The organism is Bacillus cereus group sp. MYBK108-1 (assembly GCF_051917185.1).
Taxonomy (GTDB): Bacteria; Bacillota; Bacilli; order Bacillales; family Bacillaceae_G; genus Bacillus_A; species Bacillus_A cereus.
The window spans coordinates 57,672-114,341 of sequence record NZ_JBQAHZ010000017.1; the positions used below are offsets into that span (position 1 = coordinate 57,672).

Here is a 56,670-nt window from a genome sequence, read left to right on the forward strand (position 1 = left end):
CTAGATGTTCTTCTTTAAATTGAAATAAAGGAAAAAGAATAGCAGGTAATGTTCGAGGAGTTGGTACTACATATAATTGTTCAATTTGATCGAGTACATGTGCAGAATTAGCAGCGATATGAAATCCCCAATCAGTTCCGAAAGAAGGGACTATTGTATGATAACTCTTCACAGTTAATCCAGCGTGTTCAATTGTATTACCGATACTCCAATATACTAGAGGTGCATCAGCAGGTGAATTAGATTGACAGACAAAAGCACCATCTTTTGTTAAGAATGTAGCTATACGAGCAAATAGTTCGCTTGTATATAAAGTACTTAACAACTCTGTCGCTGGATCTGGAAAATCAATAATGATTACATCGTATAAAGATGAAGGTGAATTTAGAAATTCTTTTGCATCGCATACGTGTGTATTTACACGATTATCAAAAAATGCACTTTTGTTTAAAGAAACTAATTCTGGAACATTACGAGCCATATCAATCATCGATCCATCTAAGTCAACAAGGTCTACATGTAGTACAGTTTCATATTTTAAAACTTCTCGCAGGGCAAGACCATCGCCACCGCCTAATATGAGAACACGTTTTGGATCAATTACTTTTGACATAATTGGATGTACAAGTGCTTCATGATAAATTTGCTCATCGACGGAGCTGAATTGTAGTTGCTTGTCCAAGTATAAGCGAACATCGTTTACTTGGACTAAATTAATATTTTGGTAATTACTCTTTTCTTTAAATAAATTTGTATGTTCACCAGCTTGTATTTCTTTTAAAGAAATTTCATCCCATACATCTAAGTTGTGTGAACTTGTTTCTATTATGGGTTCCAACTGTTCTTGTTTATTTTGTTTTTCCTGTTTACCATGTTTGTCTTGCTTATTTTCTGTTTCCTGCTGTTCTAGTTTAATTTTGTCAGAGTCTAATTCAGAATGCTTACCTTTTTTATAGCTTGTTATTCTATAAATCTTTATTTTGCTTTGTTTTCTATGTTTTGGCATAGGAATCCCCTTTCGAATTGTGTTATTTTATTCTATTTTATGTAATTTAGTAGAGTTTGCTTGGACAATAGAATAGATAGAAGACTGAGCTCAAGAAAATGTTGTTTTTTACTAGATTTCTACGATAAAAAAATTTTTTAGTGTTTTTTCATATTAAACATAACTAGACAACTAAACACTAATCTATTTTCATACAGTTATGTGTTAAAAGCGTGTTGTTTTATAACACACTGTGTGTTTTTTGGACGACACACTAATTGAAAGCGTTAACACACAAAGAAAAAGCTCGAAAAAGCACTGATTTTAGTGGTTTTAAAAAGTTGGCACGCTAATTGCATTAATAAATAACGTAAAGAAAAATAAATAAAACATAAATTTTTTATACTACACAAGGGGGATTTTCAAATGAATATTTTATTATGTTGCTCAGCAGGGATGTCTACAAGTTTACTAGTTACAAAAATGGAAGCGGCTGCAAAAGCTCGCGGTCTAGAAGGAAAGATTTGGGCTGTATCTGGGGATGCAGTAAAAACAAATATCGATCAAGCAGATGTATTATTATTAGGACCACAAGTTCGTTACATGCTTTCTTCAATGAAAACGCTTGCTGATGAGAAAAACGTTGGAATCGACGTTATCAATCCAATGCACTACGGCATGATGAATGGAGAAGCAGTTTTAGATCATGCATTAACACTTAAAAAATAATTAGGGGGGAAGCGAAATGCAAAAATTTATTGCATTTATGGAGAAGTACATGGTTCCGATTGCTGGTAAAATCGGGTCGCAACGTCACTTAGCTGCGATCCGTGACGGATTTATTGCAGTTATGCCACTTATTTTAGTGGGTTCTATGGCAGTACTAGTTAATGGTTTACCAATTCCAGCATTCCAAGATTTTATGAAAGATTTATTCGGTGAAACTTGGACACAAATTGGTGGTGGCATGTGGACAGGATCCTTTGGGGTATTAGCTCTGATGGTTGCGGTTACCACAAGTTATAACTTAGCAAAATCTTACGGTGTTGATGGATTGTCAGCTGGTATTATTTCATTTGGTGCTTTAGTTATTCTTACACCAACAACACCAAAAGAGGGCGGTTTAAACTTAGCTTGGACTGGTGCACAAGGTTTATTCGTATCATTAATTGTTGCAATCTTAGTTACAGAGGTATTTAGATTCTTCGTACAAAGAAACATTACAATTAAAATGCCTGACGGTGTACCACCAGCAGTAATGAAATCTTTCGCTGCGTTAGTTCCAGCATTTGTGATTTTAACAGGTGTTGCAAGTATTCAATTAGCAGTAAAACTAGCAGGTACAAGTGTTCATGAGTATATCTTTAATACGTTACAAGTCCCATTACAAGGTTTAGCGGGTACGTTACCAAGTGCAATTGTTATTGCATTATTAGTACATGTACTTTGGTTCTTTGGTTTACATGGTCCAAATATTGTTGGGGGTATTATTGAGCCACTTTACTTACCGGCATTAGAGAAAAATATTAAGTTATTCCAAGATGGTACATCTGCATTTGATGTTCCAAATATTGTTACAAAACCATTCTTTGATACTTTCGTATATCTTGGTGGTTCTGGTGCAACATTAGCATTCTTAGTTGTTGTATTAATTGTAGCGAAAAGTGCACAATTACGTGGTGTATCTCGCCTATCGATTGGGCCAGGTGCATTCAACATTAATGAACCAGTAATCTTTGGTACACCAATTGTTTTAAATCCAATTTTATTCATCCCATTCGTATTAACACCTGTTGTGTTAGTTATTACATCTTATACAGCAATTTACTTAGGATGGGTACCAAAAACAGTAGCGATGGTTCCATGGAACGTTCCACCAATTATTAGTGGATATCTTGTAACAGGTTTACATCCTTCTGGTGCGATTTTACAATTATTCAACTTTGTTATTGCAATGGCGATTTACTTCCCATTCGTTGTCGCATGCGATCGCTCAGTTATTCGTACTGAAAAAGCAGCACAAGGAAATAACAACTCTGTACCTATGTAACATAATAATTGTTCTCACAGACAACATGATCTGTGAGAACAATTACCTTTATATCATGTTCAAAAAGATGAAACTCATCTACAAGAACACCAAACTATCATTCATAAAATAATAATGTAATAGAAATGTTCAAACTGAAGGGGTATTTAAATCGGTTGAACCTTATAGAGAGGGCGGTAATTATGATGACTACAGCAGAACAAATTCCATTCCAATTGATTTTAAATAGTGGTAACGCACGAAGCTTTGCGATGGAGGCACTTCAATTTGCCAAACAGGGGAAAATGGTAGAAGCAGATGAAGCGATGGTAAAGGCAAAAGAAGCGATTAATGAAGCGCATCATTTCCAAACAGAGCTCATACAATCAGAAGCAAGAGGAGAAAAAACAGAGGTTAGTGTTCTTTTAATTCACGCACAAGATCATTTAATGAATGCGATTACAGTGAAAGAATTAGCAGCAGAGTTTATCGATCTTTATAAAAAGCTTGAAGCGAAAGGGGAATAAAGCATGACTGGAATTAAAATTGCTACAATCGGCGGTGGATCTAGTTATACACCAGAGTTAATTGAAGGATTTATTAAGCGTTATGATGAACTGCCTGTTCGTGAAATTTGGTTAGTAGATATTGAGGCAGGAAAAGAAAAGTTAGAAATCGTTGGTAACTTAGCGAAACGTATGGTGAAAAAATCAGGTTTACCAATCGAGGTACATTTAACACTTGATCGTCGCGAGGCATTAAAAGATGCTGACTTCGTAACAACACAACTTCGCGTTGGTTTATTAGAAGCACGTGCAAAAGATGAAGCAATCCCATTAAAATATGATGTAATCGGTCAGGAAACGAATGGTCCTGGTGGTTTATTCAAAGCGTTGAGAACGATTCCTGTTATTTTAGATATTTGTAAAGATATGGAGGAGCTCTGTCCGAATGCATGGTTAATTAACTTTGCAAATCCAGCTGGTATGGTAACAGAAGCTGTTCTTCGTTATACAAATATTCAAAGAGTAGTTGGTCTATGTAACGTTCCAATCGGAATTCGTATGGGTCTTGCAAAATTACTTGAAGTAGATGCGAGTCGTGTTCACGTTGATTTCGCAGGTTTAAATCATATGGTATATGGATTAGACGTATATTTAGATGGCGTGAGTGTAATGGACCGTGTGTTAGAGCTTGTGACAGATCCAGAAAAGCAAATTACGATGGAAAATATCGCAGCGCTTAACTGGGAACCAGACTTTATTCGAGGACTTCGTGCAATTCCATGTCCATACCACCGTTACTACTACAAAACACGTGAAATGTTAGAAGAAGAGAAAGAAGCTTCTGTTGAAAAAGGTACACGTGCAGAAGTAGTAAAACAATTAGAAAATGATTTATTTGAGTTATATAAAGACCCGAACTTAGATATTAAACCACCACAATTAGAAAAACGTGGCGGAGCTTATTATAGTGATGCAGCATGTAGCTTAATTACGTCTATTTACAATAATAAAGGTGATATCCAGCCTGTTAATACACGAAACAACGGAACAATTGCAAGCTTACCACATGATTCAGCTGTTGAAGTGAACTGTATTATTACGAAAGAAGGCCCAAAACCAATTGCAGTTGGAGACCTTCCAGTACCAGTTCGCGGTTTAGTACAACAAATTAAATCATTCGAGCGCACAACAATTGAAGCTGCTGTTACAGGGGATTATCATAAGGCGCTGCTTGCTATGACAATCAATCCACTTGTACCATCAGATAAAGTTGCAAAACAAATTTTAGATGAAATGTTGGAAGCACATAAAGAGTATCTTCCGCAGTTCTTCAAAAAGGTAGAGAAGTAAAAGCGGCGCTATTTAGCCCGCTTTTTTTATTCTATTAGGAGGTATTATGATGATTAAGTTAATTGTAAATGCAGATGATTTCGGTCTTACAGAAGGTACAAATTACGGCATTATTGATGGGCATATAAATGGACTTGTAAATTCAACGACGATGATGATGAATATGCCAGGAACAGAGCATGCGGTACGCTTAGCGAAAGAGTACAACCTACTCGGAGTAGGCGTACATCTCGTATTAACAGCAGGGGAACCACTTCTTGGAGACGTACCATCACTTGTAGGTAGCGACGGATCGTTTCATAAACAAAGTGTTGTAAGGGAAGGGAATATAAATCCAGAAGAAGTTGAGAGAGAATGGATTGCTCAAATTGAGAAGTTTTTATCTTACGGATTAACACCAACTCATTTAGATAGTCATCATCATGTGCATGGTTTACCGATTTTACATGATGTTCTTGAGAGATTAGCGGCTAAATATAATGTTCCGATTCGTCGTTGTGAGGAAGATAGAGCGGTGCATCCATTTTCTGATGTGTTTTACAGTGACTTTTATGCGGATGGTGTGACGGAAGATTACTTTGTGAAGTTAAAAGAAAGAGTACAAGGTGAACAAACGGTAGAAATTATGGTTCATCCAGCTTATATTGATCCAGAGCTTGTGAAGCGTTCTTCTTACGTAATGGATCGTGTGAAGGAATTGCGTATTTTAACAGAGAGTGAGTTGCCAGAAGGAATAGAGCTTGTGAAGTTCTAATAGAAAAAACGACGGCTACATCATGCCGTCGTTTTTTTATTTATAAAATGGACAGAACATATCCACCAAAGGCTCCTAGTATAACGATAACCCAAGGTGGTGTTTTCCAAAAAGCTAGTAAGCAAAAAAGAAGCGAAGCGAAAACGAAATCTGAAGCATTTATAACTGTACTCGTCCAAATAGGATCGTAAAAAGCGGCAATTAAAATACCAACAACTGCGGCGTTAACACCAAGTAGTGCACCTTGTATGAATGATATTTTTCTCACACTGTTCCAAAATGGTAAAACACCAATAACGAGTAAGAAAGCAGGGAGGAAAATCGCAATTGTTGCGAGTGTTGCCCCAAGCGTCCCGTTTAATACTGCTCCTATATAAGAGGCGAATGTAAATAGTGGTCCTGGTACTGCTTGTGTTAATCCGTATCCAGCTAGGAACTGTTCTTTCGTCATCATTCCGTTTTGTACGAACTCACCTTCAAGAAGGGGCAGCACGACGTGTCCTCCTCCAAATACAAGTGCGCCAGAGCGATAGAAACTATCAAATAAAGCGATGTAATAAGAAAACGGTCTTAATATCGGTAGCAGCAGTAATAGTCCAAAGAATAAGACGAGACAAGAAACTGCTATCTTTTTTGAAATAGGTACTTTTATATTTTGAGATTGGCTAATGGGGTGGTTGCGATATAAAAACCAGCCGATAAAGCCACATAGTATAATAAGGATGACTTGTGTCCAACTACTTGGCCATAATAAGGCAATTGCGGCAGTTACAATCGCAATCGTCGCACGGTTGCGATCTGGAGTTAACTTTCGCGCCATTCCCCATATGGCATGAGCGACAATAGCTACTGCTACAAGTTTTAGTCCATGAATCCAGCCAGCACTTCCAAGATCGAACTGATTAAGGAATGAGGCGAAGAAAACCAAAACAAGTACAGACGGTAAAGTGAATCCAATCCATGAAATAATAGCTCCTAATAGTCCGCCTCTTAATAATCCAACCCCCATACCGACTTGACTGCTGGCAGGACCAGGAAGGAATTGACATAGCGCTACTAAATCTCCATAGCTTCGTTCATCCATCCATTTTCTTTTTTGCACGTATTCGTGGTGAAAATAGCCGAGATGAGCGACAGGACCGCCGAATGAAGTAAGTCCTAATTTAAATGAGACGAGAAAAATCTCTAATAATGTGTGAAAGATGTGTTTGTTTTTTTTCAAAATAACCTCCTATAATGTTTTTCTATGTGCATTATACAAGAGACTTTCAATCTACAGGAACGATTTTAATGTAAAGATTTTGTGAATCTTTTCTTTGTAATTAAAATTGAAAAAGTCATAAATGATTATGTCTAAACCATAAAGTAGTAGAAGTAGTGCTGGGAAATTTATATAAGGAGAATGCCTTATGACAACACATTTCTTTGCCAGGTTAACAGGTAAGAGGGAAGTGCCTCCTGTAAATACAGAAGCTTTTGGGGTAGCAGAGTTTATTTTTAGTGATGATTTAACGAAATTGCATTACAGAGTAATACTAAAAAATATAGAAAAGGTTACATCGTGTCAAATTCATTTAGGGAAGTCTACTCAAATTGGTCCTGTTGTTTTATATTTGTATGGTCCACTGGAGCAAGGGATTAGTTTGAACGAGGGAAGTATTACTGGTGTAGTGAATGTAGAGGATTTTGAGGGACCTTTACAAGGGAAATCATTTGTACATTTACTTCAAGAAATTATTCAAGCAAATGTATATGTTAATGTTCATACGAAATCACAAAAAAGAGGAGAAATAAGAGGGCGAGTTAGAAAAGTAAAGAAGTAGAGGAAAAGGCTGTCCATATGTTGGAACAGCCTTTTCTCATTATATAAGGTGCTAGTTTTAGCGATTATTGTCGGTAAATCGATATGTTTTGAAAATCGCCGATATAACTCACGTTACGGTCGATATTTTTAAAAACGGCCTCAATTAATTTTTAACAGGCTGATTTTTAATAAAGAAGTCCATAACGTAAAATACTTCGTCATCAGGTATTTGTATTTCAAATGTATTTTCAATCGGTTGCAATGCTTTTTTTACTTTCATATACATCCAGTATTCATCTTGTCTTCTTTTCTCTTTATCAGGGTGAGGAAGAAGGCTTTCTCCTTTTTGAAGACGGTCAACCATACAGCTCATATGCAGAATAACCCCCATTAAGCTATCAGGAGTTAGCTGTAAGGAAATTAATTCTTGAATTGTATTTAATGCGTAACGAATTGTTTTAATAAGTAATGCCCCATCGTTACGCTGCATTTGTTGTTCAAGAATATCCGCCATTTTTGCATATGTTTCTTCATACGTAATTAATTCTTGAATGGGCTGAATCGCTGTGTAGTTTACGATGTCTTGGAAATGATATGTTAAGCACGGCACTTGCACATCGAAATTCGTGACGATACAAATGATATTACGCTCTTTTTTTATGTTCTCGATCATTTTCGTTAAATCTTTTTCATGGACGATACTAATCGGAATAATTTCAATTAAGTCTTTATCAAATCGTAAATAGTTCTCTAACATTTTTTGAATAGCTAAAGCACTTCCTTCACCAGTTAAACAAGCTGTTAAAATAACAGATTTCATTGGAGAGAGAGGTTTTTTCTTTTCTTCTTGTACGTTTAAGTAAAATGGTGTTAAATTTTTTACTGTTTCATACAGCGCATCTAATGAATAACCGAGCTGAGCTTTTCGAGCTGCTTCTAGTGCATGTGGTGTGCTCGTCATCGAGAGAACACGTACAGGGATTTTGAACTCCGTTTCTAATATGTCACCGATATAAGCAAGTGACCCCATATCGACAAGTAAGAGAAGCCCATTTACATTTTGTAGTGTTTTCATATACACTTTCACACGTTCCAAGAAATCTTTCGGTGATTCGTGTAACGGCATATCAATACCGGTTACTTCCTCAATACCGAGAAGTTCGTTTGCAACGTTTGCCATTTCAGTTGCGATGCCATTACCGTGTGCTAATATTAATACTTTTACTTCTGTTTGTGAGGCAGGAATTGGATCAACAACGAAGAACATTGTTAAAAAGCCAGCTTCATCAATAGGCATTGTTATTTGTAATTCTTCCTCCAGTAGTTGAATGCATTGCATAGCTACGGAAAAAGCTTCTTTATATTTCGTACGAATTTGATTTAATTGTGGGTGATGTATTTGTTTTCCGCTTTGTAAACGTTGTAGAGTTGTCTGTACATGTAAACTTAAAGCAAGAAATACTTTTTCATCAAACGTCTTAGATAAATGCTTTTCAGCAAGTTCCGCTATTTTTTCACATACGGAAACGATATTACGATCCACAATTTTAAAAACATTTTCATGGCTTGTTTTTTTTGATATTTGGTTAAAATATTGTACGAAAAAGCTTTGAACATCATTTTCTATTAGTAATTCTAATTCTTCCTCTTCAATACCACGTGCTTGAAGTTCTTCGTATTTATAATCAATATAATCGTAAATAGAAGAGCGTTTTTCATCTTCTGTTTTATGATTACTCCAACCTTCCTCACCTGTAAATACAAATGTTTCATTTGGTATTTGGTATAAGTGACGGCTCTTTCTTTCAATGAACAACCCTTCTTTCATATACCAAGGTAAATCTGTACTTGAAACATAGACAGAATCACGTTTCTTTGTGACCAAATCAGAATAGGCTTTCGCACATGCAATTTGAACATCTGTTTTTAATTGACCGATGTTATTGGGACAATTGTAAAAGACGAAAGCACGCATTGCATTTGGGCTAACGTGAATGTCTTTTCGCAGACGAATTGCTTCATTTGTGAAAAATAGCTGTAGTAAAGCAAAGCGCTCTTTATGTGTACGCTCACGAAGTGGTGGCAGCGTAACAGTCATCGGTATACGTCTTGTAAATGTTTTTAATAAAAATGAATTTGGTTCTTCTGTTGTTGCAGTAATGATTAATACTTGTGCTTTACGTTCGTTCTCTGTTTCTCCAAGGCGGCGGTATACTCCGCGGTCAATAAAGGTGAAAAGCATTTCTTGTCCCTCTGGAGGCAGGCGATGTACTTCATCTAAGAAAAGAATTCCTTCATGTGCTTTTTCAATTAACCCTTTTTGATCACTTGCTCCTGTATAAGCTCCTTTTTTAATCCCAAATAATTGCCCGAGTAGTAACTGGGGATTATTTGCATAATCAGCACAGTTAAAGACGATAAATGGTGCATCTTTGGGAAGCTGTTCAACTTCAATTGCATATTCGTGCATTAAAGAAGCAAACATAGACTTTCCGACCCCTGTTTCTCCCAGTAGTAAAGTATGCATACCGTTTGGAGGATAGAGAATAGAAGCTTTCGCTTTTTCAATTGCAATTTTAAGGCTCGTATTTTCAATTGCAAATGTATCTAATGAAGTTATGCCTTTTGAATGCGTTTCCAACGAAGTGTTCGTTTCTATGTAAAAACGAACAGGTCGCGTATTTGTTTTTAATAAACGTTTATCTTTTACAAGTTTGTTTAAATCGCTACTTACATTGGCGCGATCTAGTTGCAGAAATGTAGCGAGTTCTGATGCGGTTACACCTTCTGTATAATTGCCTTTTTGTATTGCGTTAAAAATGAGATCTATTCGTTTCATTTCTATTCACCTCGAAACTTCATCACTATTTAAAATTTTACACAAAAATGGGAAGGGTGGGAAGAGAAAAATAAAACAGCTTTAGCACATAGGCACTAAAGCTGTTACAATCTTGTGTCTTTCCAAAAATTTACCTTGAGATGAGAAGAAGGATTATAGGGAAGAAGTTTGTATCCTTGTGACTGTAAGTAATCAATTACTTTTGGCAGTATTTGTACGGTTACACTCGAATCATGCATTAAAATGACTTCGACTTGTTCATCACTTTGATTACGTACTCTTTCGAGTATGGCAGAAGGATTGTCATAGCTTTTCCAGTCGTATGTATCGATCGTCCAATCCCACATTTTATACTGGGCCGATACAAGTGCGTCACGGTAATTCTTCTTTAAATAAGGCATACTACCATATGGAACGCGAACGAGATGTGTATTTAATTTCGTAACTTGCTGGACAATGCTTTGTGTTTGCTCCATTTCTGCAATTAAAGTGGAAGGGTCACCAGTGTAAAGGCGTTTTACATCATGTGACATACTGTGAAGTCCGATATAATGTCCGTCTTTAATTAATCGTTGCATTGTCTTTTTATAATGTGGTACTTTTCCACCAATAACAAAGAAAGTTGCTTTTCCGTTCTTTTCTTTTAAGATGTTTAAAATTTGTGTAGTATATTTGTTTGGTCCGTCATCAAATGTTAAGTACGCAATTTTTTGTGTAGGAGAAGTTGTTTCAGTATTTGGATGATATTCAGCAGGAATAACAGTTGTTGCTTCAGTATTAGATGATACGTACATAGTAATCGTTAAAAATAAAATAATACATTGAAATACTCGCTTGATCATAACATTCACCCTCAGTTTGACAATCAAGATGTAAAAAAGAAAACTTGATACTTTTCTTATTATGTATATCTTTCTCCAATAGAGGAACTCTCAAACAATCTATATTTTGGAAATATAAAATGAGAATAAAAAATAGCATCCTCTTATAAGAAAGAGGATACTATTTGAATATTTCATAATTGAAAAGGCTATACTACAATTAGTCTTCGCGTTTTTTCACTTTTTTATAAAAGGAAATGATTGGTTTGTAGCGTTCATGTACAAGCCCGATTATTTCAGCGATGATTTCTGTGAAGAAAATCAAAGCGAAAAGAAGAATAATGGATAACCATAACGTTGCAGTAGTAAAAATAATGGCATTTACACTAAAGAAAATACCGAATGCGTATATAATTAGTACCGTTTTGCGATGAGAGAATCCCATTGCAAGTAAGCGGTGATGTAAATGCGATTTATCTGGTGCTGAAATAGGTTTTTTATTTACGATACGACGGATGATTGCAAATATCGTATCAAATATAGGTACACCTAAAATGATAATTGGAACGATAAAACTGAATAACGTTACACTTTTGTATAATCCAAGTAACGATATAACAGAAATACAGTATCCTAAAAATAGTGCTCCTGTATCTCCCATGAAAATTTTTGCTGGATGGAAGTTGTAGAATAAAAATCCAATTGTACTTGCTAATATAATTAATGCAAGTGGCAAGATAATAGCTGTTCCAGTACCCCATGGGCTAGTGAAGGCCATATATGCTAGCGTTGCAAGTACTATAGATGAAATCCCAGCAGATAATCCATCTAAGCCGTCAATTAAGTTGATTGCATTCGTAATACCTACAAGCCAAAATACTGTAATTGGATAAGCAAGCCATCCAAGTTCAGTATCCCCAATGAATGGGATATATAATACTTGCACTAATAATCCACTTTTTACAATCATAATGGCAACTAACAGTTGTCCACCGAATTTTACTCTCGCAGATAACTCGTACATATCATCTAAAATTCCGATGATTACAATGATAATTGCACCTAGCGTTATCGATAACATTCTTTGCTCATATAAGCCACCGACAACAAATCCTACAGCTACACCAATAAATATTGCTAACCCGCCAAGACGTGGCATAATCTTTTGGTGCACTTTACGTGCGTTTGGCTTATCTGTCGCTCCTATTTTAAAAGCTAATTTAATAACTAAAGGAGTAACGACAAGTACAGTGATGAAAGATGCCAAAATGGCATAAATCACTTGTGAGTCCATTAATACCCCACCCTTTATAGTCTAACGTAATTTTTTTTTTGAAAATATATTTATCTGAAAATTATGATGTTTGTTTACAGGCTCATAACATATGGTATCACAAAAAGATTAGAATTCAATCTTTTTTTCGTTTTACGGTTAATGGAAGCGAATAAAATATATGACAATTGTATATAGAATGTTGAATCATATAAGAAGGTTAATCGTACTGGACTTCGGAATGTGACATTTTCTCTTTTTCTTCGATAGTGAATACTTTTATTTCAGTATTATAAGTGTTGCACGTAGAAATGAGTAAGTCTCGTGTTAAAATGTGGGAATTTATTACGCGTGAACTGGCAGCCTCATTTTTACTGATTAAGTTTTACTTTATAGTGCATTTAATTTTACAAAAACTTTAAAAAAAATAAGAGAAGTAATTCATATAATGAAAAAGGAAAAGGGTTTTCTCATTTTTAACGTGAGAGGGGGAAGCGCAGGGAGAGTTCTATATTTCATATCTTTTCTATTGTAAATTCCTGTGCGAAAAGGAAATGAAAATTACGATAGTAGGTACTGGATATGTTGGGTTGATTACAGGAGTAGGATTGGCAAAATTAGGGCATTCAGTTACATGTTTTGATATGGATAATGAAAAAATTGAACGGATAAAACAAGGGGATTTACCTATTTATGAGGTTAGATTACATGAATTAATAAATTATGCATATGAGAATAATGCTTTAACTTTTACATCAAATAAAGAAGAGGCATTTGATGATGTAGAGTTTATATTTATTGCAGTTGGAACACCACCTTTATTAGATGGGACGGCAGATTTAACGTATATTCAGAGTGCTTGTAACGATATTGGATTATATGCGACGAACGATATTATTGTTGTTACGAAAAGTACAGTTCCAGTAGGTACAAATGATGTAATGAAGGGATGGATTGAGGAGAAGTTAAAAGGGAGGCATACAGTACATATCGTATCGAATCCAGAGTTTTTGCGTGAAGGTTCAGGTATTTATGATTTCTTTCATGGAGATCGTATTGTAATTGGAGCGGATAGCGAGGAAGTAGCAAGAAGAGTAGAGAGTTTGTATAGTGAATTATGTTTAGAAACGTATGTTACAGATATTAAAAGTGCAGAGATGATTAAATACGCGTCGAATGCCTTTTTAGCTACAAAGATTAGTTTCATTAATGAAATTTCAAATATATGTGAGAAGGTAGGCGCGAATGTATTGGATGTTGCCAAAGGGATGGGAATGGATAAGAGAATTGGTGCATCTTTTTTAAATGCGGGCATTGGCTACGGAGGGTCGTGTTTTCCGAAAGATACGAAAGCGCTGGTGCAAATTGCGGGAAATGTTGCTCATGATTTTCGTTTGTTAAAAGCGGTTATTGAAGTAAATAATAAGCAACAGCTGCTATTGATTGAAAAAGCGAAAAAAGTTATGAACATGAGTAAAAAGCGGATTGCAGTTCTTGGCGCATCTTTTAAACCGAATACGGATGATATTAGAGAGGCATCATCTCTTATTATAATAGAAGCATTACTTAATATAGGTGCAGAAATTGTTCTTTACGACCCAAAAGCAATTCAATATGTAAAAAATATATTTGGAGATGCTATACAATATAGTAGATGTATAGATGAATCGATTAGAGATGCGAGTGCGGTTTTTATCGTAACAGAATGGGAAGATATTCAAACTTATCCGTTAGAAAAGTACGTACAACTTATGAGGGAGCCTATTTTATTTGATGGGAGAAATTGTTATACTGATGAAGATGTTAAGAAACAAAAGATAGATTATTACTCGGTGGGAAGAAAAAGTATTTGTAATAGACATGTTTCTATTATGCGTTAAAAAGGGATGTACTCATGCATATTTTTATATGTCATAATAGAAGCTGTAATTAGTGAAAGAAAAGAGGCAATCACATGACTGAACGTTTAAAAGTAATGACAATTTTCGGGACACGTCCAGAAGCAATTAAAATGGCACCTCTTGTATTAGAGTTGCAAAAACACCCAGAAAAAATTGAATCGATTGTGACTGTAACAGCACAGCATCGCCAAATGTTAGATCAAGTATTAAGTATCTTTGGAATTACGCCAGATTTCGATTTAAATATCATGAAAGACCGCCAAACTTTAATTGATGTTACAACGCGTGGTTTAGAAGGTTTGGATAAAGTAATGAAAGAAGCGAAGCCGGATATTGTACTTGTACATGGTGATACAACAACAACATTTATTGCAAGCTTAGCTGCTTTTTATAATCAAATTCCAGTAGGTCATGTTGAGGCGGGCCTTCGTACGTGGGATAAGTATTCTCCATATCCAGAAGAGATGAATCGTCAATTAACAGGTGTAATGGCGGATCTTCATTTCTCACCAACAGCAAAATCAGCAACGAACTTACAGAAGGAAAATAAAGATGAGTCACGTATTTTCATTACAGGAAATACAGCGATTGACGCGCTACAAACGACTGTAAAAGAAACATATAGTCATCCTGTACTAGAGAAACTTGGAAATGATCGTCTTGTACTTATGACAGCTCACCGTCGTGAAAACTTAGGTGAACCGATGCGTAATATGTTCCGTGCAATTAAGCGTCTTGTAGATAAGCATGAAGATGTACAAGTTGTGTACCCTGTTCATATGAACCCTGTTGTTCGTGAAATAGCAAATGAAATTTTAGGTGAACATAACCGTATTCATTTAATTGAGCCGCTAGATGTAATTGATTTCCACAATGTTGCAGCTCGTTCATACTTAATGTTAACGGATTCTGGTGGTGTACAAGAAGAAGCTCCATCACTTGGGGTACCAGTTCTTGTTCTTCGTGATACAACAGAGCGCCCTGAAGGTATTGAAGCAGGTACGCTGAAATTAGCAGGAACAGACGAAGAGACAATCTTTGGTCTTGCTGATGAGTTGTTATCAGATAAAGAAGCTCATGATAAGATGGCGAAAGCATCTAACCCTTACGGTGATGGTCGTGCATCAGAGCGTATTGTAGAAGCAATTTTACAACACTTTAATAAGTAAATAAAAAGGGCCCAATCGGATAGATTGGGCCTTTTTTTACGGCTGATTGCGCATAATCCACTCTGCATGAGCATTTGTAGAAGGTGGCGAATCAGTTGGTGTTTTATTTTGGTTTGTTTCTTTTTTTGTTTGTTCGTTAGAGTTAGAACTTGAATTTGAATCAGGATTTGAGTTGTTTTTTGTAGCTGGATTTTTTGTTTTTTCTCCTAATTCTTTTTCAATTTCGTTACGCACCGTTTCTACACTGATTGGATCTGGAAGGAAGTAATAAATACCGCCTATTTTTTTGTCTTCGCCCTCAAGCTTTAACGTTTGCATTGTAGAAGGATCAAATCCAGAAATTTTATTGTAAAGAGCGAGTCCGTCTGAAATAGGAATGTCGGTTTTTATATATTTTCCAACGACAGCTGTTAAATCTTTAATTTTAAATACAGTAGAGGTGGAGTTTAGTTTATGAGCAACAGCGGCTAGTAATTGTCTTTGTCTAGCAGCTCGACCATAATCGCCATTTGGATCTTGCTTTCGCATACGGACGTAGGCAAGTGCTTCTTCACCGTTTAAATTTTGCTGTCCTTGCTTAAATTGAATTTTTTTGTAGTAATCCACGTCAGAGCGCTCCCAGAAATCGAAGGGTACGTCAACGGTAACGCCGCCAACAGCATCAACGATACCTTTAAAGCCTTGGAAATCAATTTTAAGATAATGGTCTACAGGAACTTTTAGAAAGCCTTCGACAGTTTTGATTGCCATTTCTTCTCCGCCGTAAGCATGGGCAGCGTTAATTTTGTCTTCCTTATTTTTGCCAAAAATTTTAACTCGAGAATCACGAGGAATACTCATAAGTGAAATCTTTTGCGTTTTTGGATTGACTGTTGCAAACATTAATGAGTCTGTACGACCATTTTGACCGTCTGTCGCATAATCTTCTATACCCATAATGAGAATTGTAAAAGGTTCTTTTGTAATTTCTACATCTTTGTCTCTTAAATCTGATTTTTCACGAGTAAAACCACTATATATCCCCATAAGAGAAGAGTAAGAATTTAACACATAAACTCCTATGCTGCCAAATAAAAATGCGAAAATAAGGAAGAAGAAAAGTTTCCTTCTTCGCTTCTTTTTTATTCTGCTATTTTGGAGATGATAATAACGTTCTTCCATATATAATCTCCTTAGTTCGTTAGTTCATTTGTAGGGAAGTAATTCACTACATTAATCTTTGAAGGTGATAAATGGGTTATGCTTAGATAACATCTTGTTCTAAGTACAACATATCTCCTTCTGTAATTGTACATTTCCCGTTTGTTAATTCAATCATCCAATCTGTAAATGCTTGTTTGCCGTCTTCTTCTACATACGTATCAAATGTGACATTTTCTAGATAATGAATATCTTTAATGGCATATTTTGAATTGCGTAATTCATTTTCCACTTTGCCAAGTAATGTGTAATCAATCTCGGTTTGCATCACACGCATTAGTTTTCGCTGGACAACACCGACATGATTAATGCCTTCGCTTGTACACTTTCCATATGCACGAATTAATCCACCTGCACCAAGTTTAATGCCACCAAAATAGCGTGTTACAACAACAACGGTATCTTTTAGTCCACGTTTTTTAAGTACTTCCAGCATTGGTACGCCAGCTGTACCGCTAGGCTCGCCGTCATCATTTGCTTTTTGAATATGATCTTGTTCGCCAATTAAATAAGCGGAACAATTATGTGTTGCATTCCAATGTTGTTTTTTTATTTTTTGTATAAATTCTTGAGCCTCTTCCTCAGTCGTTGCTCGGCTAATATAACAAATAAATCTTGATTTTTGAATGACGATTTCGTGTTCGCCGTAGTCTTTTATTGTTAAATATTGTAATAGCACTTGTGTACGCCCCTATCTATCAAAATGACTAGTACTTTCCATTTTAAAAGCGAGCCTTTTTATATTCAAACATTTTTTCTAAATATGCTGAAGTTTTTGGTGAGTATTTTATCTTTTTGTTGTAATTTGTCGAGATGGTAGGTATAATTTCAACCGGCATTTTCATGTATGGATGCACCATTTGTAGTTTTCGTGTAAAATTAGGAAATAAAACTTTTTATAAGGCAGGTACGAAAATGAAAATAGCTATTGTTACTGATAGTACGGCATATATACCGAAGCAAATTCGTGATGAACTCAATATATATATGATTCCATTAAACGTTGTGTTTGGAACAGAATCTTATCAAGAAGAAGCTGAAATTTCAGCAGATGATTTTTATGTGAAAGTACGTGAACAAGAGGAACTTCCAAAAACTTCTCAACCAGCAATCGGAAAGTTTGTTGAGCTATATGAAGAACTAGCTAAAGATTATGATGCAGTTATTAGTATTCACCTATCAAGTGGAATTAGTGGTACATATCAAACATCAACGACAGCTGGACAGATGGTAGAGGGTATTGATGTATACACGTATGACTCTGAAATTAGTTGTGAAGTACAAGGATTTTATGTGCGTGAAGGTGCAAAGTTAGTAAGTGAAGGAAAGAACCCAAAAGAGATTATCGCTCGTTTTGATGAAATGAAGAAAACGATGGACGCCTATTTTGTAGTTGATGATTTACATCATTTACAGCGTGGTGGTCGATTGAATAGCGCGCAAGCTTTCATCGGCAGTCTGTTACAAGTGAAGCCAGTTTTATATTTTAGAGATAAAATCATTATTCCGTTTGAAAAGATTCGTACACGCAAAAAAGCATTAAAACGTATCATTGAAATTTTTGATGAGCAAGCAAGTAAAGGTGTACCTATGGAAGCAGTTATCATTCATGCGCAACGTGAAGAAGAAGCGAATGAATGGAAGAAAGAATTAGAAGCAAAATATCCTCACGTCACAATTCGTACAGGTTATTTTGGAGCTGTAATTGGTACGCACTTAGGTGAAGGTGCATTAGGTCTTGGATGGTATACGAAGTAATAAAGATATAAAAAGCTCTCTTTTTAAGAGGGTTTTTTTACGGGTATGTTACGTTTAGTTGACAAGTTAATATTTGGAAATGGTAAAATGTACGTAAAATAAAATAATGAGGAAAGTTTTATAACTTACTTTTTACAAGAAACTATATTATAATAGAAGAGAGGTGAAACATATGGAGCATAATTCTTGTTTATGTCCAAAGTTTGAGTCAGCTTTTACTCTGCTTAGTAAGAAGTGGACTGGCTTAATTATTAAATCTTTGCTTGAAGAGTCGAAACGTTTTAGAGAAATCGCAGATATTATCCCAAATATGAGCGATCGTATGTTGTCAGAGCGTTTGAAGGAATTGGAAAGCGAGGGCATTGTAGTTCGTAATGTCTATCCAGAAGTACCAGTTCGAATCGAGTATGGCTTAACTGACAAGGGAAAAGCGTTAGAAAGTGTTATGGATGAGGTCCAAAACTGGGCTGAGAAATGGATGAAGTAGCATTTCATTTGTATTCGTATATTTAATAAAACGTAAGGGATTCCTTACGTTTTTTCTTTTTTTACAGAAGTGAGAAAAGTATATAAATTTCTACACATATATACAAAAATATACAAAAATATACGAATTTTGCGCTAGAGATACATATAATATTACATTTGTTTTACAAAAACGTAACATTAGCAAAAAAAATCCCGAATTATGGTATAAATTTTATAGGTTATATACGGAAAAAGAAAAAAGAAAGCGGTGTAAAAAATAAAATGAAAAAGCTAAAAATGGCATCTTGCGCATTAGTTGCAGGGTTAATGTTTTCTGGGCTAACACCAAATGTATTTGCAGAAGATAAAATTTCTGACGTGAAATCACAAATTAATACACAAAATGACACTTTACATAAACAACAACAAGAACGTGATGAATTACAAAAACAAATGAATGACTTAAACAAAACAATTCAAGGTTTAGATAAATCTGTTCAAGAGAATGCTGCAAAGCTTGATGAAACAACGAAAAAAGTTTCTGATACTGAGCAATTAATTGAAAAGAAAAATAAAGATATTGCAGAATTACAAACAAAGATTGCAAAACGTGAAGAGCTATTAAGAAAGCGTTTAGTTGCACTTCAAGAACAACCAAATACGAACGTTGTAACAGAAGTTCTTGTAAACTCTAAAAACGTTGCAGATTTAGTTGATCGTTTAACTTCTGTTTCTAAAATTCTTGAGTCTGATGAAGATATTATGAAAACACAACAAGAAGATCAAGCTAGTGTGAAAAAAGATGTTGCAACGGTAAAAGAGAAACAAAAAGAATTAAAAGAAGCACAAGCTCAAATTGAAACTGCTAAGAAAGAACTTGACGCTGAAAAAGAGAAAAAAGCAGCAGCGGTAAACGATTTAAGCGGTAAAATGGATACAGTTGTAACTTCAATGACAAGTACGGAAGGTCAATTGAAAGAGCTTGAGAAACAAGCACTGCAATTACAACGCATTGCAGAAGAAGAAGCACAAGCAAAAGCTGCACAAGAAGCTGCTGCTCAAAAACAAGCAGAGCAAGCTGCTAAAGCTGCGCAAGCTCAGCCAGCACAAGCACCTGCAGAACAAGCTGCACCAGCAAACAATGGTGGACAATCTCAAAAAGAAGAGCCTAAAAAAGAAGAACCTAAAAAAGAGGAACCAAAAAAAGAAGAGCCTAAGAAAGAAGCACCTAAACAAGAAGAGAAAAAGCCAGCTCCAAATGTGGGTGGCGTAATTGGTAAAGCACAAAGCTACTTAGGTTTACCATATGTTTGGGGAAGTGCATCTCCATCAAACGGTGGTTTTGACTGTAGTGGATTCATTTCTTACATTTTTGGTGTAGGTCGTCAAGACGTTAATGGTTACTGGAACTCAGTTTCTAAAGTAAGTAGCCCACAACCGGGAGACTTAGTATTCTTCCAAGGTACTTATAAAGCAGGTCCATCTCACATCGGTATTTACGTTGGTAATGGCCAAATGATCCATGCTAGTGATAAAGGAATTGCGTACGGTGATATTAACAGTTCGTATAACAAAAAACATTTCTTAGGATACGGTCGATTCTAGGATTTATAAAAGAATAAAACAAGTGTATAAAGTCGATAGCTTACTATTTTATAAGTAGGTTATCGGCTTTTTTGAGTTTTTACGAGATGATGAGAAAGGTTTATAGTAGTGCTGGAGGTGATTGTTGATGCTAGCGGGGAAACAGTTACTATTAGAAGAACTTTCTTCAGATTTACAGAGGGAATTAAATGATTTGAAAAAGAAGGGAGAGGTCATATGTGTACAAGGTGTAAAAAAGAAGAATTCTAAATATATGTGCCAACGCTGCGGAAATGTAGATCGGCGGCTATTTGCGTCGTTTTTATGTAAAAGGTGCAGTAAAGTGTGCACATATTGCCGGAAGTGTATAACGATGGGGAGGGTAAGTGAATGTGCTGTACTTGTTCGAGGGATTGCTGAAAGAAAGAGAGAAAAGAATTTAAACTTGTTACAGTGGAACGGGACGTTGTCTGCTGGACAAGATTTGGCGGCGCAAGGAGTTATAGAGGCTATCAGGCAAAAAGAATCCTTTTTTATTTGGGCTGTATGAATAGCCGGAAATGAATACATAAAATAATTACTTAAAAACGCCAAATGATTTTGACGTTATTTTGATTAATGTAAATCTTTTCTATGAAGTTGTTGATCATAACTTGTTTTTCTTTAAAATCTAACGTTTCAAATGCATCATCTATAGCAGTTAAGGTTACCTCATGAGAAATAGATTCTTCTTCAGAACGTTGTTGTTTAAGAAGGAGCTTTTCTTTTTCTAAATTCAGTTTCTCCATTTGCTGTTCTAAAAGATTTTTACTGATGTTTGTAGTATTCATAAATAAATCAAGCAAGCGTTCCATTTTCTTATCTATATCTTTAATTAGTTTTTCATAATTTACTTTTTTCTCTTTTTTATTAGTCTGTTTTTTTTCTTCGGTTAAACTTTTTAATTCAGAAATAACAACTTCTTCTAGTTTTTTTCTGGACCAGGTTTTATTCATACATCTTTCTTCATATTCAGCTGGGAATCTCTTGGCTCTACAAATGTAATAATAATATCTTTTGGATTCAGTATCCTTAGATTTACCTGTACTGTATGCTACATAGTTCTCTCCACAACAAGAACAAGCTATTAACCCTGATAACAAGCTTTGCTTAGCTTTATGGGCATTATGTCCCTTGTGACGTTTCAACAGCGTCTGTACACGCTTAAACTGTTCTGATGTAACTATAGGTTCATGTTGACCTTCGTATTCTTTTCCTGAAAAGGTTACACGCCCTATATATAATGTATTAGAAAGAATGTCCCTATATCTCCGAAATCGCCAAATAGGATAGCCTTCCTCTTTTAAAACTTCCTGCACTTTAGTAATTGAATAATATTGCTCATATAAATCAAAAGCCCTTTTAATATGAGTAGCTTCGTCTTTTTTTATTATTAATTGTCCATCTTTCCTAGTATAGCCAGCTGGATCATAGTCTCCACCGTTACCTCTTAAACCGTTTTCCGCTCGTTTAACATGTCCCATTCTCATACGTTCTGCAATTGTTTCACGTTCTAATTGAGCAAATACAGATAGAATACCAATCATTGCTTTACCGAATGGTGTGGAAGTATCTAATGTTTCTGTTATAGATACAAAGTCTACCTTGTTTTTCAAAAAATGTTCTTCAATAAGTTCTAATGTATCTCTTTGAGAACGAGATAACCTATCCAATTTTAATACAACAACTGCATCTATGTTTTTTAAATCAGTTATAAGTTTTTTTATACCAGGACGGTCTAAATTTGAACCTGAATAACCGCCATCTATATATTCATCATAGATGGCCCAATTTTTAGCTTTGCAAAACGCTCTTATTCTTTCTCTTTGAACCTCTATACTATAGTTTTCAATTTGGTCCTGCGTACTAACACGAATATATATAGCTGCTTTAGTCAAAATAATCACCTTTTACATTTAAAATTTAGCGTTAAGAGGTGCCATATACCAAACTAATTTTCCTTTTACTACAACAGGAGTGTGTTCTTGTGTTTTAGAATCATAAAATTGTGTTTTATATTCAGGATTATAACTTTCGGGTTCTAAAGTAATTCCATCTTGGAACTTATAAAATCTTTTTAGAGTTGCATCGTATCCATTAACTGCAACTGCAGCAATATCTCCATTTTTAATTTCAATATCAGGATCTATCAACGCTAACATATTTGGTGGTATTACTTTACTCATGCTATCGCCAACTACTCTTAATAAAAAGGCATGAGGGTGACAGTCAGTTATTTCTACTGGAACGTTAATCCATTCTTCAACAGCAACCATTTCAAGTGGAGTTCCAGCAGCTATTGCTCCAAGTAGAGGTACAGGCTTACAGTTATTTTTAATATTTGGCTGATTAGGTCTGATATGAGTAACATTAGAATCTTTATCTTCGATGATGTCACTTTTTAAAATTCCGAAATGATCAGCTATTTTTTGAAGTGCTCCCATTCTTGGTTCTTTTAGCCCTTTTTCCCAAGTTGATACTGCCTTATCTGAAACACCGGCTATTTCGCCAAATTCCTTTTGTGAAAGATTATGCTTATCCCTTAATTTTTTAATATTTTTTCCTATGCTCATTTTAGTGACCTCCGTCAACTTTATATTTATAATATTAAACTAAAAGTAGAACTTATTCAATATAATGTCGGAAAAATTCCACTTTAAATTCGATATTTTAATATAAAGGTAGATTTGAAGAGCTTTTTCGGTGTTGACATTCTACTTTTAGTAGATTATTATGAGTTTACAAGCGAATAGAAATGAGGTGAAAGTGATGATTCTCACTATTAAACAAGCGCGATTAATAAAAGGGTTTACTCAAACTGATATGGCGCAGCATTTAAAAGTCCATGTTCAAACATATAGAAATATGGAAAATCATCCCGACGAGGTGACTGTAGGAAATGCAAAGAAAATTTGTGATCTACTAGAAATTAGTTATGATCAAATTTTTTTTAATGCATACTCTACTTTAAGTAGAGTTGAGGGTGGAGTTACTCTTCAAATGTAGAAGGTGGAAGAAATGATAATTAGAGAAGGTATTGAGGTGACTAGAATAACCTTAGATGGTTATGAATTACCGATTCCACAAGGATATTCTGAGTTTCTACTTCGTGCTGGATATTGGAGGTACGGTGAAAAAGTAGAAAAAATCAATCGCGAGGAAATTTTGTCGAATTATGAAAGAGAAGTAGTAATAGAAGATGGTAAGTTGTGTACTAATTTGACTTATATCGGAAAACAAAAATAGATAAGGAAGGTGACCAATAATGAATGGAGTATTATCTGCAAGTAAATTAATGAAAGCATCTCAAGTACGTAAACAATGTGCTGAGATGCGTAATAATCCAGCGTTACTACTTGCTATGGAATTAGAAGCAAAGCGCAATATATACGAAATTAACCGTAAGGTTTCATCTTGAAGGAAGGTGAGTTAATTGAAGGAAGTAACATTAGTTTTTAAATCAGGTGCCAAAGCAACTTTTACAGTAGAGCAATTTAAAACAATTACAAATGGCTTTGGTTCATTAACGAAAATTGAATATACAGGTGCAACTCCGACAATACCATTCCACATTAGTGTGAGTAATATTGATGCAATATTTGTGGAAGACATTGGTGGAAAGGAATCTACTAAAGAACCTGATCATCCAATTGAAGATTTCTATGGTTGTGAAATTAAGCAAGATGATAAGTATTTTATGTTCGGACAGAATGCCGTACTTGAAGGGAATCTAACGAATTACTTAATTGTGGAACAAAATGTTGAATGCTTTCGAGCTGTATAAAAGAAGAAACCGCCAGTTGGGGCTGACGGTCTAATAAAAACAAATGTTGAGGTCATTATAGCATGAATTGATTTCGTGTAAAGGAGCGTTTTATTAATGAACGACAAACCAATTGATGAATTAGTCGCGGAAAAGGTTATGGGATGGATTAAACCACCTGAAACATCAATCCTTAAATCAATGTGGGTAGAAACTCCAATAGGTGCTGTTCATCCACAATTGCCTAAGTTTAGTACAAATATTGAAGATGCTTGGTTAGTAGTTGAAAAGTTAAGAAGTTTAAAAGAAATAAACGGTAAAAAAGTTAGGTTAATGCCTAAGATCATCGGAACCACAAAACCTGATTTATGGGCGTGTACTGTTAATGATTATTTAAATAATACATGTTTATCAGATGTGATAAATAAATCAGCACCAATGGCAATATGTATAGCTGCCCTAAAAACTGTAGGGGAGGAATGGCAGTAATGGATATTAAAGTGATTGAAGAATATATACAAGCTATTAATTCAGCAGAAAATCATGGAATCTTGAATGTCTTTGGAAACGAAGTGCAAGTAACTGATGAATTGTTTGAAGAACTTCTTAACGAAAAAGGAGATTTGGAAGTAGTAACACGTGAGTGTTCTGATTATCCTTTTCGAGCTAACTTCAAGCGAAACGGCATAACTTATTATTCTATCCACACTGAAGAAAAAATAAAAAATATCTTTGGAGGTAATATCGATGAATGCATTACAACAAAATGAATTATTAGAAGTGGACCAATTGCAAGATGCGGAGCAACAATTTGAGGTTACGGATATTAACGGTTTGAATTGGGCATTTCGTAAAATTTCAGCGCTTAAAGCAAAGGAAAAAGAAATTACGACACTAGCAAATGTTGAACGTGATCGTATTACACAATGGGAGCAAAAAGAATTAAAGCCTATCCACGATAGCATTAGCTTCTTTGAAACTCATATTCAACGTTACCATGCGGAACAACTTGCGGAAGATCCAAAACAGAAAACCATTTCTACACCATACGGTAAATCTAAAACCCGTAAGAGCGGTGAGGCGCCGGAACAGCAGGATAAAGAAAAATTACTTCAATACGCTATTGAAAACCATCTTGATGATTGTTTAAAAACAGAAGTTAAATGGGGTGATTTGAAGAAGAAATTCAAGATTGAAGAAATCAGCGGTGAAAAGGTAATTGTGGATGAGGATGGACAAATTGTCCCAGGGGTAACGGTTAAACCTGAATCTATTTCTTATAGTGTGGAGGTTTAAAAGTGGGAGCATATGATACACCAACAAAAGAGTGTCCTTATTGTAAATCAGAAATGGAAGCTGATTGGGTAGATGTAGGGGTCGGAATGGTGCAATGTGGTCCATATCATTGTTACGAATGTGGAGCTAGTGAAATAGGCCCAGAACTATCAGATTGGTATTACAAAGATAGAGAAGGGAAAGAAATCTATCTACAAGGTAAACGAAGATATTACACTTGGGCCAAACGTGGTAAAGGGGCAAAGATTCGATTTAATAGTCAATCAGTATTACGATATAATGCTCCATTTACAAAAAGAGAATTAGAAACAGGATTTTATGATCCATCTAAAAAGATGGTATCACCTTATGCAAATACTGTTGGAGGTCATCTTGTTGGTCATAGAACAGCGAAAGCTGCATACAACCTTGGTTTGTTAGATGAAAAGGAGGGAATAACATGTTCCAAGTAACAGAAGCAAAACGCGAAAAGATGAAAGCTGTAATTGGATTTATAGGTTGTAGTGGTTCTGGTAAAACGGGTAGTTCGTTACTTGTAGCTTTCGGGATGATGCAGGAAGCATATCCTAACTTATCAGAAAAAGAATTGTGGAAGAAGATTGGAGTTATCGATACAGAGCATGAACGCTCAAAACTTCATGTAGGTCTTGTGTATGGGGAGACGAAAATAGGGAATTTCCTTCATATTAATTTCACTCCACCGTACACAACTGAAAGATATAACGAAGCGGTGCGAGTTATGAAGAATGCTGGTGCTGAAGTACTTATCATCGATTCCTTGTCACATAACTGGCAAGGTGAAGGTGGCATTATAGAAACACATGGTGAAATGTCTGGTAACTCATTTCAAAACTGGGGCAAGCTTTCATCTGAAACTACTAAATTAATAAAAACGTTAACCCAGAACAATGTTCATATTTTAGCAACCTTGCGAACTAAAACTGAGTATGTAGTAGAACCTGATGCAAAAGGGAAAATGGCCCCACGTAAAGTTGGTACTAAACCGGTGCAAAAGGATGAAATGGAATATGAGTTCATGCTTAATTTCGTTATCGACATTGATCATGTAGCTGATACTTCAAAGGATAATACGCAAATGTTCGAAGGGCATCCACAAAAGATTACTGTCGAAGTAGGTCGTAAGCTGTATCAATGGCTTGAGTTGGGCGTTGATGTAAAAGCTGAAGAAGAAAATAAAAGGAATGTACTTATTGCTCAAATTAAAGAAATTGTTAGTACGAGTGATGATGCAACGAAGATGCTTTCTGAAATTGAATTTAAGACTAATCAAAAACTAGAAGATTTCAATATGAAATTCTTAAGCGTTGCTTTAGAGAGATTGCAGCCCTTTAGTAAAGCTGGAGAAAAAGCATGACACAAGAGAAACTCATTGAAATACAAAAGAAATTAGCAGGTCAATTCATGCAAAAAGTTGATGTTTATTGCTATGAAAAATACAGAGGGATTTTAGTTGTAGGTCATGGACAAGTATTCCATCCGCACAACATCCTTGCTGTAATACCATATTAAAAAATTGGAGGAATAAATAATGTTTACAGTAGATCATGAACAAGCAAAAGGATTTGAACAAGTTAAGCCAGGAGAATACGAGGTAACGGTTGTTAATTATGAATTGAAAAAGGCTGAATCTGGAAACAACATGATTGTTGTAGATTATGAAATTCGCAGTGATGTGGACCAAGAATTCCAAGGACAAAAGCTCTTATTTGATAACTTTGTTGTAACTGAAAAATCAATGTGGAGATTACAAGCGATTTCTAAGGCTGCAGCTTTTCCAACTGGGATGAAATTTGGTTCTTACAAAGAATGGGCAGATACGCTTTTAAATAAACATCTTCGTGTAATTGTAGGCGAGCGTGAATATAACGGTAAAAAGTATCCTGAGGTAAAAGGATTTAAAGAATCAGAAGCATCAGCTCCAAGTACTGGATTTACAGTTTCAGATGAGGATGTTCCATTCTAAAAATTAATTAACAAGATTCAAATAGGAGGGAGCTGCTAAGGGCTCCCTTTTCAAAAGGGAGAAAATCAAATGAGATATAAATTTAATCAAATACCGACAGAGCTTAAAAACACTCCTCATTGGATCTTATGGCGGTCAGAAGTAAGAAACGGTAAGAAAACAAAAGTTCCTTATCAAATCAATGGAGAAATGGCTCAATCAAATAATAAGCGGAGCTGGTCAACGTTCCCGACAATCATAAATTTCTATGAAAAAGGTGGATATGACGGTATCGGATTTATGTTTTCTAAGGATGATCCATTCATTGGAATAGATATTGACCATTGTATTCAGGAAGGTGCTCTTACAAGTTTAGCTGAGGATGTTATTGAAACTGTAAATAGTTATACAGAATACAGCCCAAGTGGTGATGGCATCCACATTATTGCAAAAGGTAAGCTGCCACTTAAAGGACCAGGAACAGGACGGAAAAACGTTGACCTTGGTTTAGAAGTATATAGGCATGGTCGTTATTTTACTTTCACTGGTGATTGCTTAGATCAAGTTCCTGTGGAAGATAGGACGGATGAATTAAAAGTTTTATTTGAGAAGTATTTGAAAGAAAAGCTAAAGCCAGAGAAGAAGCAAAGCGCCACTTCATTTGAACGTGAAGATATTACTAGTTTATCGAATGCAGAATTATGGGAGCGAATGTTTGATAGTAAAAGTGGTGCAGCCATTAAAGATTTATTCCAGGGCATGTTGATTAACGGTGATCATTCTTCAACGGATATGGCTTTATGTAACCATTTAGCATTTTGGACGGATAAAGACGATGCAAAGATGGATTCAATGTTTAGAGAGTCTTCATTACTTCGTGAGAAGTGGGATAAACCACATTCAAGTGATGGCCGTACATATGGCCAAATGACAATTGATACAGCAATTCTTTCAACTCCTTCCACAATAGCTGATTATGAACCGTCTGAAGAGAAAAAGTATGAAGTTTACATTTCTGATAACTCAATTGAAGATACTGAGGAAATTATCGATGAAGCGCCAAAGTTTCATTTAACTGAGTTAGGAAATGCTGAACGTATCGCATATTATCATGGCGAAAATGTTCGGTACTGTAACGAGTTGGAATGGCTTATATGGAATGGTAAGCATTGGCATGAGGATAGTAAGAGACAAATTGAAGCTATCACGGCCAAAACGTTGAGAGCTATATATGGAGAAGCAAAGGCTACAGAAGATAAATATCAATCAAAGTTACTGCATGATTGGGCTAAGAAGTGTGAAAGACGGTCAATTAGGATAAATAGCATATTGGATGTAAGACCGATGGTATCAGTGAAAAAGAAAGAATTAGATGCTCATAACTTTTTATTTAACTGTGATAACGGAGTTATCGATTTAAAGACTGGTGAATTATTACCACATGACCGTGACTTGTTATTAACAAAGATTTCTCCAATCAATTATGACAAAGATGCTGAGTGTCCAAACTGGAAAGCTTTCTTGGAAAGTATTTTTAAAACACCTACAGGTGAAGCGGATCATGAATTAATTAACTATCTGCAGAAAGCTATTGGTTATTCATTAACCGGTGTAACAAAAGAGCAAGTAATGTTTTTCTTATTTGGTAATGGCCGTAATGGTAAGTCTACTTTTATTAATATCATCCAGGATCTACTCGGTGATTATGGAAGACAGACAAACAGTGACACCTTCTTAAAAAAGAGAAATGATTCAGGAATCAATAACGATGTGGCCAGATTAGATGGAGCTCGTTTTGTATCGGCTGTTGAGAGTGAAGAAGGACAACAATTATCCGAAGCCCTGGTGAAACAAATCACCGGTGGTGAGAAAATGTCAGCTCGTTTCTTACGCCAGGAATATTTCGAGTTTACACCTGAATTTAAAGTATTCTTCACTACCAACCATAAGCCGATTGTAAAAGGTTCGGATGAAGGTATTTGGAGAAGGATTATGCTTATTCCATTTACCGTAACAATCCCAAAAGACAAGATTGATTATGATCTACCAGATAAATTAGCAAAAGAAATGCCTGGTGTTTTGCGGTGGGCTGTTGAGGGCTGCATGAAGTGGCAGGCCGAAGGGTTGCGTGCTCCTGAAGCTGTGAAGGCAGCGACTGCAGAATATCGTGAGGACATGGACATATTGGCACCTTTTATTGATGAAAATTGTACGGTACATCCTACAGAGAAAATTGAAGCAAAGCTACTATATGAAAATTATACAAAGTGGTGTTATCAAAATAATGAATTGGATTTAAAGAACCGTGCTTTTTATCGTCAATTAGAAATACGTGGGTTTAAAAAAGAAAAAGGCGCGAAAAACAAAACGTTCATTATTGGCATGACATTAAATAATTATGCTAGTGCGAGTTTGTTTTCAACAGATAATAAAAAAGAAGAAAGTAACATAACTCCTATAAATAGGAAAAAGATTTGATGCTGGGTTACTAAAGGGTTACTGAACTTAATTTTTAATAACCCATATAAATGTTGTTATATCAATGGTTTATAGCTTATGGGTTATTAAGGTTACTGAGTTTCCTATAACAGCCTATAAGAAAATAAATAAATAAAAAAATATATATATATAATAGCCTTTAATAGAAAAACGGATAACCTCAGTAACCCTAATAACTCAAATTAGCCTTGACCCCTTGATATGACTGGTTTTGTAGAGGGTTACTGAATAAAAAACTTAGTAACCTTCGATAACCCTTTTAAAAAAGAGGTATAATATGCATCCAAAACAGATATGTGCTGATGTTCAATCGATGGGAGCGAAGCTCGTTCTTGATGGAAATGATTTATACATTGAGAACCATGAAAAGGTTGCTCCTGAAATTGAATCAGTTATTAAAGAATACAAGCTACGTATTATTAAATATTTGCAAGGGAATTATTCGGACCAAGATCATGCAGTAAAACAAACGATAGATAAAATTATTAATTTTTTTATCGGTGTTGAGCAAGACATAAATCCAAAAATTAATGATTGGTTTAATCATGATGAAGCTGCAGCAAGATTGGTTATGGAATTAACATTAAACTTCTCACTTAATGGTTGGTTATATGTAAAAGAATCTGTGGCCAACTATGAAAGTAAATTAACGGACGAGCTTTCACAAGCAATATTCAATCGTGCAATGTTGCATTTTAGGAAGGTGAAATAAATGTCAGCAATTCATTATCGATATTCAGAAAAAGAATTGAAGGAAATATTGGATACATTAGAAATCATGGTGGATACAAGAGAACAGAAAAATCAACACGTACTTGATTATTTTCGCAAAAAGAATGTTCCATTCAGACTTAGAAAAATTGATACAGCCGACTACTCAGCGGTAATTCCTAAGAATCCTGAGATGGGCATTACACGAGATATTTACCTTTGCGCCGGAGTAGAACGTAAAAACGGTGTAGACGAATTGGTTCAATCAATTAAAGATCGTACGAGATTTGAAAATGAATTGATTCGTGCTGCTAAACATCCATTTGTTCTTCTTGTGGAAGATTTAAAAGGCTATCAAAAAATATTAAAAGGTGAGTATATAAGTCAATACAAACCAGAAGCGTTACTTGGTAGTTTAAAAACATTTGAAGTGCGATATGGCTTTTCAACAGTATTTATTGAGCCTGCTACAACCGGTAATTACATATATCATCATTTCTTATATATGGCTCGTGAGTATCTGAAGAAAGGTGTCATATGATGAAAACCAAAACAATTAAAGGAGAAATAAACCATGACTAAAATTCAATTGAACGTTTTATTTAAGAAAATGCAAAAGGATGATAAAAAGGAAGTTTTAATGTTCCATGTATTAAGTGATGAACTTCCACATGCTGATGAATTATTAAAAATGCCAGGTACTATTGTTCATCTAACTGTGGAGAAAAGTGAAGTTGAACCGATTGGTGCGGAGTTCGTTAATATTCAACGTGATAGCAAGAAAACAGCAATTAAATTGAATGTAAAACGTGATGCAAAAGGTGTAGTAAATCAACTTTATCCTTTTGCCGGCGGAAATGTTGATATCATTCTTGAGCCTTCGCAAATGTCTATTGATGAGTTCTATGAAGAACCACATGAAGGTATGGAATACAACGTAAAGCAAGATGGAACAACAGAAGTTGCTCCTGGTCAATTAAAGCTTGTTGATGAAGAAACGATTGCTGAATAAATATTTGTCCTGGGCTTCGGCTCAGGATATTAATACAATTTGAATTTTGTACAGAAATGGGATGAAAGAGATGTCCAAATATGAAAAACCAAAATGTGATTGTAGAGAAGAATTGGTGTATTGGACACAGCCAGTACAGACTTTAGTATACAGGATTAATAAGAGTGGTCGGAAAGCAAAAAAACCTTGTAGAAACGGAATCTTGATTGAAGGGTGTGTAGACCGACTTTTATGTGATAAGTGTGAATCCGAATACGATATTGAATTTGATGAAAAAAGTCGAGTAATTAGAGGTGGGGTTTACTCCTACTAATTTAAACAAAAGCGTTATTTTGTAGGGGGAGAAGGGAATGGTTGATATTTGTCCGATGTGCGGTAAGGAAACATGTAATCCAAATAATGAAGAAATCAATGTTGATTTTTGTAATGAATGTATGTCGTTGGCAATCGAAGGAGCAGCATTACCTATTAACCTTCCTAATAGCATGAATGCATCCTTGCCAATAGCGAGGGAGAAAATGACTATAAACTCATACGGGCGTTTACAAGAAGTTTATAAAGATGAATGGATGAAGGAGTTTAATAAGGAAAGAGGATTCGAAATTCATTCCTTAGAAAATGCGACAAAATAGTTATTGTATGATGAAAAAATTAAAGAACCTGTTATAACTAACAGGTCCTGTGCACAAGGAGTTCAAGGAATACAAGGAAACTGGTCCAGAGAAACCTGTGTATTCTTTGGCTTAATAGTAATGTATTCAAAGTAAACAAAAAAAATGAATAAAAGTTAAATAAAAGCCTTATTTAATAAAAAAATCGCGTACGAAAATTGTACACGATTATATAGAAACTATGTCTTGCGTGCTCATTGCATTGTATGTTTATTGTATGTAAAGCGTAACACATTTAAATAAATTAAAAGAGCACTTTTAAAAGTGCTCTCTGACCAAGACTCTTATTGTAAAAGAGTACATGATAATATATGTGTTTTTTCTCAGGGTGTGAGTTGTTTAAACAAAATCATTATTTGGATGCATAAGAAAAGAAGACAACATCCGAAGAGGATTGTTGTCTCAACAAAAGTGGAAATTCAACTAAGAAAGGTGGAGATACAATAATATATGCTTGTCCAGCTTAAATGTGAAAAGATTTTAAAATTAAAGAGCACCTTCCAAGGCGCTCTCTGACTAAAATTAATATTGAAAAAAGATACCCAAGATATTGTATGTATGTTTTTTAGATAGGTGCATTTTTATAACGGAGAATTGTGAAATGAAAAGGTTGAGATGTGTAGTGGGAATAATTCTTTTGATATTAAATTTGATTGCAAAAGATTGGTTCAGGGTATTTTAGATGAATTAGAAATACTATATTAAGTTGTTAAGGTAACACTTTCAATATCTTCACAACCTATAAATATGATATTAGTAGATTCAGGGGTTATTACATCTTCCTCTGTTAATATAACTAAACAAAGTGTTGGATAAAAACTAGAAAGAGTAGCAGGTCCGATTATTTGTCCAGACTTGGTTGTTACTGTAATGATAGTTCCTATCGGCCAATTAGAAAGTAAATAACAAGCTATTCCTGTACAAGGTGCCATTTTTATTTTCCCTCACTTTAAATTTGGAATTTATAAAACTGTATATGGGTATAGGATATGCATTTAGGTTATGAAGTGTCACTTAGGTGAAATTTTATATTTGTAAAAATAATTGATTTTATACGATGTATTTTTTGAATTCTCTCGATTGAACTTCAATGAGAAATAATAAATCTGGAATTGTAATAAAAACGCTATTTGATATCTAAGTTGTATATGCAAAAAAGAGCACCTAATTAAAGTGCTCTTTAGGAAGTTGAATATAAATGCCTATTCAATAACTATTATATGTTTATTTTATCAAATGGTGAAAAACTTGGACAAAAACTTCATTTTGCACAACAAAGTAGCTAGCTTAATGAGCTAACTACCTGTTGTACAAAGGAAAAGCCGCACTTACAGAAATAATTTGTAACTTTAAGTTACAGAAATAGTATGAGCGGATTTGAAAATGTTATGCAAAAATAAACTAATAAAAATTTCATTTTGCCAAAAAAACAGCTTATCAGATTGAGAAAAAATCAAGTTGTCTTTCTTTCTTAATACAATTGGTCATGAAGATATTAAAACGTCTTAGAAAGGAAAATAAACGTGTTTTATGAGATTTGTTATTTTTTAATAGAAAGTAGGTGAATCATCATTTGTTTGACTGGCTAAAAGATTATCAGAAATTAGAAGAAGAAATTGAGTACTTAGATTACAACTTAGATAAAACAAAAGCTGAATTAAAACGCTGGGTCAGTGGTGATTTGCGAGAGGTACGTTTAACTGCTGAATCGGAAGGTGCAAAGGTAGAAGAACGTATTGAAGCAATTGAATATGAGTTAGCACATAAGATGAATGATATGTATAAACTGAAAAAATTAATTAGTAAGTTTAGGGGTTTGGATAATAAAATACTAAAAATGAAATATGTGGACGGTATGACGTTGGAGCAAATAGCTGAAGAAATCAGTTATAGCTCTAGCCATATTAAAAAGAAACATGCTGAAATAGTTCGGTTGATTAAATTCGTAGAACGAGAAGGTATCATTTAGGTTCACTCCTAAAGTGAATCGAAACTCTTGAAAATATGATTTATAGTAATAACATAAGATTTTGAAGAAAGGGCAACTGGTGCACGGTTGCTCTTTTATAATAGTTTTTATGGGAATATACGTTCTGCTTGTGCTATAATTATATTGGTTTATAATTCCAATAATAATTGTAGAAAGGATTGTGGGAAGAATGAGTAAGCTAGATGAAACTATTGGTAAATTAAAAGCTTATATAGGAGAAGATCCAGCTGAAAAAGTATTAAGAGAGAAATATAATGAATTAACCCCAATTTTTAAAAGAATAGACGAGCAATTTGCGAAACCTAGTGAAAAAGAATATTTAGTAATCTATAGTGGTGAAAATAAATATATAAAGATCGAAAGTACTAAACTCCAATTTTCTCTTAATAAAAAGAGAAATGTAATAGAGGTAAGTAAGATTTGGGGTACTCAAATTACTCCATTAGATGAGATAATCTTACAAGATAGTGAGTTATATTGTACGAAACGTGGAGTAAACTTCACAGAAGATATTTTAAATGATTATATTAGTGAAACTTTTGTAGAAATACTAGGTTAATAAAGTTACTAGAAGCATTCCTTATGGAGTGCTTTTTATTATATAAAAATTACATAGGTGGTGAAGAGATGAATCTAACGTTGCATAATGGAGATTTGAATAAGTTGGCAAGAGATACTTCACATGACAGTATCGTTTTAAAAGTTGGTGAAAAAGAGATTGTAACTCTGAAAAGTAATGGAGATATCTATGTTAAAGGTAAGCTTGTTGAAAACGATAAAGAAGTTGTAGATGGCATGAGAGAGTTCTTGCGTTTATCTAGGTATAGATAAACGCAAACGTGTTGCATTTGAAAAGGATGGTGTTAAGTATATGAATCCAGAAAAGATATATGTAAAACAAATGGATGCATGGATTAAAGAACAAGAGGCTAGAAGAGAACAGATTGTAGTAACAATTAAAACTAGCTCTGAGATTGTGGAACAAAACAAGATACAGTTGCAATGGTTAGATAAAGGCTTGGGTCTTGCTAAAGAAGAGTTCGAGACTTGGAAGAAAGAAAATAATTATATAGGTGGTGTATGACAATGCTTTGGTTATTAGCTTATCTAATAGTAGGTATGGTTTATGCATCCTTAGATATTTATTCAACCACAAGAGAAGCAATCAAAAAGGATAAAGAGCATGGACATATAATTTTAATGTCATCTTTATTTTTGGTTTTTCTTTTAGCGATATTCTGGCCTGCTTTATTAACAATGAAGATTGCTACATGGATTAATAATTATAAGGAGAGTGAATGCAAATGATTACTGAAATTAGAAAAACAATATCAGGTACAGAGTATTGGGATAATGAAAAGAAGAAGAGTCTATTTGTTCCTACAGGTGAAGAACCAGGATTCGAAGTAACTGTTAATCCAGGGAGTATGATCCTGGGCATGGACTTATCAAATGAACCTGATAAGACAGTAGTTAATTTAAATAGTATGACAGTGAAGCAATTACATGATTATGCTACATCGATTAATGTTGAGATTCCAGCCGATGTTAAAAAGAAAGAAGACATCATTGATTTACTATCATGAAGTACTGTGCTGAGCAAGGCTGCAAGACATTAATTGATAAAGGACGATACTGTCTCAATCATAAACGGAAACAGAAGAAGACAGTTGTGTATTCAAAGAACAGATCATTCTATCGTACAAAAGCCTGGCAAGATTTGAAGTCATTCTGTTATCAAAGGGACAAAGGATTGTGTCAACGATGTGGAAGGTTTGTGTTTGGTAAGCAAGCACATCATCATCATATTGTTCCAATTAAAATCAATCCTTCATTAAGATTAGATCCAGATAATATCGATACACTTTGTTCTAAGTGTCATCCAATTGTAGAAAGAGAAACAAATGAAAAATACCAGGAAAAGAAAAAGTTCGATTGGAAACTATAAGCCCCCCTATCGAAAAAAGAAACGCTGGCCTTATGGGGGGATAGGGAGTGGGGGTGTAAACGCGCACCTCAAAATGGTTTTTTGAAAAAAATTCGTTTTTTTAGGTGGTGATTTAAGGAATGGCCAGAAAATCGAAGGTCGTAATTGAAGCTGAAAAGAAAAAAGAATTAGAAGCGCAGCGTATTATGAATGTTTTGGTTGAAGCCGGAACTTATTCGCCAGCGCTTGATCCATTGATTGAAGTTTATCTTGATGCAGTTGAGATATACAGTGTCAAATATGGGTTGTGGAAGAATTCAAACTTTCCAACAGTCCAAAAAACAAAGAATGTAAATGGTGATGTGAAGGAATCGAAGCATCCATTGGCTCAACAAGTTGAAGTTTGGTCCAAACAAAAAGCGAAGTATTTGGGGCAATTAGGACTAGACGGAAAGAACAAAGATTTAATCAAAAAAAGTGGGGTTCTTCTCGAAAAAGGAAAAACAGAAAAAGAGTCCACGGAGCCTAGTGATAGCAATAAATTAGTGCAATTTAGGAAGATGAAAAGCCGATGATTGATTTTGAAACAAATTACGCTGATATATTCGTTTCGGAAGTAGATGCAGCCCCACACTTATATCCTGATTCTATTAAATTGGTAATCAAACGATATAAGAAATGGAAGAAACGAAAAGATATTTGGTTCGATGTTGAAAAAGCAAATGCGATGATTTATTTCACAGAAACATTCTTAAAACATGCAAAAGGAAAATGGGCAGGACAGCCATTAATTTTAGAGTCCTGGCAAAAGTTCTACTTTGCTAATATCTATGGATGGCAAAAATATAATGAAGATGGTAAAGCGGTGCGAGTGATTCGTACGGCTTATTTGCAGGTTCCAAAGAAAAATGGAAAAACAATTATGGGCGGTTCACCTGTTATTTATGCGATGTACGGTGAAGGTGTAAAAGGCGCTGATTGTTATATTTCCGCTAATACTTTTGAACAATGTCAAAATGCCGCGGGACCAATTGCATTAACCATTGAGAATAGTCCTGATTTACGGCCAGATACACGTATCTATAAAGGTAAAGAAGATACAATTAAGTCAATTAAATACACATTTGTGGAAGACGATATTAAATATGCAAATGTAATTAAGGTTCTTACAAAAGATAACGCTGGTAACGAAGGTAAAAACCCGTATATTAATTATTTCGATGAAGTTCATGCTCAAATGGACCGTGAACAATACGATAACTTACGTTCGGCACAAATCGCCCAGGAAGAACCACTCAACATCATCACTTCCACAGCAGGAAAGAATACCGGTTCACTTGGAACTCAAATTTATACCTATGCCAAAGAAGTTTTAAAAGATGATAAAGATGATTCTTGGTTCATGATGATCTATGAGCCGAACAAAAAATTTGATTGGACAGATCATGACGTTTGGCGAATGGTCAATCCGAATATGGATGTATCGGTTAACATGGAGTTTCTTGAAAATGCCTTTAAAGAAGCTCAAAATAATAGCTTTAATAAGGCTGAATTCTTATCGAAGCATTTGGATGTTTTCGTTAATTATGCCGAAACATATTTCGATAAAGACCAACTGGATAAAATGCTTGTGGACGGTTTAGGGGATATTGAAGGATTAACTTGTGTTGTCGGTGTGGACTTATCAAGACGCACGGATTTAACTTGTGTATCAATAAATATTCCAACATACGATGATGAAGGAAATGCAATATTAATCGTTAAGCAAATGTACTTTATTCCGGAGTTTGGAATTGAAGATAAGGAGCAACAAAGGAATGTCCCATATCGAGCATTAGCTGAAAAAGAATTTGTGACAATTTGTCCTGGGAAAACAGTTGATGAAGAAATGGTAAATCAGTATGTGGAATGGGTGTTTGAGAACTTTGATTTACGTCAAATAAACTATGATCCAGCCCTTGCTGAAAAACTCGTTGAAAAGTGGGAAATGCTTGGCATTCAATGTGTGGAAGTTCCACAGTATCCAACACATATGAATGAACCGTTTGATGACTTTGAAATTTTATTGCTCCAAGATCGAATTAAAACGGATAATCCTTTACTTATTTTCTGTGCAAGTAACGCAAAAATAATTACAAATATAAATAATTTAAAAACACCATCTAAACGTAAATCACCGGAGCATATTGATGGGTTTGTTGCCATGTTAATTGGTCATAAAGAAACATTGAATATGATGGAAGATGCTATTCCAGATGAAGATTACGATGAATATTTAGATGATATTTATAGATGAAACATGAATATTAATTTTTTGACCATTAGTATTTTAAAAATAGGCGCTGTTAACAGTGTTGAATTTCTTATTAAAATTATTATGTAATCTAAGAATAAACAAGTTATACATTGGATTGTGAGTTCTTAAATACAATGCTCAAAATATATTTGTAATGAGAAACTTTTATCATTTAGTTAATTGAAATGACACAAGGAGGAAGATAAATGCCTAATTTGGTTGGTGACTCTAATAATCCAACTGTGCCTGCTATTTTTGGGGAACATACCGCCAGTGAAGGAGTTGGTGTTTTAGGTAGAAGCCAAAGTGGATATGGGGTCTTGGGAGAGAGTACTGTTAGCGATGGAGTAAGAGCTACAAGCCAAGCTGGAGCTGGTGTCTCTGCCTACAGCGAGAACCTTTTTGGTGTTTGGGGTTTAAGTAATAAACACATCGGTATTTTTGCTTTAACCCGAGCGGAGACTAGACCAGCTTTGATGGCCTATAGTGATACTACAGGAGGAGACATCATCATCGGCACAAGTAGAAATGCCGGCGAGGTCTTCCGGGTTCTAAATAACGGTGACGTCAATGTACGCGGAGTTAATCTTACAAGTGACAAAAACTCTAAGGAAAATTTCTCGAGTGTCGACACGCTTGAGATTCTTGATAAATTAGCCAGCATACCAATCCAGTCTTGGAACTATAAAGATGATACATCTAATGAGCGTCACATTGGCCCGACCGCTCAGGACTTCCATGCCGTCTTTGAACTAAATGAAGATGATAATAAACATATTTCAACCGTTGATTTACAAGGCGTAGCCTTGGCTGCTATTCAAGGTTTAAATGAAAAACTCCAGACTGAAAATGATGAGTTATATAAGAAATTAGCTAACCTCGAGGAACGTCTTTCTGTCCTTGAGTCCAAGAGCTAAACCCAATGATAACAAACTAATCGCTATAGCTCTGATATCACCATAAAAAGGTGTCAGATTTCAAAGTTGGATTTTTGTTATTAAACTGTAGACTCATAGCGATAAGGGCCATGTTTGATTGGCCCTCGAAAAATATTCAATTACTAGATTGGACGACACACCCAACGACATCTGGTACCGCTACTGTCGCACTCTAACATTTTTATAGTATCAGAAGGGCATTGAATAGAAGATTGCATAGGAAAATAGGAATATGGACTTACAGGATACGAATATGGATAATAATACGGCTGTGGAATGTAAGGTGCTGCTTGGTTCATACCACCATATGTCATCGGTACGGTATATGCTATTGGCATTGAGGCATAATGACTGCAAGCTCCATGGCATTCCTGCTCTGACGTTCCAGGAGCAGCCAAACAATCTCGCATACAAGAGGTATAATTCCAAGGTGAAAATGGTTGACGATACAAAGACAATCACTCCTTATCTTAATCATAATTTTCTCGATATTTTATTCATCTGTATATTTTTGGATAATTGTCCATGCATAATTGGGTGAATGCCAACTAAAACAGAAGGTTTCCTCTTAAAACTCAATGCAACAATATATGTATTAGTTACATTGGATGAAATAAGAAACCCAACTTAGATAAGGTGGGTTTTTTACTTGTGTATTCAATATCTTTAACTTTGCTAATAAATCAAGCAGTTGCAGATCGTCCTTAAACAATGATAGGGAAACAGTCGCAGTGTTTAAAACCACTTTCATCTTTCCAGCAAGACATTACACAAGCTGATGGTAGTTCAGGAGGTCCCGATAAATAAGGTGCCATAGGTGCGTGTGTTGTTGGTATTGAGTAAGGATTGGACGAGTAATAGTTAGGTCTTGGTGGGTAAATAGAGGTACATGCAAATTGACATTCATAATAAGGGTATGAATTAGGTGGGTTTTGGCAATTTTCCATACATTTATGATATTCAGGTGAATATTCAAGTCGATATTGACGATACAAGGACAATCACTCCTTATTCTTAATCTTATTTTCCACAATATTATATTTAGCTGTATACTTTTGGGATGATTGTCTATGCATAATTGGATGAATGTCTAACATACATAGCACGGCTTATGATGATGCAGGATTTGAAGATGTTAACAAATAGAAGGTAAAAAGGTTCTTTTCTTTTGGAAATATCCTCATAAATTATTTAATAAAGCTTAAATTTAAAATTCTAATAAAAATATAATGATTTAGGAAACATTTGTTAATTGAAAGGCGGTGAGAAATTGGGTTTAAGAGATAGGTTTTCAAATTTTTTATTTAGACAAGCTGAAAAGCGTGGTTATCTTGACGATGTATTAGGAAAAAGCATTCGTTATGGCGGTGTGTATGTTACTGATTCAAATATCTTGGAATCTAGTGATGTCTATGAGTTATTACAAGATATTAGTAATCAAATGATGTTGGCTGATATTGTTGTGGAAGATAAAGAAGGTAATGAAATCAAAGATGATGTTGCACTTCAAATTTTAAAGAATCCTAACGATTACCTAACACAATCTGAATTCATCAAATTGATGACAAATACCTATTTACTCGAGGGAGAAACGTTTCCAATATTAAATGGTGCTCAAATACATTTAGCTTCAAATGTTTTTACAGAGCTAGATGATAATTTGGTAGAGAATTTTAATATTGGTGGCCAAGAAGTTCCTTCTTTTATGATTCGCCATGTTAAAAATATCGGTGCCGATCATTTAAGAGGAAAAGGACTACTGGATTTAGGAAGAGATACACTCGAGGGCGTTATGTCAGCGGAAAAAACTTTGACTGACAAATACAAAAAGGGTGGATTGTTAGCATTTCTATTAAAATTAGACGCTCATATTAATCCACAGAACGGTACGCAGTCAAAATTGATTAAAAAGATTTTAGATCAGTTGGAATCAATTGATGATGCAAGGTCTGTTAAGATGATTCCATTAGGAAAAGGATATGAAATAGAAACGCTTAAAAGCCCGTTAGACGACGAAAAGACCCTAGCATATCTAAATGTATATAAGAAAGACTTAGGTAAGTTTTTAGGCATAAATGTGGATACATACACAGAGTTAATCAAAGAAGATATTGAGAAAGCAATGATGTATATCCACAATAAAGCAGTTAGACCAATAATGAAAAATTTTGAAGACCATTTGAGTCTTCTTTTTTATGGCCAAAATTCGGGGAAACGAATTAAATTCAAGATTAATATTCTTGACTTTGTTACTTATAGCAATAAGACAAATATTGGATATAACCTGGTGCGTACAGCTATTACTTCCCCTGATAGCGTTGCCGATATGCTTGGGTTCCCTAAACAAAATACAAAGGAATCACAAGCCATTTATATTTCAAATGATTTAACCGAAATCGGAAAGAAAGAGGCAAGTGATGGTTCATTGGGAGGAGGTGAAGAAAATGAAAATTGAGGTCCGAGGGAATCAAGTCATACTTGATGGTTACGTAAATGTTGTGGACAGAGAAAGTCGGATGTTGCCTTCACCAAGGGGATATTTCAAGGAGAAAATTGTTCCTAAAACATTTGAAAAGGCATTAAAGAAAGCAAAGAATGTGGACTTACTTTTTAACCACGATAAGAATAGAAATCTTGGTTCTATTGAAAACGGAAATCTGGAATTGTATGAAGACAATATTGGTTTAAGAGCCATCGCTACGGTTACAGATGAGCAAGTGATTAAGAAGGCAAGGAATAAAGAATTACGTGGTTGGTCATTTGGTTTTGTTTCTGAAAAAGATTCATGGGAAGAAGGTGAATCTGGTGTTCAAAAACGATCTATTGAAGAACTAGAGCTTTTAGAGGTTTCTATTTTGGATATGACACCAGCTTATGTTGCCACTTCCATTGAAACCAGGGGTGAAAATACAGCCATGATTGAAATGAGAAGTGAAGAAGCAGCCGTAAAAACAGTTGTGGAAGATGATACAGAAGAAAGAAACAACATTATTAAACAAATAAAAAAAGTCCTGGAGGGAAATTAATATGAATTTAAAAGAAATCTTAAACGCATCTTTAACAAGAACGAAATCTCGATTAGCAGAATTACAAGGGAAAGTAGAAAAAAATGAAGTTCGTTCGGAAGAATTAGCAGCAGTTAAGGCTGAAGTAGAAGCATTAACAAAGGAAGTGCAAACGATCACTGATGAGTTAGCAAAGTTAGAAGAGAAAGAAAAAGAAGAAGATCCAGACAAAAAGAAAGACGATGATCCTGATAAAAAAGAAGATCCAGCAGCAAAAGAAAATCCGGATGTAAAAACTGATCTGTCAGAAGAACAGCGTTCAGCTATTTCAGCATCTATCGCAGCAGCTCTTTCTACTAAAGGCCATAAATCTACTAAAAATAAAGAAAAGGAAACTCGTTCAGCTTTTGCAAACTACATTGTAGGTAACATTGATGAAACAGAAGCCCGTGCATTAGGGTTAGTGACTGGTAATGGCTCTGTTACTATTCCAGATTTCTTAAGTAAAGAAATTATTACGTATGCTCAAGAAGAAAACTTCTTACGTCGATTAGGAACGGGAGTAAAAACAAAAGAAAATATTAAGTATCCTGTTTTAGTTAAGAAGGCAGAAGCTCAAGGTCATAAAAATGAGCGAACAAATAACGAAATTCCAGAAACAGATATTGAATTCGATGAAATCGAACTATCTCCAACAGAATTTGATGCACTTGCTACTGTAACGAAAAAATTATTAGCACGTACAGGTTTACCGATTGAACAAATCGTTATGGACGAGTTGAAAAAAGCCTATGTTCGTAAAGAAACTCAATATATGGTTAATGGTGATGAAGCTAATAACATCAATGATGGTGCATTAGCAAAGAAAGCTGTTGAGTTTAAAACAGATGAAAAAAATCTTTATGATGCATTAGTAAAAATGAAAAATACACCTGTTAAAGAAGTACGTAAAAAAGCACGATGGGTATTAAATACAGCAGCGTTAACAAAAATTGAAACTATGAAAACAGATGACGGTTTCCCATTACTTCGTCCGTTTAATCAAGCGGAAGGTGGAATTGGTTATACGTTATTAGGCTTCCCTGTTGAGGAAGAAGATGCAATTGACATTCCTGATTCACCAGATACACCAGTATTCTATTTCGGTGACTTCTCTAAGTTCTATATTCAAGATGTCATTGGATCGTTAGAAGTACAAAAATTAGTTGAGTTATTCTCACGTACAAACCGTGTAGGTTTCCGTATTTGGAATTTACTAGATGCGCAACTAATTCATTCACCATTTGAAGTTCCAGTTTATAAGTACGTCTTGAAAGAGCAAACTACACCAGGTGCTTAATATGGAAGATTTAATTGAGAAATTAAAATCTCATATTCATTGGGAAGAGGGTATGGATGAAACCATGCTCTCTTTTTATATTGAACAAGCAAAGACGTATGTAAAGAATGCGACAGGCAAACAGACCGAGTATTTAATTATTATGGTAGCCGGCATTTTCTATGATTACAGGGTTGCTGAAAAAGAGTTAGAACAAGCTCTTGATGCTTTAACGCCGATGTTTGTCCAGGAGGTTTATGCCGATGAAGAGAAAGACGAATAAACTCAAATGGATGGGTGAGCTACTTAAATTAGGAGAAACCATTGATCCGGAAAATGACCGTGTTGTGATGGGATATCCGTTAGAACGTAATATTCGTTATAACAACATTGGAGTTACGGCCACTGATAAATTTACAACGAAAGATACGAATGAAATTATAAAGAAAATTGAGGTTCGTATTGATCGTGATATTGAAAACAACCAAAAGGATTATCGTGTAAAAGTTGGTGGCCGTATCTATGATATTGAGCGTATTTATGTACGTGAAGAAGACCGATTGATGGAGGTGTCATTGTCCTATGCAAATTAGCTTTCAAGAGTTACGAGACATCATGAAGAAATCTGGTATACCAGTTTATCGTGATAGTGCACCTACAACAGCAAATTATCCTTACATTGTGTATGAATTTGTGAATGAGCAACAGAAAAGAGCTTCTAATAAGGTTATAAAGGATATGCCACTTTATCAAATTGCAGTTATTACAAACGGAACTGAAAAAGATTACGCTCCGTTAAAGGTTGTTTTTAACGAAGCAGGCGTGTCTTATTCTCAATTTGATGGAATGGGTTATGACGAGAACGACGACACTATCACGCAGTTTATAACGTATGTGAGGTGTACCCAGTAATGGCTACAAATAACAATGGTTTTGCTGAAGCTTTAGAAGATATCAATACGCTATTACGTGTGAATAAAAAGGTCGAACTAGATGTATTGGACGAAGCAGCCAAGTATTTTGCTAGTAAATTAAAACCAAAAATCAAAGCATCCAATAAGAACAAGCGAGTACATTTAAAAAATAGCTTGAAAGTCGTTGTAAAGAATGATCGTGTATCTGTGGAATTTAAAGATGAAGCTTGGTATTGGTATTTAGTTGAACATGGCCATAAAAAAGCAAATGGTAAGGGTCGTGTGAAAGGAAAACATTTTGTCCAAAATACCTTTGATGCAGAAGGTGACAAAATTGCTGATATTATGGCACAAAAAATAATAGATAGAATGTGAGGATGATATGCATGACAATTGAAAATAAAGAAATTCAATATTCGGTAGGGATTGAAGATTTATATCTGTGCTTGATGAAGGGAAATGAAACTTCTAGTGCACTACCAACTTATGAGGATATCGTTTATAGACAAACGAATATTTCTGATTTAACGATTTCCACTACTTCTACTAATTTTACAAAGTGGGCATCTAACAAAAAAATTATTAACATTGTCAAAAATACAGCGTTTGGATTAGCTTTTAATCTTGCTGGTCTAAATCGTGAAGTAAAAGATAAAATCTTTGCTAAAACACGTAAAAAAGGCGTGTCTTTTGAAACAGCGAAGGCGAAGGCGTATCCAAAGTTCGCAGTAGGGGTTGTATTCCCTTTAAATGATGGAACAAAAATATTACGTTGGTACCCAAAATGTACAGTTGCTCCAGTAGAAGAATCTTGGAAAACACAAGGTGATGAAATGACTGTGGATGACATTGCTTATACAATTACAGCAGATCCATTGTTATTTAATGATGTAACACAAGCTGAATTGGATACTGGTGATCCAGAGGCAAAAGGAATTAAAGCTGAAGATTTCCTAAAACAAGTCATTTGTGATGAATCTCAACTAGCGCAGCTAGGTGGAACGACTCAAACAGGTAAATAAGGAGGGTAATTATGGCACGTTTAAGTGATTTAGTAAATGTAAATATAACTAGAAATAGCATTAAGATACAGGGTGTCTCAATCCCTGTTATTTTTACTTTTGAATCTTTTCCTTATGTGGAAGAAGCATTTGGAACACCTTATCATGAATTTGAAAAAGAAATGAATGATATGTTAAGAAAAGGACAATTTAGCCTGGGAGAAAATGAAGCGAAATTGATGCGTGCATTAATTTATGCGATGGTACGTAGTGGTGGTACGGAATGTACATTAGATGAATTGAAAGGTGCTATTCCTATGAATGAATTACCTGATATTTTCATCGTTGTATACGAAATTTTCAGTGGCCAAACTTTCCAGAATTCTGATATGGAGAAGTTGAAGCAAGAAAAAAAGTAAAAAACATACTGACTAAAAACGAGGAATCTCAGTCCGAATTGGACTGGGATTTTTATTTTTATGTCGGTAATACATTGCTTGGTTTAAGTATGGATGACTTTTGGAAAATTACACCGGCACATTTTCTAAAACAGTTCATTATGCATCTCAGATACAACAATCCGGATGCGTTACATGAGCAGAAACCGAAACAAATTTACACGCTAGATCAAACACCATTCCTATAAGAAATGAGGTGAGAAAATGCCTGGGAATAGTAAAGAAAGAAACGTTGTTCTTAATTTTAAAATGGATGGCCAAGTTCAGTATGCAAATACATTGAAACAAATCAATATGGTTATGAATAATGCAGCGAAAGAATATAAAAATCATATTGCAGCAATGGGCCAAGATGCGACGATGACTGATAAACTTCTTGCTGAAAAGAAGAAGCTTGAAATTCAAATGGAAGCAGCCAAGAAACGTACAGCTATGTTACGTGCTGAATATCAAGCTATGTCTAAGGACACAAGTACAACCGCCGAACAACTCAATAAGATGTACGGGAAGTTGCTTGATGCAGAACGTGCTGAAACTTCTCTTGATAATGCAATGAAAAGAGTGAATGAAGGTCTTTCCGAGCAAGCAATTGAAGCCAGAGAAGCACGCGGAACTTTACTGGATTTACAAGAGAATTCTAAAAAGCTTGAAGCGGAACAAAAGAAATTAACAAGCTCTTTCAAACTCCAAAATGCTGAATTAGGAGCAAACGCTAGTGAAGCGGATAAGTTGGAATTAGCGCAGAAACAACTACGTCAGCAAATGGAAATGACTGATAGGGTCGTCCACAACTTAGAACAACAATTAAGTGCCGCAAAGCGTGTGTATGGTGAGAACTCTACTGAAGTGCAGCAACTTGAGACTAAATTAAACCAAGCAAAAACTACATTAAAGCAATTCGAAAATTCCTTACAAAGTGTTGGGCGAAGCGGTTCACAAGCTGCGGATGGTATGGCGGAAATAAATAAGAAACTTGATATGAACAATTTAATGGAAGCCGCTGAAGTCCTACAAGGAATATCTGAAAAGTTAATTGAAATGGGAAAGTCGATTGTAAATACAGCAATAGAGTTTGATGGATCGCAGAGGAAAATTCAGTCGTCATTAGGTTTGACTGGGAAAGGTGCCGAAAATCTTCAAAAGATTGCTGTTGATACTTGGAAAAAAGGTTTTGGTGAAAATCTTGAAGAGGTAGACAATGCGCTTATAAAAGTCTATCAAAACATGAGAGATGTTCCATATGACGAGCTACAAGCAACAACTGAGAACGTTATGACGCTTGCGAAAGTATATGATGTAGATTTAAGTGAAGCAACTCGTGGTGCAGGTCAATTGATGACTCAATTTAATTTATCTCAAAAGGAAACATTTGATCTGTTAGCTTATGGCATGCAAAAGGGTTTAAATTACTCAGACGAATTATTTGATAATTTGGCTGAATATTCGCCTATCTGGTCTGAAATGAAATTCAGCGCTCAAGATATGTTCGGCATGCTCATTGCTGGGACTGAAAATGGATCCTACAATTTAGATCGATTAAATGACGGGATGCTTGAATTTAATAACCAATTATTGTACGGCGGTAAAGATGTAGGTGAAGCCTTTGGTGAACTTAGTGAAAAATCTCAAGGGCTATTTAAAGATTTCAAAGACGGAAAAGCATCAGCCTCGGATGTATTTAAATCGGTAATAACAGATTTGCAAGGAATGGACGATCAAGTTAAACGTAATACAATCGGACAGACCTTAATGCGTACTTTATGGGAAGGACAAGGAAAAGAAGCGATTTTAAGTTTAGGTGACATTCAAGGAGCCTTGGGTGATACTGCTGGAGCAATGGATGAAATGAAAAAACTCCAAGAAGAATCACTTGGGCAACAGTTTCAAAAAGCATTAAGAGAAACACAGGCTGCATTAGAGCCGCTTGGAAAGAAATTTGCTGAATTAGCTAAAGATATTTTACCTCCAATAGTTGAGGGAGTTAAATCTGTAATGGAATGGTTCAGTAAATTGTCTGAGGCAGATCAAACACTTTTAATTGTGATGGGAACATTAAGTGCCGCGTTTATTATTCTAACCCCAATTGTGGCAGCTCTCGCTGTTTCATTTGGTGCGTTGAATCTTGCCTTTTTACCTGTGATAGCTACGATTGCAGCAGTCTCCTTGGTGATAACTGGTATCATCATGTTAATAAGAAATTGGGGTGAAATAACCGATTGGCTTTCTGAAAAGTGGTCTGAATTTAAAGATTGGTTTGGTGAATTGTGGGATAGCATAGTTCAAACTTGTGAAGATGCTTGGTCATCCACAGTTGATTACTTTTCTGGAGCATGGTCAGATTTTTTAAATATGGTGAACGAGTTCTTTGAACCTATGGGTCAATTTTTTGCTGATCTATGGACTGGAATTTCTGATACGGCATCGGAAATTTGGACAGGTATTACTGATTATTTTTCAGAATCGTGGTCTTCATTCATTGAATTAGCAGATAGTATATTGTCTCCTTTAGGTGAATTTTTCAGTGGATTGTGGACGGGTATTGTTGAAACGGCAACTTCTATTTGGGATCAATTAAAGGCAGCTTGGCAAGAAACCTGGGATACAATACTCACAGTTTTAGATCCGATTATTTCAGCAGTTTCCACAGTTTTAGAAGCAGGTTGGCTACTCATTCAAGCAGGGGCACAAATTGCTTGGGCGGCAATATCTCAATATATTATACAGCCGATTCAGGAAGCGTATGATTGGATAAGTGCGCAAATTGGTGAATTAGTCACATGGCTTAGTACGCAGTGGGAACTTATAAAGGCTGCTGCACAAGTTGCTTGGGGCTTATTTAAACAATATATTACTCAACCTGTTCAAGAAGCATGGGATTGGGTTAAAGAAAAGTTTGGCGATTTAGTTTCTTGGCTAAATTCACAATGGGAAACAGTTAAATCATATACTTCTGCAGCATGGAATCTAGTAAAACAATATGTCATTCAGCCTGTTCAGGAATTGTGGAATGCAACGAAAGAAAAATTGAATGATTTAGCGAATTGGATACTAGGTAATTGGGCCAAAATCCAATCTTATACACTTACGGCATGGAATCTAGTTTATAAATATATTATTGATCCAGTGATTTCAGCTTATAATTCTGCAAAAGAGAAATTCAATGATATGTACAATACAGCACGGGAAAAATTTGATTCTGTAAAGAATGCAGCGCAAGAAAAATTTGATGCAGCAAAGAGATTTATCGTTAATCCGATAAAAGATGCAGTAGATAAAGTAAAGGGATTCATTGATAAAATCAAAGGGTTTTTCAGTGATTTGAAATTAAAGATTCCGAAACCGGAAATGCCTAAAATGCCACACTTTAGTCTGCAGACTAGTACGAAAAATATTTTGGGTAAAGACATTACTTTCCCATCTGGGATCGATGTGCAATGGCGTGCAAAAGGAGGTATCTTTACTAGACCTACCATTTTCGGTATGAGTAATGGTCAGTTGCAAGGTGCAGGAGAAGCGGGGAGAGAAGCAGTTTTACCGTTGAATAAAAAGACATTAGGTGAGATTGGTGAAGGGATTGCAGCAACGATGTCTACTGAACCAACTGTAATTAATATTTATAATCCTTCAGTGAGGGATGATCGTGATATCGACCGCATGGTCGGAAAAATAGATGATGCACTTGCTCAAAAAGGGCGTAATTCAAAAATAGGAATAGGGAGGACTTAAATTGCTAGACATAGGTATCGATAATCAGTTAGCGAGTGACTATGGAATATGTATGGTAGAGCGCCCTGTTATTCCTACAGCAGAACAAGAAGTAGAACATATTGAAGTGTCTGGTAGACATGGTTCACTTACAAAAAAAGGGGCGTTTAAAGACGTCCCTTTAAAAATAAAGTTCAATATGCTTGAAGAAGAAAATATTAAGCCGTTAGTGCGACGTATGAAGGCTTGGTTGATGAATGGAAAGACATTATATTTTACTGATGATGATGTGTACCGAAAAATTAAACATGTTGTAGTAGGTGATATTGTAAATGAAATTGAAGAACACGGTGAATTTGAAGTGGATTTTAAGTTAGATCCCTTTGAGTATACAGAGGATGTAAATTTAAAGCTCACCAAACCTGGTGTAATTTATAATCCAGGTACAATTGAGTCTGATCCTAAGTTTTGGATTGTGGGAAATGGTACTTTCCGTATAACAATCAATGACGTCTCTTTTCAAATAAAAGATGTGAATGGTTCTGTTGTCATAGACTCAGAAATACTTGAAGCATATACCGATACCATATCAATGAATAATAAAATGGTTGGGCAGTTCCCTATATTCAACGTAGGAGAAAATACAATAGAGTGGTCAGGAGCAATTCAATTTATGGAAATTCGACCTAGGTGGAGATATAAATGATTACTTTATATAAACCAAATGAGACTGACTTTACACACAATGGTATAGGGGCTTTAGATAAAAATATTTATAACGCAACTGTTGAGGAAGAACTCAATGGTTTATTTTTATTTTCATTTAGTTATCCATTGTTTGCACCACGTGGTCTGGAAATAGAGGGAATGAGCATTATTAAAGTTCCAACTCCTGATGGTGAACAACTATTTCGAGTGGCAGCTCCTAAAGTCAGTATGGGTGAGATTACAGCGCAATGTTATCACATTTTTTATGACTTAACAGAAAATCTAATTGAAGACATTTTCGCTGAAACAACAAATGGTAATGGAGCTATGAATCGTATGTCAGCAGGATGCCAATACAAGCATCCTTTTCAGTTTTATTCAGATGTACCAAAGAAAGCAAGTGCACGTATTGTCCGTAAAAATCCTGTGGAAGCATTATTGGATTCTAGTCAAGACAATTCATTTGTTAATCGTTGGGGCGGCGAATTAAAACGAGATAATTTTGATGTGAAGATGCTACAAAATCGTGGTATGGATCGTGGGGTAGTGATTCGCCATAAGAAAGATTTATTAGGATATGAAGGTAATGTGGATTGGAAAAGTCCCATAACTAGAATCATGCCACAAGGTTTTGATGGGTTATTTCTTCCTGAAAAGTATGTGGATAGCCCACTTATAAATAAGTATCCTCATCCTAAAATCAAAGTGGTTGAATTTAAACACATTAAAGCAGCTATTGGTGAAAATGCTGACGATGAAGATGCAGTTCCGTTAGAAGAAGCATATAGGTTATTACGCCAGGCAGCTAAGGATATGTTTGCTATTCAAAAAGTTGATCAGCCTAAAGCAAATTATAACGTTAAGTTTCAGGAGTTATCACAAACGGAAGAGTATAAGGATTATAAGCATTTACAAAGTGTTTATATGGCAGATACGGTTACGGTTGAGCATCAAGAAGATGGTATTGATATAAAGGCGAAGGTAATTGCTTATAAATATGATCCAATAAAAAAAGAGTATCTGGATATAACCATTGGTAACTTCAAAGAATCCTTTACGGACGTTTCCGGTAGGGTTGACCTAGTACAAGAAGAGTTATCCAATATGCCAAGCTCTATTTTAGATGCAGCAAAAGCAAATGCTACAAGCCTTATTAATTCAGGATTTGGAGGACATGTCCGTATTTATCCAGATCGTATTTTAATTATGGATACGAAAGATGAAAAGAGTGCTAAAAAGGTTTGGCAATGGAACTTGAATGGATTAGGGTATTCTTCCACAGGTGTGAATGGACCATATGGAACTGCCATTACAAGTGACGGAAGAATTGTTGCTGATTTTATTACTGCAGGTACGTTGAGTGGAAATCTTGTGCAAGGTGGAGAAATAACAGGTGCAACATTACGAACTTCAGATAGTGTGAACTATGTAAATATCTCAAAACAATTTATACGCTTGTATGAGTCATCTAGAACAAGGGTGTTTGTAGGGTATTACAAAAATAGTAGAAATGAAATACAACCTACTCTTATTTTAGGTGGAGATTCAGATTCCACAGGGGCAAATGGAGCTATTATGGTATACCAATTCTCAGATACAAGTGTTAAGTCTGGTGGAATTGGAATTACAAAAGGAATCGATGGCAATGGATACTTAAATGCAGCTTCTTTATACTTTTCGCAAACAGGGAATGCAATGCTTGATGCTGACAAAATGATTGTCCTAAATGCTCAAACTGATATGAGGTTTAAAGTCAAAGATCAGTTCCGCTTTTATCGTAATGACAATTGGATTGCGAGTATTGGAGTGTCATCTGGAGGAGATACAGATATCATACTTCCAAATGCGATGATACGAAATTCGAGTTACGAAAATGGTTATATTCAAGTAAAGACAGCTCTTGGATCATATTATCAAGGAGTAATTGCTTCAGATTTCAAAGTTTCTTCAAAAGAAACGTATAAAACCAATATTCGTCCTATTACATCCAGCTTACTTGAAAAGGTAATGGAATGGGAAATTAAACAGTACAATTTGAAAACCGATATTCCAAAACTGTATGAGATGCGTATGAATCGTAAAGAAGGAGAGCCGACAATTACTACAGATGCAATTCCTACACATTATGGTTTAGTTATTCCAAAAGAAGCAAAAGAAAATGGTGTAGGTCTATACGGGATGCTTTCACAATTGACGAGCGCATTTCAAGAGCATGTGATAAAAACGGATGCTAGATTGGAAGAATTAGAGCCATTAAAGCCTAAAGGGAATATAAAGCATAGGAACAGGGTGAAACGTCAGAGAAGACCGCCTAGACACATAAAAAGGGGTAGCTAGAAAGGGGTGTAGTCATGCGAAATGAGGAAATTATGATAGATTTGGCAGATCCTGTGTTTACAAAAACAATTCGCTCTCGGCAGAATGACAAGAATGGATTGAAGCTTACTGTGTACGTAAGAGAAAAAGGACAGAAGGTGGATTTAACAGGATATGCGGTTAAATATGAAGCGACAAATCATACAGGAGTGTTCATTCGAGATGATGCTCAAATAGTTGATGCAAAGAATGGTGTGTTTTTATATACATTTACATCTCAAGCTGTTTCTACATCGGATGATTGGACAGCTTATTTTGTGATGGAAAAAAGTACAGAACGAATGAGTACACCAGACATTCGTATTACATTAAGACGTGATGTGAAAGAAGGGAATATTAAAATCGAAAATTACATTTCTGATTTTGAGATTCTTAAGAAAACGATAGACGAGTTACAGAGAAAATTAAATACAATGGATGTCGTTAAGAAAAGTGGAGACACCATGCCTGGCAATCTTTTGTTTGACAGGTCAAGTACAGACAAGACGAATAAAATAGCATTCTCTACGGCAGGAGTGGAAGAGCTCAACTTCTACCAAACTGGCGATGGATATTACGGGATTAGGGATGTTAAGGGTGATCAAGGTGTTTGGGACTATAATCGTAACAATAAAACGTTTAGCGTTTCTGCTAATACAAACCTTGTTAAGAAAGCTGGCGACATCATAAGTGGAGTTCTTGAATTTAAGAGCGATAATGCAATTGTATTAGGTAGCCGCTCGTTTAAAACAGTTCTTCACAAGGGAGCACAAGGGGCCCTTATTATTGCGCCTTCAACAGAAGAGCAAGGAGATAGTTGGGATTGGTCAAAGCGAGTTGAAATCAGGCCAGATGGTACTATCAAACAAGCAACTGATACAGGATGGATTAATCTTGCTACAACTGGGGTAGAAAATATTCCTGATAGAATTTTGAAGTACAAGAGAAGTGGGGATCAGATTACTGTAATCGGATCAGTTAAATATCTAGCAAGTACAACAGTATTTGCAACCCTTCCGGCTGGATTTCGCCCTGTACAAAATATTGCTTTCCCAGCACTTGCATATGGCAATGGACCAACTGCTTGTGAAGTTACAGTTAAAAGTGATGGTGGAATTTTCTTGAATGGTGTTCAAAATGGAAATGTCATTCATATTGCGATGAGCTTTTTAATTTAGATATTACAGATTAAGCGTGCATAAGCAGGCTTTTTTATTTTGCTAAAAAGGGAGATGAGAACAGTGGAGGAACAGATTTTCAATTCAATGATTCAACAAGGAGCATTCGCAGCGTTATTTGTGTGGATGCTTTTTACTACGCAAAAAAAGAATGAACAGCGTGAAGAACAGTATCAAAAGGTCATTGAAAAGAACCAGGGTGTAATTGAAGAACAAGCAAAAGCATTTGGTTCACTTGCAAAGGATGTATCAGATATTAAACAAAAAATTATGGGGAATGGTGACGACAAATGAAAAAATCTATTAAATTATTAGCCTCAATTTCTACTGCAGCTATCATTGCATTTACTTCAACAGGTAGTGTCTTTGCTGATCGAGAAATGATTATTCTAGGGTTACCTAAAGTCGAATATCGCAATGGGTATGGAGCGTATGAAGGTGTAGTAGCACATTCTACAGCAACTCCTGAAGCGCCTGCTATTAATATCCGAAACTATGAAGCAAGAACATGGCGTTCCGCATTTGTACATTATGCAACAGATTGGGATGAAACAATTCAAATTGCTTCTACTAAGTATCAAGCATGGGGAGCAGGCCCAGCAGCCAATAAACGATTTGTTCATGTAGAGCTCTCTGAAACTAGTGACCCTATTAAATTTAAAAAATCCTATGAGAGATATGTGAAGTTACTCGCTAAGATTTTACGTGATAGAAACATTGATCCATCCATTGGATTGTGGACGCATAAAGATATTACGTATAAGCTTGGTGGCACAGATCACGAAGATCCGATTGACTATCTTCGCAGTCATGGTGTATCGGAATCAAAATTCCGTGCTGATGTATTAAAAGCATATAATGGAGATTCTATTTCAGTTGAAGCGAAACCACAGCAACCAAATGAAGTACCTGGTGTTATTAATGAAGTGGGAGTAGCGTATATTGATGGATACAATGTAAACCTTCGTTCTGGTCCATCCACAACAAATAGTGTTATTCGTAAATTACAAAAAGGTGAATCATATAAAGTCTGGGGTAAAGTAGGAAACTGGTTGAATCTTGGAGGAAATCAGTGGATTTATAACGATTCATCATACATTCGCTATAAAGAAGAAGCGTCATCTGTGGAAGGCAAACGTGTAGTTTCTAAAGTGAATGACTTGCGATTCTATTCAAAAGCTTCCTGGGCCGATAGAGATGTTGCAGGAACTGTCGATGAAGGATTAGGATTTACAATCCTTGATAAAGTATCTGTAAATGGCTCGCAGCAATATAAAGTGAAGAATAGTAGAGGTAATGTGTTTTATATTACAGCTATTTCTTATTATGTAGAAATTAAATAATAAGCATAAAAAGTGCCGGCTCTTAATTGAGTCGGCTTTTTTGCGTTATAAGATGTTGAATTAATTGCGTGTGATTTTTAAATCTAGTAGACTAAAAAGTAAATTATTAGAAAAGGAGTGACAATATGGAAAGGAGTCAACTTTTAAAAGACTTAGTTAGTGGGAAAGAAAGTCTTGAAAATATTCTTCTAAGATTAAAAGTAATTTTATCAGACCTGGATAATGAAATAATTATGGATTGGATTAACGGAGAATTGGAGGGGTTTGATAATAATGATAATCTTCCTTCATATAGAAAAATAAAGGGGTCCCCTGTAGGTACATTTATTGTAAACTATACGATTAAATATACAGAAGCCTCGGTGCCATTGGAAGCTTTAATACCTCAAGAAAAAATAGATATGCTTACCAGAGTTAATGTAAATGACAGTATTAACACACTTCAAGAAATAGTACTTCGAGAAAAAAACACTCACTATGGGAGAGTTGTCCCAACAGCTTTATGCCATGCTATTTCAACGGAGGAGCTTCAAATTGCTGGAATGAGGATAGCTTGTCCTTTAAATTTAGTTAGCAAGGTGATTGCTAATGTTAAATCAAAACTAGTCGATATTATTATAGAGTTAGAGAAACAATACGACAATTTGGATGAAATGGATATAAAATCTCAAGTAGAAGAAGATTCTTCTAAAAAAGAACAGGTGGTATTTAACATAGAGCAAATAATTTTTGACGAATCCATAAAATTAGGGGATAAGAATAAAATGAATAAGTCTAGATTAGGTAATTGGTTTGGTGGGGGAAAATGAGTATAAAAATCGGTAATAAAAACAAAATTAAAAATTCTTCTATTGGTCATCAATATAATGCGGCAACTCCTACTGAGAAGAAGTCTTTCGCTGAAAGACACCCTATTATTATCTCATTCTTAGTTTCCTTAGTTGTAGGATTTATTTTACTTTTTTCTTTTTGGAAACCTATTGTAGAATGGATAGAAAACCTTTTTTGATTTTTAAAAGCCAACTTAATATGAACTGCACCCCAATTGTTAGACACAGTCTAACAATTGGAGGTGCAGTTTTTTGTATGACAAAATTTACGAAGGATTTAAAGTTAACGCTCGTTCAAGGATTTAATCC

At 35.2% G+C, this 56,670-nt stretch carries 66 protein-coding genes and 1 pseudogene (1 of these 67 cut by a window edge); 56 read left to right on the plus strand and 11 right to left on the minus strand.

Going from position 1 to position 56,670, the window contains the following annotated elements; translation table 11 throughout:
* Positions 1-1,006, minus strand: the 5' portion of a protein-coding gene (locus ACTFSL_RS20760) for a polyamine aminopropyltransferase (protein WP_440042304.1). 80 nt of this gene lie to the left of the window's left edge; 1,006 of the gene's 1,086 nt are visible here — the first part of the coding sequence; the start codon lies at positions 1,004-1,006; its stop codon lies beyond the left edge, outside the window.
* A 405-nt stretch (positions 1,007-1,411) separates the two neighbouring features.
* On the opposite strand from ACTFSL_RS20760, the gene ACTFSL_RS20765 reads away from it, so the two are divergent.
* The 5 genes from ACTFSL_RS20765 to chbG all read left to right on the plus strand — a co-directional run bounded on the left by ACTFSL_RS20765 (position 1,412) and on the right by chbG (position 5,624).
* A complete protein-coding gene (locus ACTFSL_RS20765; RefSeq protein ID WP_001023567.1) occupies positions 1,412-1,714 on the plus strand; it encodes a PTS sugar transporter subunit IIB in 303 nt (100 codons plus the stop codon).
* Between the two features lie 16 nt (positions 1,715-1,730).
* The gene (gene celB / locus ACTFSL_RS20770; RefSeq protein ID WP_001168855.1) at positions 1,731-3,035 is read left to right on the plus strand and encodes a PTS cellobiose transporter subunit IIC; all 1,305 of its coding nucleotides are present in this window, start codon (positions 1,731-1,733) and stop codon (positions 3,033-3,035) included.
* 182 nt (positions 3,036-3,217) lie between these two features.
* Positions 3,218-3,541, plus strand: coding sequence for a PTS lactose/cellobiose transporter subunit IIA (locus tag ACTFSL_RS20775; RefSeq protein WP_000989059.1), 324 nt, complete (start codon positions 3,218-3,220; stop codon positions 3,539-3,541).
* A gap of 3 nt (positions 3,542-3,544) precedes the next feature.
* A complete protein-coding gene (gene celF, locus ACTFSL_RS20780; protein WP_000145750.1) occupies positions 3,545-4,870 on the plus strand; it encodes a 6-phospho-beta-glucosidase in 1,326 nt (441 codons plus the stop codon).
* 49 nt (positions 4,871-4,919) lie between these two features.
* Entirely contained in the window at positions 4,920-5,624 is a 705-nt protein-coding gene (gene chbG, locus ACTFSL_RS20785) for a chitin disaccharide deacetylase (RefSeq protein ID WP_098214310.1), read from the plus strand.
* A gap of 40 nt (positions 5,625-5,664) precedes the next feature.
* Here the strand turns inward: chbG and ACTFSL_RS20790 are convergent, their stop codons facing one another.
* Positions 5,665-6,846, minus strand: a complete 1,182-nt coding sequence (locus ACTFSL_RS20790) for a chromate transporter (RefSeq protein WP_440042306.1) — start codon at positions 6,844-6,846, stop codon at positions 5,665-5,667.
* Positions 6,847-7,033: 187 nt separating this feature from the next.
* On the opposite strand from ACTFSL_RS20790, the gene exsM reads away from it, so the two are divergent.
* Positions 7,034-7,447: an exosporium regulatory protein ExsM gene (exsM, locus tag ACTFSL_RS20795; RefSeq protein WP_000207046.1), complete on the plus strand. Its 414-nt coding sequence runs from the start codon at positions 7,034-7,036 to the stop codon at positions 7,445-7,447.
* Between the two features lie 144 nt (positions 7,448-7,591).
* Here the strand turns inward: exsM and ACTFSL_RS20800 are convergent, their stop codons facing one another.
* The 3 genes from ACTFSL_RS20800 to ACTFSL_RS20810 all read right to left on the minus strand — a co-directional run bounded on the left by ACTFSL_RS20800 (position 7,592) and on the right by ACTFSL_RS20810 (position 12,382).
* On the minus strand, positions 7,592-10,267 hold the full coding sequence (locus tag ACTFSL_RS20800) for a PRD domain-containing protein (protein WP_000820971.1): 2,676 nt from the start codon (positions 10,265-10,267) through the stop codon (positions 7,592-7,594).
* Positions 10,268-10,371: 104 nt separating this feature from the next.
* A complete protein-coding gene (locus tag ACTFSL_RS20805) occupies positions 10,372-11,109 on the minus strand; it encodes a polysaccharide deacetylase family protein (protein WP_000597149.1) in 738 nt (245 codons plus the stop codon).
* A gap of 199 nt (positions 11,110-11,308) precedes the next feature.
* Positions 11,309-12,382, minus strand: a complete 1,074-nt coding sequence (locus ACTFSL_RS20810; RefSeq protein ID WP_000378318.1) for a glycosyltransferase family 4 protein — start codon at positions 12,380-12,382, stop codon at positions 11,309-11,311.
* A 533-nt stretch (positions 12,383-12,915) separates the two neighbouring features.
* On the opposite strand from ACTFSL_RS20810, the gene ACTFSL_RS20815 reads away from it, so the two are divergent.
* A complete protein-coding gene (locus ACTFSL_RS20815) occupies positions 12,916-14,241 on the plus strand; it encodes a UDP-glucose dehydrogenase family protein (protein WP_440042307.1) in 1,326 nt (441 codons plus the stop codon).
* 74 nt (positions 14,242-14,315) lie between these two features.
* Positions 14,316-15,431, plus strand: a complete 1,116-nt coding sequence (gene wecB / locus ACTFSL_RS20820) for a non-hydrolyzing UDP-N-acetylglucosamine 2-epimerase (RefSeq protein WP_000140145.1) — start codon at positions 14,316-14,318, stop codon at positions 15,429-15,431.
* 36 nt (positions 15,432-15,467) lie between these two features.
* Here the strand turns inward: wecB and ACTFSL_RS20825 are convergent, their stop codons facing one another.
* Positions 15,468-16,592, minus strand: a complete 1,125-nt coding sequence (locus tag ACTFSL_RS20825; protein WP_440042308.1) for an LCP family protein — start codon at positions 16,590-16,592, stop codon at positions 15,468-15,470.
* A gap of 82 nt (positions 16,593-16,674) precedes the next feature.
* The gene (locus ACTFSL_RS20830) at positions 16,675-17,310 is read right to left on the minus strand and encodes a YigZ family protein (RefSeq protein WP_000926669.1); all 636 of its coding nucleotides are present in this window, start codon (positions 17,308-17,310) and stop codon (positions 16,675-16,677) included.
* A 236-nt stretch (positions 17,311-17,546) separates the two neighbouring features.
* Between ACTFSL_RS20830 and ACTFSL_RS20835 the strand changes: the two genes are divergently transcribed.
* The 4 genes and pseudogenes from ACTFSL_RS20835 to ACTFSL_RS20850 all read left to right on the plus strand — a co-directional run.
* Positions 17,547-18,389, plus strand: a complete 843-nt coding sequence (locus ACTFSL_RS20835; RefSeq protein WP_025921785.1) for a DegV family protein — start codon at positions 17,547-17,549, stop codon at positions 18,387-18,389.
* A 172-nt stretch (positions 18,390-18,561) separates the two neighbouring features.
* Positions 18,562-18,876, plus strand: coding sequence for a winged helix-turn-helix transcriptional regulator (locus ACTFSL_RS20840; protein WP_000400857.1), 315 nt, complete (start codon positions 18,562-18,564; stop codon positions 18,874-18,876).
* Between the two features lie 158 nt (positions 18,877-19,034).
* On the plus strand, positions 19,035-20,462 hold the full coding sequence (locus tag ACTFSL_RS20845; RefSeq protein WP_440042309.1) for a C40 family peptidase: 1,428 nt from the start codon (positions 19,035-19,037) through the stop codon (positions 20,460-20,462).
* Positions 20,463-20,589: 127 nt separating this feature from the next.
* Positions 20,590-20,988: pseudogene (locus ACTFSL_RS20850) on the plus strand (DNA/RNA helicase); the annotation flags it as partial.
* 34 nt (positions 20,989-21,022) lie between these two features.
* On the opposite strand, the gene ACTFSL_RS20855 reads toward ACTFSL_RS20850, so the two are convergent.
* Positions 21,023-22,378 (minus strand): recombinase family protein, encoded by a 1,356-nt coding sequence (locus ACTFSL_RS20855; RefSeq protein WP_440042310.1) that lies wholly within the window; start codon positions 22,376-22,378, stop codon positions 21,023-21,025.
* A gap of 18 nt (positions 22,379-22,396) precedes the next feature.
* Entirely contained in the window at positions 22,397-23,053 is a 657-nt protein-coding gene (locus tag ACTFSL_RS20860) for a LexA family protein (protein ID WP_440042311.1), read from the minus strand.
* Between the two features lie 196 nt (positions 23,054-23,249).
* On the opposite strand from ACTFSL_RS20860, the gene ACTFSL_RS20865 reads away from it, so the two are divergent.
* The 16 genes from ACTFSL_RS20865 (at position 23,250) to ACTFSL_RS20940 (ending at position 32,356) form a co-directional block, all read left to right on the plus strand.
* Positions 23,250-23,486: a helix-turn-helix transcriptional regulator gene (locus tag ACTFSL_RS20865; protein WP_440042312.1), complete on the plus strand. Its 237-nt coding sequence runs from the start codon at positions 23,250-23,252 to the stop codon at positions 23,484-23,486.
* Between the two features lie 12 nt (positions 23,487-23,498).
* Complete coding sequence (locus ACTFSL_RS20870; RefSeq protein ID WP_440042313.1) at positions 23,499-23,726, plus strand: hypothetical protein; 228 nt, start codon at positions 23,499-23,501, stop codon at positions 23,724-23,726.
* 19 nt (positions 23,727-23,745) lie between these two features.
* The gene (locus ACTFSL_RS20875) at positions 23,746-23,898 is read left to right on the plus strand and encodes a hypothetical protein (RefSeq protein WP_440042314.1); all 153 of its coding nucleotides are present in this window, start codon (positions 23,746-23,748) and stop codon (positions 23,896-23,898) included.
* Positions 23,899-23,913: 15 nt separating this feature from the next.
* A complete protein-coding gene (locus tag ACTFSL_RS20880) occupies positions 23,914-24,264 on the plus strand; it encodes a YqaI family protein (RefSeq protein WP_440042315.1) in 351 nt (116 codons plus the stop codon).
* A gap of 96 nt (positions 24,265-24,360) precedes the next feature.
* Positions 24,361-24,732, plus strand: a complete 372-nt coding sequence (locus ACTFSL_RS20885; RefSeq protein ID WP_098584648.1) for a BC1872 family protein — start codon at positions 24,361-24,363, stop codon at positions 24,730-24,732.
* Positions 24,732-25,013 (plus strand): hypothetical protein, encoded by a 282-nt coding sequence (locus ACTFSL_RS20890; RefSeq protein ID WP_440042316.1) that lies wholly within the window; start codon positions 24,732-24,734, stop codon positions 25,011-25,013. Before ACTFSL_RS20885 ends, ACTFSL_RS20890 begins: the two co-directional genes overlap by 1 nt.
* The gene (locus ACTFSL_RS20895) at positions 24,991-25,539 is read left to right on the plus strand and encodes a host-nuclease inhibitor Gam family protein (RefSeq protein WP_440042317.1); all 549 of its coding nucleotides are present in this window, start codon (positions 24,991-24,993) and stop codon (positions 25,537-25,539) included. Before ACTFSL_RS20890 ends, ACTFSL_RS20895 begins: the two co-directional genes overlap by 23 nt.
* Positions 25,540-25,541: 2 nt before the next feature.
* Complete coding sequence (locus ACTFSL_RS20900) at positions 25,542-25,991, plus strand: hypothetical protein (RefSeq protein ID WP_440042318.1); 450 nt, start codon at positions 25,542-25,544, stop codon at positions 25,989-25,991.
* The gene (locus tag ACTFSL_RS20905; RefSeq protein ID WP_440042319.1) at positions 25,979-26,914 is read left to right on the plus strand and encodes an AAA family ATPase; all 936 of its coding nucleotides are present in this window, start codon (positions 25,979-25,981) and stop codon (positions 26,912-26,914) included. The genes ACTFSL_RS20900 and ACTFSL_RS20905 overlap by 13 nt, the downstream gene beginning before the upstream one ends.
* Positions 26,911-27,069, plus strand: coding sequence for a hypothetical protein (locus ACTFSL_RS20910; RefSeq protein WP_440042320.1), 159 nt, complete (start codon positions 26,911-26,913; stop codon positions 27,067-27,069). Before ACTFSL_RS20905 ends, ACTFSL_RS20910 begins: the two co-directional genes overlap by 4 nt.
* Before the next feature lie 19 nt (positions 27,070-27,088).
* Positions 27,089-27,523: a DUF669 domain-containing protein gene (locus tag ACTFSL_RS20915; protein ID WP_440042321.1), complete on the plus strand. Its 435-nt coding sequence runs from the start codon at positions 27,089-27,091 to the stop codon at positions 27,521-27,523.
* Between the two features lie 69 nt (positions 27,524-27,592).
* Positions 27,593-29,980, plus strand: coding sequence for a phage/plasmid primase, P4 family (locus ACTFSL_RS20920; RefSeq protein WP_440042323.1), 2,388 nt, complete (start codon positions 27,593-27,595; stop codon positions 29,978-29,980).
* 298 nt (positions 29,981-30,278) lie between these two features.
* Positions 30,279-30,713, plus strand: coding sequence for a hypothetical protein (locus ACTFSL_RS20925; RefSeq protein WP_440042324.1), 435 nt, complete (start codon positions 30,279-30,281; stop codon positions 30,711-30,713).
* Positions 30,714-31,253, plus strand: a complete 540-nt coding sequence (locus tag ACTFSL_RS20930) for an ERCC4 domain-containing protein (RefSeq protein WP_095021729.1) — start codon at positions 30,714-30,716, stop codon at positions 31,251-31,253. It begins immediately after the preceding gene.
* Positions 31,254-31,286: 33 nt separating this feature from the next.
* The gene (locus ACTFSL_RS20935; RefSeq protein WP_440042326.1) at positions 31,287-31,724 is read left to right on the plus strand and encodes a hypothetical protein; all 438 of its coding nucleotides are present in this window, start codon (positions 31,287-31,289) and stop codon (positions 31,722-31,724) included.
* Positions 31,725-32,074: 350 nt separating this feature from the next.
* Complete coding sequence (locus tag ACTFSL_RS20940; protein WP_153579860.1) at positions 32,075-32,356, plus strand: hypothetical protein; 282 nt, start codon at positions 32,075-32,077, stop codon at positions 32,354-32,356.
* Positions 32,357-33,096: 740 nt separating this feature from the next.
* Here the strand turns inward: ACTFSL_RS20940 and ACTFSL_RS20945 are convergent.
* Positions 33,097-33,327 carry a CGEA protein gene (locus tag ACTFSL_RS20945; protein WP_095021663.1) on the minus strand — a complete coding sequence of 77 codons (231 nt, stop codon included), beginning with the start codon at positions 33,325-33,327 and terminating at the stop codon, positions 33,097-33,099.
* Between the two features lie 641 nt (positions 33,328-33,968).
* Here ACTFSL_RS20945 and ACTFSL_RS20950 point away from each other — a divergent pair.
* The 10 genes from ACTFSL_RS20950 (at position 33,969) to ACTFSL_RS20995 (ending at position 39,525) form a co-directional block, all read left to right on the plus strand.
* Positions 33,969-34,364 carry a hypothetical protein gene (locus ACTFSL_RS20950; RefSeq protein WP_153579861.1) on the plus strand — a complete coding sequence of 132 codons (396 nt, stop codon included), beginning with the start codon at positions 33,969-33,971 and terminating at the stop codon, positions 34,362-34,364.
* A gap of 190 nt (positions 34,365-34,554) precedes the next feature.
* On the plus strand, positions 34,555-34,944 hold the full coding sequence (locus ACTFSL_RS20955) for a DUF3942 family protein (protein WP_153579862.1): 390 nt from the start codon (positions 34,555-34,557) through the stop codon (positions 34,942-34,944).
* Positions 34,945-35,012: 68 nt separating this feature from the next.
* Positions 35,013-35,216, plus strand: coding sequence for a hypothetical protein (locus tag ACTFSL_RS20960; protein ID WP_153579863.1), 204 nt, complete (start codon positions 35,013-35,015; stop codon positions 35,214-35,216).
* Positions 35,217-35,256: 40 nt separating this feature from the next.
* Positions 35,257-35,469 carry a hypothetical protein gene (locus ACTFSL_RS20965; RefSeq protein ID WP_153579864.1) on the plus strand — a complete coding sequence of 71 codons (213 nt, stop codon included), beginning with the start codon at positions 35,257-35,259 and terminating at the stop codon, positions 35,467-35,469.
* 2 nt (positions 35,470-35,471) lie between these two features.
* Positions 35,472-35,693, plus strand: a complete 222-nt coding sequence (locus ACTFSL_RS20970) for a hypothetical protein (protein ID WP_098377898.1) — start codon at positions 35,472-35,474, stop codon at positions 35,691-35,693.
* Complete coding sequence (locus ACTFSL_RS20975) at positions 35,690-35,971, plus strand: hypothetical protein (protein ID WP_153579865.1); 282 nt, start codon at positions 35,690-35,692, stop codon at positions 35,969-35,971. The genes ACTFSL_RS20970 and ACTFSL_RS20975 overlap by 4 nt, the downstream gene beginning before the upstream one ends.
* Positions 35,968-36,333 carry an HNH endonuclease gene (locus ACTFSL_RS20980; protein ID WP_000872542.1) on the plus strand — a complete coding sequence of 122 codons (366 nt, stop codon included), beginning with the start codon at positions 35,968-35,970 and terminating at the stop codon, positions 36,331-36,333. Before ACTFSL_RS20975 ends, ACTFSL_RS20980 begins: the two co-directional genes overlap by 4 nt.
* Positions 36,334-36,452: 119 nt before the next feature.
* Positions 36,453-36,887 (plus strand): P27 family phage terminase small subunit, encoded by a 435-nt coding sequence (locus tag ACTFSL_RS20985; protein WP_088338423.1) that lies wholly within the window; start codon positions 36,453-36,455, stop codon positions 36,885-36,887.
* A complete protein-coding gene (locus tag ACTFSL_RS20990; RefSeq protein WP_088338422.1) occupies positions 36,884-38,608 on the plus strand; it encodes a terminase large subunit in 1,725 nt (574 codons plus the stop codon). Before ACTFSL_RS20985 ends, ACTFSL_RS20990 begins: the two co-directional genes overlap by 4 nt.
* Positions 38,609-38,814: 206 nt before the next feature.
* On the plus strand, positions 38,815-39,525 hold the full coding sequence (locus tag ACTFSL_RS20995) for a tail fiber domain-containing protein (protein WP_440042327.1): 711 nt from the start codon (positions 38,815-38,817) through the stop codon (positions 39,523-39,525).
* A gap of 143 nt (positions 39,526-39,668) precedes the next feature.
* Here the strand turns inward: ACTFSL_RS20995 and ACTFSL_RS21000 are convergent, their stop codons facing one another.
* Complete coding sequence (locus ACTFSL_RS21000) at positions 39,669-39,998, minus strand: hypothetical protein (protein ID WP_129542611.1); 330 nt, start codon at positions 39,996-39,998, stop codon at positions 39,669-39,671.
* Positions 39,999-40,816: 818 nt separating this feature from the next.
* On the opposite strand from ACTFSL_RS21000, the gene ACTFSL_RS21005 reads away from it, so the two are divergent.
* The 18 genes from ACTFSL_RS21005 (at position 40,817) to ACTFSL_RS21090 (ending at position 56,540) form a co-directional block, all read left to right on the plus strand.
* Positions 40,817-42,001, plus strand: coding sequence for a phage portal protein (locus tag ACTFSL_RS21005; RefSeq protein ID WP_440042328.1), 1,185 nt, complete (start codon positions 40,817-40,819; stop codon positions 41,999-42,001).
* Entirely contained in the window at positions 41,991-42,572 is a 582-nt protein-coding gene (locus ACTFSL_RS21010; protein WP_440042330.1) for an HK97 family phage prohead protease, read from the plus strand. The genes ACTFSL_RS21005 and ACTFSL_RS21010 overlap by 11 nt, the downstream gene beginning before the upstream one ends.
* 1 nt (position 42,573) lies before the next feature.
* The gene (locus ACTFSL_RS21015; RefSeq protein WP_098757921.1) at positions 42,574-43,890 is read left to right on the plus strand and encodes a phage major capsid protein; all 1,317 of its coding nucleotides are present in this window, start codon (positions 42,574-42,576) and stop codon (positions 43,888-43,890) included.
* Between the two features lies 1 nt (position 43,891).
* Complete coding sequence (locus ACTFSL_RS21020) at positions 43,892-44,152, plus strand: head-tail connector protein (RefSeq protein ID WP_440042332.1); 261 nt, start codon at positions 43,892-43,894, stop codon at positions 44,150-44,152.
* Complete coding sequence (locus ACTFSL_RS21025; RefSeq protein ID WP_440042334.1) at positions 44,133-44,462, plus strand: hypothetical protein; 330 nt, start codon at positions 44,133-44,135, stop codon at positions 44,460-44,462. The genes ACTFSL_RS21020 and ACTFSL_RS21025 overlap by 20 nt, the downstream gene beginning before the upstream one ends.
* Entirely contained in the window at positions 44,452-44,781 is a 330-nt protein-coding gene (locus tag ACTFSL_RS21030) for a hypothetical protein (RefSeq protein ID WP_440042335.1), read from the plus strand. Before ACTFSL_RS21025 ends, ACTFSL_RS21030 begins: the two co-directional genes overlap by 11 nt.
* Complete coding sequence (locus ACTFSL_RS21035) at positions 44,781-45,158, plus strand: HK97 gp10 family phage protein (RefSeq protein ID WP_440042337.1); 378 nt, start codon at positions 44,781-44,783, stop codon at positions 45,156-45,158. Before ACTFSL_RS21030 ends, ACTFSL_RS21035 begins: the two co-directional genes overlap by 1 nt.
* A gap of 11 nt (positions 45,159-45,169) precedes the next feature.
* On the plus strand, positions 45,170-45,805 hold the full coding sequence (locus ACTFSL_RS21040) for a major tail protein (RefSeq protein ID WP_016125430.1): 636 nt from the start codon (positions 45,170-45,172) through the stop codon (positions 45,803-45,805).
* A gap of 11 nt (positions 45,806-45,816) precedes the next feature.
* Entirely contained in the window at positions 45,817-46,203 is a 387-nt protein-coding gene (locus ACTFSL_RS21045) for a hypothetical protein (protein WP_087875877.1), read from the plus strand.
* Positions 46,204-46,241: 38 nt separating this feature from the next.
* Positions 46,242-46,430: a hypothetical protein gene (locus ACTFSL_RS21050; protein ID WP_006927278.1), complete on the plus strand. Its 189-nt coding sequence runs from the start codon at positions 46,242-46,244 to the stop codon at positions 46,428-46,430.
* Positions 46,431-46,446: 16 nt separating this feature from the next.
* Positions 46,447-49,968, plus strand: coding sequence for a phage tail tape measure protein (locus tag ACTFSL_RS21055; protein ID WP_440042339.1), 3,522 nt, complete (start codon positions 46,447-46,449; stop codon positions 49,966-49,968).
* A gap of 1 nt (position 49,969) precedes the next feature.
* Entirely contained in the window at positions 49,970-50,653 is a 684-nt protein-coding gene (locus tag ACTFSL_RS21060; RefSeq protein WP_042596650.1) for a phage tail domain-containing protein, read from the plus strand.
* Entirely contained in the window at positions 50,650-52,992 is a 2,343-nt protein-coding gene (locus ACTFSL_RS21065; RefSeq protein WP_440042341.1) for a phage tail spike protein, read from the plus strand. The genes ACTFSL_RS21060 and ACTFSL_RS21065 overlap by 4 nt, the downstream gene beginning before the upstream one ends.
* Before the next feature lie 14 nt (positions 52,993-53,006).
* A complete protein-coding gene (locus ACTFSL_RS21070; protein ID WP_440042342.1) occupies positions 53,007-54,188 on the plus strand; it encodes a BppU family phage baseplate upper protein in 1,182 nt (393 codons plus the stop codon).
* Positions 54,189-54,251: 63 nt separating this feature from the next.
* A complete protein-coding gene (locus tag ACTFSL_RS21075; protein WP_103652651.1) occupies positions 54,252-54,482 on the plus strand; it encodes a BhlA/UviB family holin-like peptide in 231 nt (76 codons plus the stop codon).
* Entirely contained in the window at positions 54,479-55,531 is a 1,053-nt protein-coding gene (locus ACTFSL_RS21080) for an N-acetylmuramoyl-L-alanine amidase (RefSeq protein WP_440042344.1), read from the plus strand. The genes ACTFSL_RS21075 and ACTFSL_RS21080 overlap by 4 nt, the downstream gene beginning before the upstream one ends.
* 125 nt (positions 55,532-55,656) lie before the next feature.
* Positions 55,657-56,340: an AbiTii domain-containing protein gene (locus ACTFSL_RS21085; RefSeq protein ID WP_440042345.1), complete on the plus strand. Its 684-nt coding sequence runs from the start codon at positions 55,657-55,659 to the stop codon at positions 56,338-56,340.
* Positions 56,337-56,540 (plus strand): hypothetical protein, encoded by a 204-nt coding sequence (locus tag ACTFSL_RS21090; protein ID WP_440042346.1) that lies wholly within the window; start codon positions 56,337-56,339, stop codon positions 56,538-56,540. The genes ACTFSL_RS21085 and ACTFSL_RS21090 overlap by 4 nt, the downstream gene beginning before the upstream one ends.
* The last annotated feature ends 130 nt before the right edge of the window (positions 56,541-56,670 follow it).

Bases quoted from the DNA above. Each gene is read 5' to 3' on its own strand.
- celB (WP_001168855.1), top strand. From the start codon at position 1,731: ATGCAAAAATTTATTGCATTTATGGAGAAGTACATGGTTCCGATTGCT.
- ACTFSL_RS20825 (WP_440042308.1), bottom strand. From the start codon at position 16,592: ATGGAAGAACGTTATTATCATCTCCAAAATAGCAGAATAAAAAAGAAG.
- ACTFSL_RS21085 (WP_440042345.1), top strand. From the start codon at position 55,657: ATGGAAAGGAGTCAACTTTTAAAAGACTTAGTTAGTGGGAAAGAAAGT.
- ACTFSL_RS21040 (WP_016125430.1), top strand. From the start codon at position 45,170: ATGACAATTGAAAATAAAGAAATTCAATATTCGGTAGGGATTGAAGAT.
- ACTFSL_RS21080 (WP_440042344.1), top strand. From the start codon at position 54,479: ATGAAAAAATCTATTAAATTATTAGCCTCAATTTCTACTGCAGCTATC.
- ACTFSL_RS20955 (WP_153579862.1), top strand. From the start codon at position 34,555: ATGAGTAAGCTAGATGAAACTATTGGTAAATTAAAAGCTTATATAGGA.
- ACTFSL_RS20875 (WP_440042314.1), top strand. From the start codon at position 23,746: ATGAATGGAGTATTATCTGCAAGTAAATTAATGAAAGCATCTCAAGTA.
- ACTFSL_RS20870 (WP_440042313.1), top strand. From the start codon at position 23,499: ATGATAATTAGAGAAGGTATTGAGGTGACTAGAATAACCTTAGATGGT.
- ACTFSL_RS20860 (WP_440042311.1), bottom strand. From the start codon at position 23,053: ATGAGCATAGGAAAAAATATTAAAAAATTAAGGGATAAGCATAATCTT.
- ACTFSL_RS20965 (WP_153579864.1), top strand. From the start codon at position 35,257: ATGAATCCAGAAAAGATATATGTAAAACAAATGGATGCATGGATTAAA.
- exsM (WP_000207046.1), top strand. From the start codon at position 7,034: ATGACAACACATTTCTTTGCCAGGTTAACAGGTAAGAGGGAAGTGCCT.
- ACTFSL_RS20960 (WP_153579863.1), top strand. From the start codon at position 35,013: ATGAATCTAACGTTGCATAATGGAGATTTGAATAAGTTGGCAAGAGAT.
- ACTFSL_RS20910 (WP_440042320.1), top strand. From the start codon at position 26,911: ATGACACAAGAGAAACTCATTGAAATACAAAAGAAATTAGCAGGTCAA.
- ACTFSL_RS21025 (WP_440042334.1), top strand. From the start codon at position 44,133: ATGAAGAGAAAGACGAATAAACTCAAATGGATGGGTGAGCTACTTAAA.
- ACTFSL_RS20920 (WP_440042323.1), top strand. From the start codon at position 27,593: ATGAGATATAAATTTAATCAAATACCGACAGAGCTTAAAAACACTCCT.
- ACTFSL_RS20775 (WP_000989059.1), top strand. From the start codon at position 3,218: ATGATGACTACAGCAGAACAAATTCCATTCCAATTGATTTTAAATAGT.
- ACTFSL_RS20865 (WP_440042312.1), top strand. From the start codon at position 23,250: ATGATTCTCACTATTAAACAAGCGCGATTAATAAAAGGGTTTACTCAA.
- ACTFSL_RS20995 (WP_440042327.1), top strand. From the start codon at position 38,815: ATGCCTAATTTGGTTGGTGACTCTAATAATCCAACTGTGCCTGCTATT.
- ACTFSL_RS20915 (WP_440042321.1), top strand. From the start codon at position 27,089: ATGTTTACAGTAGATCATGAACAAGCAAAAGGATTTGAACAAGTTAAG.
- ACTFSL_RS21010 (WP_440042330.1), top strand. From the start codon at position 41,991: ATGAAAATTGAGGTCCGAGGGAATCAAGTCATACTTGATGGTTACGTA.
- celF (WP_000145750.1), top strand. From the start codon at position 3,545: ATGACTGGAATTAAAATTGCTACAATCGGCGGTGGATCTAGTTATACA.
- ACTFSL_RS20905 (WP_440042319.1), top strand. From the start codon at position 25,979: ATGTTCCAAGTAACAGAAGCAAAACGCGAAAAGATGAAAGCTGTAATT.
- ACTFSL_RS20925 (WP_440042324.1), top strand. From the start codon at position 30,279: ATGCATCCAAAACAGATATGTGCTGATGTTCAATCGATGGGAGCGAAG.
- chbG (WP_098214310.1), top strand. From the start codon at position 4,920: ATGATTAAGTTAATTGTAAATGCAGATGATTTCGGTCTTACAGAAGGT.
- ACTFSL_RS20985 (WP_088338423.1), top strand. From the start codon at position 36,453: ATGGCCAGAAAATCGAAGGTCGTAATTGAAGCTGAAAAGAAAAAAGAA.
- ACTFSL_RS21070 (WP_440042342.1), top strand. From the start codon at position 53,007: ATGCGAAATGAGGAAATTATGATAGATTTGGCAGATCCTGTGTTTACA.
- ACTFSL_RS20940 (WP_153579860.1), top strand. From the start codon at position 32,075: ATGGTTGATATTTGTCCGATGTGCGGTAAGGAAACATGTAATCCAAAT.
- ACTFSL_RS20765 (WP_001023567.1), top strand. From the start codon at position 1,412: ATGAATATTTTATTATGTTGCTCAGCAGGGATGTCTACAAGTTTACTA.
- ACTFSL_RS20930 (WP_095021729.1), top strand. From the start codon at position 30,714: ATGTCAGCAATTCATTATCGATATTCAGAAAAAGAATTGAAGGAAATA.
- ACTFSL_RS21020 (WP_440042332.1), top strand. From the start codon at position 43,892: ATGGAAGATTTAATTGAGAAATTAAAATCTCATATTCATTGGGAAGAG.
- ACTFSL_RS21055 (WP_440042339.1), top strand. From the start codon at position 46,447: ATGCCTGGGAATAGTAAAGAAAGAAACGTTGTTCTTAATTTTAAAATG.
- ACTFSL_RS20970 (WP_098377898.1), top strand. From the start codon at position 35,472: ATGCTTTGGTTATTAGCTTATCTAATAGTAGGTATGGTTTATGCATCC.
- ACTFSL_RS20835 (WP_025921785.1), top strand. From the start codon at position 17,547: ATGAAAATAGCTATTGTTACTGATAGTACGGCATATATACCGAAGCAA.
- ACTFSL_RS20980 (WP_000872542.1), top strand. From the start codon at position 35,968: ATGAAGTACTGTGCTGAGCAAGGCTGCAAGACATTAATTGATAAAGGA.
- ACTFSL_RS20810 (WP_000378318.1), bottom strand. From the start codon at position 12,382: ATGGACTCACAAGTGATTTATGCCATTTTGGCATCTTTCATCACTGTA.
- wecB (WP_000140145.1), top strand. From the start codon at position 14,316: ATGACTGAACGTTTAAAAGTAATGACAATTTTCGGGACACGTCCAGAA.
- ACTFSL_RS20975 (WP_153579865.1), top strand. From the start codon at position 35,690: ATGATTACTGAAATTAGAAAAACAATATCAGGTACAGAGTATTGGGAT.
- ACTFSL_RS20800 (WP_000820971.1), bottom strand. From the start codon at position 10,267: ATGAAACGAATAGATCTCATTTTTAACGCAATACAAAAAGGCAATTAT.
- ACTFSL_RS20945 (WP_095021663.1), bottom strand. From the start codon at position 33,327: ATGGCACCTTGTACAGGAATAGCTTGTTATTTACTTTCTAATTGGCCG.
- ACTFSL_RS20990 (WP_088338422.1), top strand. From the start codon at position 36,884: ATGATTGATTTTGAAACAAATTACGCTGATATATTCGTTTCGGAAGTA.
- ACTFSL_RS21045 (WP_087875877.1), top strand. From the start codon at position 45,817: ATGGCACGTTTAAGTGATTTAGTAAATGTAAATATAACTAGAAATAGC.
- ACTFSL_RS20885 (WP_098584648.1), top strand. From the start codon at position 24,361: ATGAACGACAAACCAATTGATGAATTAGTCGCGGAAAAGGTTATGGGA.
- ACTFSL_RS20935 (WP_440042326.1), top strand. From the start codon at position 31,287: ATGACTAAAATTCAATTGAACGTTTTATTTAAGAAAATGCAAAAGGAT.
- ACTFSL_RS21090 (WP_440042346.1), top strand. From the start codon at position 56,337: ATGAGTATAAAAATCGGTAATAAAAACAAAATTAAAAATTCTTCTATT.
- ACTFSL_RS20895 (WP_440042317.1), top strand. From the start codon at position 24,991: ATGAATGCATTACAACAAAATGAATTATTAGAAGTGGACCAATTGCAA.
- ACTFSL_RS21035 (WP_440042337.1), top strand. From the start codon at position 44,781: ATGGCTACAAATAACAATGGTTTTGCTGAAGCTTTAGAAGATATCAAT.
- ACTFSL_RS20840 (WP_000400857.1), top strand. From the start codon at position 18,562: ATGGAGCATAATTCTTGTTTATGTCCAAAGTTTGAGTCAGCTTTTACT.
- ACTFSL_RS20815 (WP_440042307.1), top strand. From the start codon at position 12,916: ATGAAAATTACGATAGTAGGTACTGGATATGTTGGGTTGATTACAGGA.
- ACTFSL_RS21030 (WP_440042335.1), top strand. From the start codon at position 44,452: ATGCAAATTAGCTTTCAAGAGTTACGAGACATCATGAAGAAATCTGGT.
- ACTFSL_RS20805 (WP_000597149.1), bottom strand. From the start codon at position 11,109: ATGATCAAGCGAGTATTTCAATGTATTATTTTATTTTTAACGATTACT.
- ACTFSL_RS20890 (WP_440042316.1), top strand. From the start codon at position 24,732: ATGGATATTAAAGTGATTGAAGAATATATACAAGCTATTAATTCAGCA.
- ACTFSL_RS21065 (WP_440042341.1), top strand. From the start codon at position 50,650: ATGATTACTTTATATAAACCAAATGAGACTGACTTTACACACAATGGT.
- ACTFSL_RS21015 (WP_098757921.1), top strand. From the start codon at position 42,574: ATGAATTTAAAAGAAATCTTAAACGCATCTTTAACAAGAACGAAATCT.